The sequence below is a fragment of the Neofamilia massiliensis genome (genome assembly GCF_001299475.1).
GTDB lineage: Bacteria > Bacillota > Clostridia > Tissierellales > Peptoniphilaceae > Neofamilia > Neofamilia massiliensis.
On record NZ_CYUJ01000002.1, the window covers coordinates 806,307 to 863,977 of the forward strand.

The 57,671-nt window shown below is 29.3% G+C and carries 58 protein-coding genes (2 of these 58 cut by a window edge); all 58 read left to right on the forward strand.

The genetic code is table 11. The features are described 5' to 3' along the window. A protein-coding gene (uvrA, locus tag BN2667_RS03890; protein WP_054252008.1) for an excinuclease ABC subunit UvrA crosses the window boundary here: on the forward strand, nucleotides 1–2,596 show its 3' portion. It extends 227 nt beyond the left edge of the window; the window shows 2,596 of its 2,823 coding nt (coding positions 228–2,823); its start codon lies off the left edge, out of view; the stop codon is at nucleotides 2,594–2,596. A 102-nt stretch (nucleotides 2,597–2,698) separates the two neighbouring features. Further along, nucleotides 2,699–5,326, forward strand: coding sequence for a DNA polymerase I (gene polA / locus BN2667_RS03895; RefSeq protein WP_054252009.1), 2,628 nt, complete (start codon nucleotides 2,699–2,701; stop codon nucleotides 5,324–5,326). Next, the gene (gene coaE, locus BN2667_RS03900; RefSeq protein ID WP_054252010.1) at nucleotides 5,313–5,933 is read left to right on the forward strand and encodes a dephospho-CoA kinase; all 621 of its coding nucleotides are present in this window, start codon (nucleotides 5,313–5,315) and stop codon (nucleotides 5,931–5,933) included. Before polA ends, coaE begins: the two co-directional genes overlap by 14 nt. A 9-nt stretch (nucleotides 5,934–5,942) precedes the next feature. Then, nucleotides 5,943–7,634, forward strand: coding sequence for an ABC transporter substrate-binding protein (locus BN2667_RS03905; protein ID WP_054252011.1), 1,692 nt, complete (start codon nucleotides 5,943–5,945; stop codon nucleotides 7,632–7,634). Between the two features lie 75 nt (nucleotides 7,635–7,709). After that, on the forward strand, nucleotides 7,710–9,026 hold the full coding sequence (gene rsxC, locus BN2667_RS03910) for an electron transport complex subunit RsxC (RefSeq protein ID WP_054252012.1): 1,317 nt from the start codon (nucleotides 7,710–7,712) through the stop codon (nucleotides 9,024–9,026). Between the two features lie 13 nt (nucleotides 9,027–9,039). After that, complete coding sequence (locus BN2667_RS03915; protein ID WP_054252013.1) at nucleotides 9,040–10,008, forward strand: RnfABCDGE type electron transport complex subunit D; 969 nt, start codon at nucleotides 9,040–9,042, stop codon at nucleotides 10,006–10,008. Further along, the gene (locus BN2667_RS03920; RefSeq protein WP_054252014.1) at nucleotides 10,009–10,584 is read left to right on the forward strand and encodes an RnfABCDGE type electron transport complex subunit G; all 576 of its coding nucleotides are present in this window, start codon (nucleotides 10,009–10,011) and stop codon (nucleotides 10,582–10,584) included. 15 nt (nucleotides 10,585–10,599) lie between these two features. After that, nucleotides 10,600–11,196, forward strand: a complete 597-nt coding sequence (rsxE, locus tag BN2667_RS03925) for an electron transport complex subunit RsxE (protein ID WP_054252015.1) — start codon at nucleotides 10,600–10,602, stop codon at nucleotides 11,194–11,196. 9 nt (nucleotides 11,197–11,205) lie between these two features. Continuing rightward, nucleotides 11,206–11,781, forward strand: a complete 576-nt coding sequence (gene rsxA / locus BN2667_RS03930; RefSeq protein ID WP_054252016.1) for an electron transport complex subunit RsxA — start codon at nucleotides 11,206–11,208, stop codon at nucleotides 11,779–11,781. Between the two features lie 13 nt (nucleotides 11,782–11,794). Continuing rightward, complete coding sequence (locus tag BN2667_RS03935; RefSeq protein WP_054252017.1) at nucleotides 11,795–12,616, forward strand: RnfABCDGE type electron transport complex subunit B; 822 nt, start codon at nucleotides 11,795–11,797, stop codon at nucleotides 12,614–12,616. A 94-nt stretch (nucleotides 12,617–12,710) separates the two neighbouring features. Beyond that, nucleotides 12,711–13,115 (forward strand): NusG domain II-containing protein, encoded by a 405-nt coding sequence (locus BN2667_RS03940; RefSeq protein ID WP_054252162.1) that lies wholly within the window; start codon nucleotides 12,711–12,713, stop codon nucleotides 13,113–13,115. Nucleotide 13,116: 1 nt separating this feature from the next. After that, nucleotides 13,117–13,644: a Gx transporter family protein gene (locus BN2667_RS03945; protein ID WP_054252018.1), complete on the forward strand. Its 528-nt coding sequence runs from the start codon at nucleotides 13,117–13,119 to the stop codon at nucleotides 13,642–13,644. Beyond that, nucleotides 13,641–14,213 (forward strand): Maf family protein, encoded by a 573-nt coding sequence (locus tag BN2667_RS03950; RefSeq protein WP_054252019.1) that lies wholly within the window; start codon nucleotides 13,641–13,643, stop codon nucleotides 14,211–14,213. The genes BN2667_RS03945 and BN2667_RS03950 overlap by 4 nt, the downstream gene beginning before the upstream one ends. 1 nt (nucleotide 14,214) lies before the next feature. Then, on the forward strand, nucleotides 14,215–14,928 hold the full coding sequence (gene radC, locus BN2667_RS03955; RefSeq protein ID WP_054252020.1) for a RadC family protein: 714 nt from the start codon (nucleotides 14,215–14,217) through the stop codon (nucleotides 14,926–14,928). Further along, entirely contained in the window at nucleotides 14,928–15,779 is an 852-nt protein-coding gene (gene mreC, locus BN2667_RS03960; protein WP_054252021.1) for a rod shape-determining protein MreC, read from the forward strand. Before radC ends, mreC begins: the two co-directional genes overlap by 1 nt. After that, entirely contained in the window at nucleotides 15,769–16,338 is a 570-nt protein-coding gene (gene mreD / locus BN2667_RS03965; protein ID WP_054252022.1) for a rod shape-determining protein MreD, read from the forward strand. Before mreC ends, mreD begins: the two co-directional genes overlap by 11 nt. Next, nucleotides 16,319–19,636, forward strand: coding sequence for a penicillin-binding transpeptidase domain-containing protein (locus tag BN2667_RS03970; protein WP_054252023.1), 3,318 nt, complete (start codon nucleotides 16,319–16,321; stop codon nucleotides 19,634–19,636). The genes mreD and BN2667_RS03970 overlap by 20 nt, the downstream gene beginning before the upstream one ends. A gap of 9 nt (nucleotides 19,637–19,645) precedes the next feature. Further along, complete coding sequence (locus BN2667_RS03975) at nucleotides 19,646–21,493, forward strand: TIGR03960 family B12-binding radical SAM protein (protein ID WP_054252024.1); 1,848 nt, start codon at nucleotides 19,646–19,648, stop codon at nucleotides 21,491–21,493. Further along, a complete protein-coding gene (locus BN2667_RS03980) occupies nucleotides 21,483–22,136 on the forward strand; it encodes a TIGR03936 family radical SAM-associated protein (protein ID WP_054252025.1) in 654 nt (217 codons plus the stop codon). The genes BN2667_RS03975 and BN2667_RS03980 overlap by 11 nt, the downstream gene beginning before the upstream one ends. Next, entirely contained in the window at nucleotides 22,133–23,278 is a 1,146-nt protein-coding gene (locus BN2667_RS03985; RefSeq protein WP_054252026.1) for a ribonuclease E/G, read from the forward strand. The genes BN2667_RS03980 and BN2667_RS03985 overlap by 4 nt, the downstream gene beginning before the upstream one ends. Nucleotides 23,279–23,287: 9 nt before the next feature. Continuing rightward, nucleotides 23,288–24,739 (forward strand): GspE/PulE family protein, encoded by a 1,452-nt coding sequence (locus BN2667_RS03990; RefSeq protein WP_054252027.1) that lies wholly within the window; start codon nucleotides 23,288–23,290, stop codon nucleotides 24,737–24,739. 1 nt (nucleotide 24,740) lies between these two features. Next, a complete protein-coding gene (locus BN2667_RS03995) occupies nucleotides 24,741–25,943 on the forward strand; it encodes a type II secretion system F family protein (protein ID WP_054252028.1) in 1,203 nt (400 codons plus the stop codon). 11 nt (nucleotides 25,944–25,954) lie between these two features. After that, the gene (locus BN2667_RS04000) at nucleotides 25,955–26,341 is read left to right on the forward strand and encodes a type IV pilin protein (RefSeq protein ID WP_054252029.1); all 387 of its coding nucleotides are present in this window, start codon (nucleotides 25,955–25,957) and stop codon (nucleotides 26,339–26,341) included. A gap of 428 nt (nucleotides 26,342–26,769) precedes the next feature. Beyond that, nucleotides 26,770–27,528 carry a hypothetical protein gene (locus BN2667_RS04010; protein ID WP_054252031.1) on the forward strand — a complete coding sequence of 253 codons (759 nt, stop codon included), beginning with the start codon at nucleotides 26,770–26,772 and terminating at the stop codon, nucleotides 27,526–27,528. A 1-nt stretch (nucleotide 27,529) separates the two neighbouring features. After that, a complete protein-coding gene (locus BN2667_RS04015; protein WP_054252032.1) occupies nucleotides 27,530–28,036 on the forward strand; it encodes a hypothetical protein in 507 nt (168 codons plus the stop codon). Further along, nucleotides 28,033–29,274: a hypothetical protein gene (locus BN2667_RS04020; protein WP_054252033.1), complete on the forward strand. Its 1,242-nt coding sequence runs from the start codon at nucleotides 28,033–28,035 to the stop codon at nucleotides 29,272–29,274. The genes BN2667_RS04015 and BN2667_RS04020 overlap by 4 nt, the downstream gene beginning before the upstream one ends. Then, nucleotides 29,264–29,704 carry a type II secretion system protein gene (locus BN2667_RS04025; protein WP_054252034.1) on the forward strand — a complete coding sequence of 147 codons (441 nt, stop codon included), beginning with the start codon at nucleotides 29,264–29,266 and terminating at the stop codon, nucleotides 29,702–29,704. Before BN2667_RS04020 ends, BN2667_RS04025 begins: the two co-directional genes overlap by 11 nt. Next, nucleotides 29,701–30,030 carry a type II secretion system protein gene (locus tag BN2667_RS04030; protein WP_054252035.1) on the forward strand — a complete coding sequence of 110 codons (330 nt, stop codon included), beginning with the start codon at nucleotides 29,701–29,703 and terminating at the stop codon, nucleotides 30,028–30,030. The genes BN2667_RS04025 and BN2667_RS04030 overlap by 4 nt, the downstream gene beginning before the upstream one ends. Next, entirely contained in the window at nucleotides 29,990–30,544 is a 555-nt protein-coding gene (locus tag BN2667_RS04035; protein ID WP_054252036.1) for a PilW family protein, read from the forward strand. Before BN2667_RS04030 ends, BN2667_RS04035 begins: the two co-directional genes overlap by 41 nt. After that, nucleotides 30,537–31,496 (forward strand): hypothetical protein, encoded by a 960-nt coding sequence (locus tag BN2667_RS04040; RefSeq protein ID WP_054252037.1) that lies wholly within the window; start codon nucleotides 30,537–30,539, stop codon nucleotides 31,494–31,496. The genes BN2667_RS04035 and BN2667_RS04040 overlap by 8 nt, the downstream gene beginning before the upstream one ends. Before the next feature lie 80 nt (nucleotides 31,497–31,576). Continuing rightward, nucleotides 31,577–32,134 (forward strand): elongation factor P, encoded by a 558-nt coding sequence (gene efp, locus BN2667_RS04045; RefSeq protein ID WP_054252038.1) that lies wholly within the window; start codon nucleotides 31,577–31,579, stop codon nucleotides 32,132–32,134. A 9-nt stretch (nucleotides 32,135–32,143) separates the two neighbouring features. Then, on the forward strand, nucleotides 32,144–32,506 hold the full coding sequence (locus BN2667_RS04050; RefSeq protein WP_054252039.1) for a CD1247 N-terminal domain-containing protein: 363 nt from the start codon (nucleotides 32,144–32,146) through the stop codon (nucleotides 32,504–32,506). Between the two features lies 1 nt (nucleotide 32,507). Then, nucleotides 32,508–33,866, forward strand: a complete 1,359-nt coding sequence (gene radA / locus BN2667_RS04055) for a DNA repair protein RadA (protein ID WP_054252040.1) — start codon at nucleotides 32,508–32,510, stop codon at nucleotides 33,864–33,866. 27 nt (nucleotides 33,867–33,893) lie between these two features. Beyond that, nucleotides 33,894–34,991: a PIN/TRAM domain-containing protein gene (locus BN2667_RS04060; RefSeq protein ID WP_242848707.1), complete on the forward strand. Its 1,098-nt coding sequence runs from the start codon at nucleotides 33,894–33,896 to the stop codon at nucleotides 34,989–34,991. A 17-nt stretch (nucleotides 34,992–35,008) separates the two neighbouring features. Continuing rightward, nucleotides 35,009–35,656 carry a fructose-6-phosphate aldolase gene (gene fsa, locus BN2667_RS04065; RefSeq protein WP_054252041.1) on the forward strand — a complete coding sequence of 216 codons (648 nt, stop codon included), beginning with the start codon at nucleotides 35,009–35,011 and terminating at the stop codon, nucleotides 35,654–35,656. 119 nt (nucleotides 35,657–35,775) lie between these two features. Further along, nucleotides 35,776–36,144 carry an Asp23/Gls24 family envelope stress response protein gene (locus BN2667_RS04070; RefSeq protein ID WP_054252042.1) on the forward strand — a complete coding sequence of 123 codons (369 nt, stop codon included), beginning with the start codon at nucleotides 35,776–35,778 and terminating at the stop codon, nucleotides 36,142–36,144. After that, entirely contained in the window at nucleotides 36,144–36,545 is a 402-nt protein-coding gene (gene nusB, locus BN2667_RS04075) for a transcription antitermination factor NusB (protein WP_054252043.1), read from the forward strand. Before BN2667_RS04070 ends, nusB begins: the two co-directional genes overlap by 1 nt. 26 nt (nucleotides 36,546–36,571) lie before the next feature. Continuing rightward, nucleotides 36,572–37,909, forward strand: a complete 1,338-nt coding sequence (gene xseA, locus BN2667_RS04080) for an exodeoxyribonuclease VII large subunit (RefSeq protein ID WP_054252044.1) — start codon at nucleotides 36,572–36,574, stop codon at nucleotides 37,907–37,909. Beyond that, entirely contained in the window at nucleotides 37,906–38,127 is a 222-nt protein-coding gene (gene xseB / locus BN2667_RS04085; protein WP_054252045.1) for an exodeoxyribonuclease VII small subunit, read from the forward strand. Before xseA ends, xseB begins: the two co-directional genes overlap by 4 nt. Next, nucleotides 38,108–38,941, forward strand: a complete 834-nt coding sequence (locus tag BN2667_RS04090) for a polyprenyl synthetase family protein (protein WP_054252046.1) — start codon at nucleotides 38,108–38,110, stop codon at nucleotides 38,939–38,941. The genes xseB and BN2667_RS04090 overlap by 20 nt, the downstream gene beginning before the upstream one ends. Continuing rightward, a complete protein-coding gene (locus tag BN2667_RS04095; protein ID WP_054252047.1) occupies nucleotides 38,928–39,725 on the forward strand; it encodes a TlyA family RNA methyltransferase in 798 nt (265 codons plus the stop codon). The genes BN2667_RS04090 and BN2667_RS04095 overlap by 14 nt, the downstream gene beginning before the upstream one ends. Before the next feature lie 4 nt (nucleotides 39,726–39,729). Next, complete coding sequence (gene recN, locus BN2667_RS04100) at nucleotides 39,730–41,409, forward strand: DNA repair protein RecN (RefSeq protein WP_054252048.1); 1,680 nt, start codon at nucleotides 39,730–39,732, stop codon at nucleotides 41,407–41,409. After that, on the forward strand, nucleotides 41,406–41,948 hold the full coding sequence (locus BN2667_RS04105) for an NUDIX hydrolase (protein ID WP_054252049.1): 543 nt from the start codon (nucleotides 41,406–41,408) through the stop codon (nucleotides 41,946–41,948). The genes recN and BN2667_RS04105 overlap by 4 nt, the downstream gene beginning before the upstream one ends. Then, on the forward strand, nucleotides 41,941–42,537 hold the full coding sequence (locus BN2667_RS04110) for a site-2 protease family protein (protein WP_075967869.1): 597 nt from the start codon (nucleotides 41,941–41,943) through the stop codon (nucleotides 42,535–42,537). Before BN2667_RS04105 ends, BN2667_RS04110 begins: the two co-directional genes overlap by 8 nt. A 3-nt stretch (nucleotides 42,538–42,540) precedes the next feature. Then, nucleotides 42,541–43,266: a segregation and condensation protein A gene (locus BN2667_RS04115; protein ID WP_054252051.1), complete on the forward strand. Its 726-nt coding sequence runs from the start codon at nucleotides 42,541–42,543 to the stop codon at nucleotides 43,264–43,266. After that, complete coding sequence (gene scpB, locus BN2667_RS04120; protein ID WP_054252052.1) at nucleotides 43,259–43,774, forward strand: SMC-Scp complex subunit ScpB; 516 nt, start codon at nucleotides 43,259–43,261, stop codon at nucleotides 43,772–43,774. Before BN2667_RS04115 ends, scpB begins: the two co-directional genes overlap by 8 nt. Nucleotides 43,775–43,776: 2 nt before the next feature. Next, complete coding sequence (locus tag BN2667_RS04125) at nucleotides 43,777–44,496, forward strand: pseudouridine synthase (protein WP_054252053.1); 720 nt, start codon at nucleotides 43,777–43,779, stop codon at nucleotides 44,494–44,496. After that, nucleotides 44,486–45,055 carry a tRNA 5-(aminomethyl)-2-thiouridylate-methyltransferase MnmM gene (gene mnmM, locus BN2667_RS04130; protein WP_054252054.1) on the forward strand — a complete coding sequence of 190 codons (570 nt, stop codon included), beginning with the start codon at nucleotides 44,486–44,488 and terminating at the stop codon, nucleotides 45,053–45,055. Before BN2667_RS04125 ends, mnmM begins: the two co-directional genes overlap by 11 nt. A gap of 1 nt (nucleotide 45,056) precedes the next feature. Continuing rightward, on the forward strand, nucleotides 45,057–45,905 hold the full coding sequence (locus BN2667_RS04135) for a MurR/RpiR family transcriptional regulator (RefSeq protein ID WP_054252055.1): 849 nt from the start codon (nucleotides 45,057–45,059) through the stop codon (nucleotides 45,903–45,905). Continuing rightward, the gene (locus BN2667_RS04140) at nucleotides 45,892–47,121 is read left to right on the forward strand and encodes a BaiN/RdsA family NAD(P)/FAD-dependent oxidoreductase (protein WP_054252056.1); all 1,230 of its coding nucleotides are present in this window, start codon (nucleotides 45,892–45,894) and stop codon (nucleotides 47,119–47,121) included. Before BN2667_RS04135 ends, BN2667_RS04140 begins: the two co-directional genes overlap by 14 nt. An 18-nt stretch (nucleotides 47,122–47,139) precedes the next feature. Then, complete coding sequence (gene cmk / locus BN2667_RS04145; RefSeq protein ID WP_054252057.1) at nucleotides 47,140–47,796, forward strand: (d)CMP kinase; 657 nt, start codon at nucleotides 47,140–47,142, stop codon at nucleotides 47,794–47,796. After that, entirely contained in the window at nucleotides 47,789–48,364 is a 576-nt protein-coding gene (locus BN2667_RS04150; protein ID WP_054252058.1) for a lysophospholipid acyltransferase family protein, read from the forward strand. The genes cmk and BN2667_RS04150 overlap by 8 nt, the downstream gene beginning before the upstream one ends. Further along, complete coding sequence (locus tag BN2667_RS04155) at nucleotides 48,354–50,462, forward strand: bifunctional 4-hydroxy-3-methylbut-2-enyl diphosphate reductase/30S ribosomal protein S1 (protein WP_082380185.1); 2,109 nt, start codon at nucleotides 48,354–48,356, stop codon at nucleotides 50,460–50,462. The genes BN2667_RS04150 and BN2667_RS04155 overlap by 11 nt, the downstream gene beginning before the upstream one ends. Nucleotides 50,463–50,523: 61 nt before the next feature. Continuing rightward, nucleotides 50,524–51,888 (forward strand): tRNA (N6-isopentenyl adenosine(37)-C2)-methylthiotransferase MiaB, encoded by a 1,365-nt coding sequence (gene miaB / locus BN2667_RS04160; RefSeq protein WP_054252059.1) that lies wholly within the window; start codon nucleotides 50,524–50,526, stop codon nucleotides 51,886–51,888. After that, nucleotides 51,885–54,494: a DNA mismatch repair protein MutS gene (gene mutS, locus BN2667_RS04165; RefSeq protein ID WP_054252060.1), complete on the forward strand. Its 2,610-nt coding sequence runs from the start codon at nucleotides 51,885–51,887 to the stop codon at nucleotides 54,492–54,494. Before miaB ends, mutS begins: the two co-directional genes overlap by 4 nt. Next, nucleotides 54,487–56,367 (forward strand): DNA mismatch repair endonuclease MutL, encoded by a 1,881-nt coding sequence (mutL, locus tag BN2667_RS04170; RefSeq protein WP_054252061.1) that lies wholly within the window; start codon nucleotides 54,487–54,489, stop codon nucleotides 56,365–56,367. The genes mutS and mutL overlap by 8 nt, the downstream gene beginning before the upstream one ends. After that, nucleotides 56,357–57,298 carry a tRNA (adenosine(37)-N6)-dimethylallyltransferase MiaA gene (miaA, locus tag BN2667_RS04175; RefSeq protein ID WP_054252062.1) on the forward strand — a complete coding sequence of 314 codons (942 nt, stop codon included), beginning with the start codon at nucleotides 56,357–56,359 and terminating at the stop codon, nucleotides 57,296–57,298. Before mutL ends, miaA begins: the two co-directional genes overlap by 11 nt. Beyond that, nucleotides 57,295–57,671, forward strand: the 5' portion of a protein-coding gene (locus BN2667_RS04180; protein WP_054252063.1) for a methionine gamma-lyase family protein. It continues 913 nt past the right edge of the window; only the first 377 of its 1,290 coding nucleotides appear in the window; its start codon is at nucleotides 57,295–57,297; its stop codon lies off the right edge, out of view. The genes miaA and BN2667_RS04180 overlap by 4 nt, the downstream gene beginning before the upstream one ends.

A 57,671-nucleotide genomic window follows, 5' to 3' on the forward strand; every position in this document is an offset into this window, starting at 1 on the left:
AAGTATAGATGGTCTTAGTCCGTCAATTTCCATCGACCAAAAGACAACAAGTAAAAATCCAAGATCAACTGTAGGAACAACTACAGAGATTTACGACTACCTAAGATTACTTTATGCAAATATAGGAATACCTTATTGTCCAAAATGTGGCAAGCCAATTAAAAATATGACAGTAGACCAAATGGCAGACTATATTCACTCACTCGATGAGGGAAGTAGAATTATGATTCTAGCACCTGTTGTTAAAGACAAAAAAGGCCAACATAAAACAATCCTAGAAAGAATTAAGAAAAATGGCTTTTCAAGAGTGATTGTAGATGGAGAAGTTTATACCTTTGATGAAGACCTAAACTTAGATAAAAATAAAAAACACAACATTGACATTGTTGTTGACAGACTTATAGTTAGAGAAGACATGGGAGCAAGGCTAGTTGATTCTATTGAACTAGCTTTAAAAGAAGGTGACGGAATTTTAATTGTAGACAAGATGAATGGTGAAAGAGTAACCTTAAATACTTCAATGTCTTGTGTTGACTGTGGAATTTCTTATGACGAAATAACTCCAAGATTATTTTCCTTTAACGCACCTTTTGGAGCCTGCCCAACTTGTAACGGTATTGGATTTTCTAAAAGGCCTGATATTAGAAAGATTATTCCAGATAAAAATAAAAGTATTTCCCAAGGAGCCATAGCTTGTTATTCAAATCAAAAGGGCACTTACTATCTAACAATGATAGAAGAATTAGCAAAAGCTTATGGCTTTGATCCTAAAAAGCCAATAAAAGATGCTCCTGAAGATTTTATGGACGCGCTTTTAAATGGAACTAACAAGAGTATCTCTTTTAACTTTAACTCATTTTATTCTGGTGATAAAAAATATAAGGGGGACTTTGAAGGAGTTTTCAATAACCTTTTAAGAAGATACAATACAGGCTCAAGTGACTTTTCTCACGACAGAATAGATGAATTTATGACTGAAGTGAAGTGCCCCAACTGTCATGGCAAGAGATTAAAAGATGAGGTTCTTGCAATAAAAATTAATGGTAAGTCTATTATTGACTTTACTGATATGAATATCCAAGACGAACTAGACTTTATAAATTCTCTGGTACTAACAGAAAAGGAAGCAATAATTGCTGAACAAATTGTAAGAGAAATAAAGGCTAGACTTGAATTTTTATTAGATGTAGGTCTGGGATATTTAAACTTGTCTAGAATGACTGGGACTTTATCAGGAGGAGAGGCACAAAGAATTAGACTGGCCACTCAAATCGGCTCTAAATTAGTTGGCGTAACCTATGTTTTAGATGAGCCTAGTATTGGCCTTCACCAAAGAGATAACCATTTACTAATTGGAACTTTGAGAGAACTAACAGACTTAGGCAATACCTTAATTGTAGTTGAACACGATGAAGACACGATGAGAGCTAGTGATTTAATAGTTGACATTGGACCAGGAGCAGGAGTTCATGGTGGAGAAATAATTGAAGTTGGAACTATTAAAGATCTTGAGAAAAATCCAAGGTCTATTACTGGTAAGTATTTGTCAAAGAAAAAACAAATTCCAATACCTGAAAAGAGAAGAGAGGGCAATGGAAAGAGCATAATAATTAAAGGCGCCAGAGAAAATAATTTAAAAAATATTGATGTTGAAATTCCACTTGGGAAATTTGTTGTTGTAACAGGAGTTTCAGGATCTGGAAAGTCTTCTTTAATTAACGAAATACTTTCAAAAAAACTGTGGCAAGACTTTAATAATCCTTCAATTATTCCAGGAGAATTTGATTCAATTGCAGGGGAAGAAAATATAGATAAAATTGTCACTATAGATCAAAGCCCAATAGGGAAAACGCCAAGGTCTAATCCAGCAACTTATACAGGGGCCTTTGATATAGTTAGAGATATTTTTGCTTCCACAAACGAATCCAAGGCTAGAGGCTATAAAAAAGGTAGATTCTCTTTTAATGTAAAGGGAGGAAGATGTGAAGCCTGCAAGGGAGATGGAATTATTAAAGTTGAAATGCACTTCCTATCTGACGTTTATGTGCCATGTGAAGTTTGTTCTGGCAAAAGGTATAATAGAGAAACCCTACAAGTTAAATATAAGGGAAAAACTATTAGCGATGTTTTAGATATGACTGTGGACGAGGCTATAGAATTCTTTTCAGTCCACCAAAGATTGAAAAAGAAGTTACAAACTCTTCACGATGTTGGTTTAGGATATATAAAAATAGGCCAACCATCAACCCAACTTTCAGGAGGAGAGGCTCAAAGAATAAAGCTTGCAACTGAATTAAGTAAAATTTCTACAGGCAAGACCCTTTATGTTTTAGACGAACCTACTACAGGTCTTCATGCAGCAGACATCCACAAACTTGTCGATGTATTAAACAGACTAGTCGAACTTGGAAATACAGTTTTAGTAATTGAGCATAATCTAGATGTTATAAAAACTGCTGATTATATAATTGACCTAGGACCAGAAGGTGGAGATGGAGGTGGCAGAGTTATTGCTAAAGGAACGCCTGAAGAAGTTGCAAATACAAAGGGATCCTATACAGGAGAATTTTTAAAAGAAATACTAAATGAAAACTAGGACTTTGAGTTTTTTTAGATTTATTATATAATAGAATAGAGAAGTTGATAGAGCATTTGAGTTTTAACTTAAGTGCTCTCTTTAATATGAATAGGAGAAATTATGAAAAATTACTTGATTGTAGATGGAAGTTCAATTTTATTTAGATCTTTTTACGCTCTGCCACCAATGAACACTACTGATGGGAAGTCAACAAATGCCCTGGTAGGTTTTATGAATATTCTTTTAAAGGCAATTGAAATGATTGAGCCAGATAATATTGCAGTATGTTTTGATCTGAAGGGAAAAACATTTAGATCAGATATTTTTTCAGCCTATAAGGCCAATAGGTCACCAGCTCCTGAAGAGCTTTCAGAACAATTTATTTATATTAAAGAAATCCTAAATGCCTTTTCAATAAAGTACTTTGAACTTGAAGGTTATGAAGCTGATGACTTAGCTGGAACTCTTTCAAAAGACGCTGAAAGTAAGGGCTATAAAGTTTATCTGCTATCAGGAGACAAGGACTATCTTCAATTAGTAGATAAAAACACCAGCTTATTATATACAAAAACAGGAATTTCAGATATTGATGAATATACAGTTGAAAAAGTATATGAAGACATGAAAATAAGTCCAAGTCAAATTATAGATTTAAAGGCCCTAATGGGTGATAAATCTGATAACATTCCTGGAGTTGATGGAGTTGGAGAGAAGACAGCTTTAAAACTCTTATACGAATTTGAAAACATAGAAAATCTTTATGCCAATACTGACAAATTAAAAAAGAACAAGACCAACGAAAAAATAATTTCTAGCAAGGACATAGCATTTTTAAGTAAGGAATTAGCCACAATAAACACCAAATCTCCTATTGATTTAGATGACGCAAAAACTGCTTATGGAAACTATAACGAAGATGACCTTGCAGATGCTTTAAATAAATATCAGCTAAATGCACTGATAAATAGATTAAATCTTTCAACTGATAGGGCAAAAGTAACAAAAGAAGAGATAAAAACAGAAAAGAACAAAAACCTTAGCGATATAATTAGCGAGATAAAAAAAGATAAAATTTTCGCTTTTAAAATTTTTGCCAGTGATAAGGCTTATGTAGGTGGACAAGTATTTAAAATTGGCATAAAAACCAAGGACAATTATTACATTAATGACATCAAGAGCTTGGAAGATTTTAAAGGTATATTTGAAGACGAATCTATAGAAAAAATAGGCTATGAAATAAAAGAAGATATCCTTCAACTTATTCACAATGACATTGACATAAAAAATTATACAGCTGATATAAGCCTAGGCCAATATATATTAAATCCATCAGATAACGACTATTCAATAGAAAGACTGGCCTACCTTTATGGTGTAAATCTTTCAAATAATATGCCTGATAAAAAGGACTTTAAAAAACCTATTAGCACTTGGAATGAAGATCTTCAAGATTCTTATTTAGTAAACATCCTTAAGACAACTTGGAATGTTTATACTTTACAAAAAGAAAAAATTACTGAAGAAGAAATGGACCATCTTTACTATGATCTAGAGCTTCCACTTACAAAAGTTTTAGCAGATATGGAATATAGTGGAGTGTTTGTTGACCAAGAAGAATTAGAAAAAATTGGCAAAGACTTAGATAGTCAACTTGAATATCTTATCGATAATATTTATAGGCTGGCAGGAGAAGAATTTAATATAAATTCCCCTAAACAACTTTCTGAAATTTTATTTGAAAAACTTGACCTTCCACCTGTAAAGAAGACAAAAACAGGTTACTCTACAAATATTGAAGTTCTAGAACAACTTGAGGATAAACATGAAATAATTTCTTATATTATCAAGTATAGGACTATTGCTAAGCTTAAAAGCACCTATGTTGATGGACTGTTTCCATATATAGTTGGAGATGAAAAGAGAATTCATTCATCTTTTAACCAAACCATTACAGCCACAGGAAGAATTTCCTCAACAGAACCAAACTTACAAAATATTCCAGTAAGAAGTGAAGAGGGAAGGGAACTTAGAAAAATCTTCAAGGCAAAAGCTGGACATAAGTTAATTGATGCAGACTATTCTCAAATTGAACTAAGAATTTTAGCAGATATATCTAACGACAAAAACATGCTAGAAGCCTTTGAAAACAATGACGACATTCACACAACAACTGCAGCAAAAGTATTTGGAGTTGATAAAAAAGATGTTACGCCACTACTAAGGTCAAGGGCAAAGGCAGTAAACTTTGGCATAGTTTATGGAATAAGTGACTTTGGACTTTCAAGAGACTTAAAAATTCCAAGAGCTGAAGCTAAAGAATATATAGACAATTACTTTGCTAGATTTTCTGGAGTAAAAGACTATATGGACACTATAGTTAAAGAAGCCAAGGAAAAAAAATTTGTAACTACTAAACTAGGTAGAAGAAGATATCTCCCAGAGCTAGAGTCTAGAAACTTTAATATTAGAAGTGCAGGAGAGAGAATAGCCTTAAACACACCAATTCAAGGCACAGCTGCTGATATTATAAAAATAGCCATGGTAGATGTTTATAGAGAATTAAAAGATAGAAAACTTAAAACAAAACTTATCTTACAAATCCATGACGAACTTATTTTAGAAGCTCCTTTAGAGGAAGTAGATGAAGTCAAGGAAATTTTAAGAAGTAAAATGGAAGATGCTATTGAACTAAAAACTAAGTTACTAGTTGACTTAGAAGTTGGAGACTCTTGGTATGATGCAAAATAAGCCATATATTGTAGGGATAACTGGTGGAATAGCCAGTGGAAAATCTACAGTTACTAAACATTTAAAGGGTCTAGGCTATGAAGTTATTGATTTTGATAAAATTTCAAAAGAAGTACTTGAAAATAGGTTTGTTATTAGAGAAGTCTCTATGACTTTTGGTGATTATATTCTAGATGGTGATAAAGTAAATAGAAGTCGCCTTGCTAAAGTAATTTTTAATGATAGATATGCAAGGCAAAAGCTTAATGAAATTATGCATCCAAGAATTTATATGAAGGCAACCAGGGAAATAAAAAAACTACACAATGAAAAAATTATTTTTTTAGATATTCCTTTATTATTTGAAAGTAAAAACTCTTATCCAAAATTTTATTCGCAAATAAACGAAATTTGGGTAGTAAGCTCAAACAAAAATATTCAAATATCCAGACTTATGCTTAGAGATCAGATAAATTTAGACGAAGCTGAAGGTAAAATAGATTCTCAGCTAAAACTACAATTAAAAGAAAAATTAGCAGATACAATTATTTATAATAACGGGGACTTAGAAAACCTCTACAGCCAAGTAGATGACCAGTTAAAAAATTTATTAGAAGGGTTTAAGTAAGTTATAAAAATGAATAAAAATAAAACAATTAAAAAACTTTTCATCCTATTAGCTTTTATTATTGTCCTAACTGGATGCAAGAAAAATGAAGAAGATTATGATTATATTGAAATTAATAAAGACGAGCTATCAACTATATCACCAAGCTCAGGAGGGACTATTACTATTCCTATAATAAATTATCATAAGATTGATCCATTAAATCCTTCAAACTCATCAATATATTATCTGACTCAACTTATATATAGTCCCATGTTTGAATATAACGTAGATGGAAGTATAGAAACTAACTTAGTTGAACATTATGTCTTATCACCTGACAAGCTAACCCTAACCCTGACTTTAAAGGATAATCTTTATTGGCATAATGGTAAAAAGTTAACCTCTAAAGACATAATCTATACCTTTAATAAAATACTTTCTTCAGACCAAGACGGGCCCTACAAAAATATTTTCAAAAAAATCGTTGGATCAAATTTTGAAGAAATCAAAGATAAATTTATGATTATGGAAGCTTTTGATGAGAGAAATATTGATATTAACTTTGATAGACCCTATGCCCAATGCTTAGATATGTTAACATTTCCCATAATTCCAGCAGATCTAGCAGAAGGAGAAGAGAACAAGTTAATTGGTAGTGGAGCATACAAACTTAAAGAAATTAAGGAAGGAACCCACATTGAATTAGAAAAAAATGAAAATTATCATGGGAAAGCTCCATATATCAATAATGTCATAGCTAAAATATTTGATGACGAAAAATTAGCCCAGCTAGCCTTTGAAACAGGACAAGTAAACATAGTTAAGTCAAGTGATTATAATTGGGCAAAATACCAAGATAATCCAAGAATAAAAATTGAAGAGTTTAATTCTAATGAAATGGAAGTTCTTATTTTTAATAATCAAAGGGAAAAATTCTTAGGTGAAAATGGAAAAACAATAAAGCAAGCAATAGGTAGATCAATAAACAAAAAGAGAATAATAGATAGACTATATTTAACCAAGGCAATTGAAACTTCTATTCCTCTAAATATAAACAAAATGGAATACTATGGTTTAAAAAGTGATACCTATTATAACGAAGAATATGCAAAAAAACTTTTAGGAGAAATTGGTTACAATACACTCAACGACCAAGGACTTTTAATTAATGGAGATGGGCAAACAATTGATGTAACCTTGACAACAAATTTTTCTAATGACTTAAAGAAAACAGCCCTTGACTTTATAATTGAAGATCTTAGAGCTATTGGAATTAATGCCAAAACAAACTATCAAGCTACAGCAATGGAAAGCCTAAGCTCAGAAGAGATAAAGGAAGAAAGAGCAAGGTTTATAAATGAAATAAAAAGTGGAAACTTTGATTTAGCATTAACATCAATAAATCTGACAGAAATTTCTGATATGGCTATGTTATTAAGTACTGATGCCATAGGATCTGGTCTTAACTATGGAAATTATTCTAATCCAAGTCTAGATTTGATTTTTAACAGATTAAAAGTTGAAAGTAACTTTGAACAAAGAAAAAGTTACTATTTAGAGGCAATAAATATTTTTACTGAAGATATGCCTATTGTTCCACTTTATATAAAAATTAATGCCTTACTAGTAGATGACAAGATTCAAGGCAAAATTGACCCAACAGAAGTCAACCTTTACAAATCTTTTAGAAACATATTTATTTTAAAACAATTTCAATAAAATGGATTTTAACACTGTTATATTTTTATAATTAGTGTTAATATATTATTAGTGTAAAAAAGAGGTGAATATTTTATGATTAATAACATTAGTTTTTCTGGTGGAGTTCACATGAATGAATATAAAGAATTCAGTGAAAAACAACCAATAGAAAAACAAAATTTACCAGAATTTGTTCATATACCTGTCTTACAAGGTACTGGTGTAGCCTGTGAGCCACTTGTAAAAAAAGGAGATACAGTAAAAAAAGGACAATTGATTGGTAGTTGTGAAGCTAGTTATTCTAGTAGTGTACATGCTAGTATTTCAGGTACAGTTGTAGATATAAAAGAAATGTTTACAGCTGAAGGAAAAAAAGTTTCATGTATAAGCATAGAAAATGACGGCACTGAGGATGAAGTAGTTTATGAAACAAAAAATCGCGATGGTGAAGTTGATCCAAAAGAGCTAGTCCAAGTAGCCAAAGACGCAGGCATTATAGGAATGGGTGGCGGTGGCTTTCCTTTTAACGTAAAATTAAATGGAGCCATAGGAAAGGGAGTAGATTCTATTTTAGCTAATGGAGCTGAATGTGAACCTTTCTTAACTTCTGATCACAGAACAATGGTAGAACATCCAGAAGATGTTATAAAGGGTGTAGCCTTAGTAGTAGATGCCCTAAATGCTGACGCTGGGTACATAGCAGTTGAAGATAATAAGCCAGATGCTATTGACTTATTAGATAAGACTGCTTCAGATTTTGAAAAAATTACAGTTGCTAGTATGATAACCAAATATCCACAAGGTGACTCAGCTAGAGTTATTGACTCTGTTTTAAATAGAAAGGTACCTATTGGAGAAAGAAGTGGATCTGTTAATGCTTTTGTTTCAAATGTTGGAACTTTTAAAGCCTTAGCTGATGCATATTATAATGGCAAACCTTCAATTGAAAGAGTAATTTCAGTTACTGGCCCAGGAGTTGCTAATCCAAAAAATATTTTAGCAAAAGTAGGAACTCCAGTTATTGACCTTATCAATCAATGTGGTGGCTTTAAAGGTGATGTTGTGGCTGTTATTTCTGGCGGACCAATGTCTGGTCATCAAATTTTTGACTTAGACAGTCCTGTTACTAAATCCATTACAGGAATAGTAGTTTTAACAAGAGAATATATGGACTTTAGAGATCCAACACCTTGTATTAAATGCGATAGGTGTATACATGCATGCCCAGTAAAATTAAATCCACAAGTTTTAGAAAAAGCTATAAGAAAAGAAAATTTTGACATGGCCAAAAAACTTCACGTTGAAGAATGTATTCAATGTGGATCTTGTTCATTTGTGTGCCCTGCAAAAAGACATTTAGCTGAATCTATTAAGCGTGCGATTAATGAAATTTGGGCTAGAGGAAATTAATTGGAGGTTAGATATGGAAAATAAAGATTTAAATACAAATCAAAGTGTCCAACCAAAACTTGACATATATAGTTATCCTTATGTAAAGAGTAAAGAATCAACTAAAAGCCTAATGAAAAAAGTTATTATTGCTTTATTGCCAGCAATTTTAGCAAGTTTATATTTTTTTAGACTTGATGCCATTAAAGTAATATTAATATCAGTTGCATCTTGCGTTTTCTTTGAATATATTATGCAAAAAGCTTCAAAGAAACCTATTAGAATAGGAGACTTGTCAGCTGTTGTAACAGGCCTGTTACTTGCAATGAATTTACCAGCTTCAGTGCCTTTTTGGCTACCAATATTTGGCGGTTTTTTTGCAATTGTAATAGTTAAAGAAAGTTTTGGTGGCATTGGTAACAATTTTATAAACCCAGCTTTAGGAGCTAGAGCTTTACTTATGGCTTCTTGGGGAAATCTAATGACTAGCTATACATGGCCAGTCTCACTAACTGACTCACTAAGTGGACCAACTCCTCTTGGAGTTTTAAAAGAAGGTACTGGATCTTTACCATCACTTGTAGACATGGCTATAGGTAGAGTAGGTGGAGTTATTGGTGAAACATCAGCTATTTTATTACTTGTTGGTGGGCTTTATTTAATAATTACAAAAGTAATTGATTGGAAAATCCCTGTAATATTTATACTCTCAACAGGAATAATGTTGCCAATTTTAGGTGTATCAATTGAATTAATTCCTTGGCACTTACTAGGAGGCGGTTTATTTTTAGGAGCCTTCTTTATGGCAACTGACTATGTTACTATTCCAACAAGTGACTTAGGCAAAATAATATTTGCTGTGGGATGTGGTGTATTAACAGCCTTAATAAGAGTTTTAGGTAACATGCCTGAAGGTGTATCTTATGCTATTTTAATTATGAATGTGTTTACACCATTAATAGATAAATATATCCAACCTAAAGTATTTGGGGAGGTAAAATAGATGAAAGAATATTTAAGATTAGGATTAACACTTTTAATTATTGCAGCTATTGCTGCAGGAGCCTTGGCGCTATTAAATTCAGTTACAGCTCCTGTAATTGATGAAAATGCAAAACAAGCTTCTTATGCAAAATACTATGAAGTATTAGGCGAAGGTGTTGAAATCAATGAACTTGATCCAGAAGAGTTAGCAAGTATTCAAAATGACCATCCAAAAATTTTATCAGTCTTAGACTATAAAAAAGATGGAGAAGTTGCTGGATATATATTCACTACAACATCAAATGGTTATGGTGGAGCAATGGAAAATGCTATTATGATAAACGTCGATGGATCAATTGCTGGTTATAGAAACTTAAGCAATGGAGAAACACCAGGATTTGGCGCCGCTATTAGTGAAGAATCATACTATAATAGATTTGATGGAAAATCTGTTGCTGATGCTGACTCACTAGTTTTAGGTACTGGTAGTGATAATGCAATTGAAGCTATTTCAGGTGCAACTATTTCTTCAAATGCTGTACTTGATGGACTAAATGAAGCTGTTGCTGCATTTAAAGCTAATTATCAAAATTAATTAAGGAGGATTAAAATGAATTTATGGAAAGTCTTTAAAGACGGTATATTTAAAAATAATCCTATCCTTATTCAATTAATAGGATTATGTTCAGTACTTGCTGTAACAACGAGTGTTATTAACTCATTATCTATGGGTGTTGCTGTAACCTTTGTTGCTGCTATGTCTAATATGGTAGTTTCTGCAATAAGAAAAATAACTCCAAATAAAATTCGTATTCCAATTTTTATAGTTGTTATTGCAACCTTCGTTACAGTTGTACAAATGGTATTAAATGCCTATGCTATTGATATTTACAACTCCCTTGGTATTTTCCTTCCACTTATAGTTGTAAACTGTTTGATCTTAGGTAGGGCAGAAGGTTTTGCTTATAAAAATAAGGTTATCCCATCTCTTATTGACGGTTTAGGTGCTGGTGTAGGTTACACACTTGCGGTTTTAGTTATGGGTGTAATAAGAGAGCTATTTGGTTCTGGAACTCTTTTTGGTATGCCAATTCTTCCTGATGCTATTCCAAAAATTGGTGTACTAGTTGCACCAGCTGGAGCTTTTATAACCTTAGGTTACTTCATTGCTTTATTTAAACATCTTGTTAATAAGAAAATGGCATAGGAGGTAAAAATGAAAACTATTATCACAATTTTAGTATCAACTATACTAGTAGATAACTATATATTTGCTAAATTTTTAGGTATTTGTCCATTTTTAGGTGTATCATCTAAAACAGAAACTGCAACTGGTATGGGCCTTGCCGTAACTTTTGTAGTTGTATTAGCTTCAATTATTACTTGGCTATTACAGACATTTGTATTAAATAAATTTGGAATTGAATATTTACAAACAATAGTATTTATATTAGTTATTGCATCTTTAGTACAATTTGTTGAAATGGCTATTAAAAAACTAAGTCCATCACTTTATACTGCAATGGGAGTTTTCTTACCTCTTATTACAACTAACTGTATGGTACTTGGTGTAGCTGTACTTAACATTACTCAAGAATACAATCTATTTGAAACAATTATTAATGGTTTAGGAGCATCTCTTGGATTCTTTTTAGCTCTTATGCTAATGGCATGTTTAAGAGAGCAATTAGAATTAGCAGATGTGCCAAAATCACTACAAGGAGTTCCTATTGCGCTAATTTCTGCAGGACTAATGGCTTTAGCCTTTAGCGGCTTTGCAGGATTGGTATAGGAGGAGGTAAATAATGGAAACAATATTAATACCTGTTGTTGCTTTAGGATTAATTGGAGGAATTTTTGGAATAATTCTCCAATTTGCATCAACTGTGTTCTACGTTGAAGAAGACCCAAGAGTTACTGAAGTTACTGATGCTCTTCCAGGGGCAAACTGTGGAGCTTGTGGTTTCCCAGGTTGTGCTGGTCTTGCCAATGCAATTGTAGAAGGAAGTGCACCTGTTACTGCATGTCCAGTTGGTGGTCAACCTACTGCTGAACATGTAGCTCAAATAATGGGTGTTCAAGCTGGAGCAATGGAAAAGAATGTTGCAGTTGTAAAATGCAACGGTGACTGTGACAAGGCAAGTAATAAATTTGACTTTGTTGGAATTGAAGACTGTAGGACAATGAACCTTTATTATGAAGGTAACAAAGCATGTAGTTATGGCTGTATGGGTGGAGGAACTTGTCAAAAAGTTTGTGCCTTTGGAGCTATTGAAATGGTTAATGGCATTGCCGTAATTAATAAAGAAAAATGCACAGCATGTAATAAATGCGTTGAAGTTTGTCCTAAACATCTAATTGAATTAATTCCTTATTCAGCTCAAACTGTTATTAAATGTAATTCTCACGATGCTGGTAAGGATGTTAAGGATTATTGCCAAGTTGGATGTATTGGATGTAGAATTTGTGTAAAATCCTGTCCTGAACAAACAATTACATTTGATGACAAGTTAGCTAAAATTGATTATTCTGGATGTGTTAACTGTGGAGTTTGCGTAGAAAAATGTCCTAAGAAAACAATTCATGCAGAATATACAATTGCAAAAGAAGAAGTACAAGCAGAATAATTTCATATTTTATAGAAAAGAGAGTGATGAAAATTCACTCTTTTTTTTACTAAGATTTTTTAGTTTCTTCTGTACTTATGGTATAATAAGAAATATGAAAAATGTATTAAAAATTGGAGATTTCTTATTGATATTAGCTATTCTAATATGTAGTTTTGGAATCTTTTTTATTTCAAAAAATAAATTGAATCAAGAAGATTTTACAGGTAAAAAATATGCTTCGATTCAAGTAAATGGTAAAGAAATAAAGAGAGTTGAAATAAATAAAAATAATGCTGGTTATAAATATAGCGTTGATACTGAATATGGTCACAACCTACTAGAGTTTACAAAAGATGGTGTAAAGAGTATAGAAGCTTCATGTCCTGATAAGATCGATATTAAACAAGGTCTTATTACTAAACCAGGAGAAATAATTGTTTGCCTTCCTAATAGACTAGTAGTAGAAATTATTTCTGACTCTAATAATGATGTTAATGAAATTGATGTGGTAAATTAATATGAAAAATACAAAAAAACTCGTTTTAATATCCTTGCTTGGAAGTTTAGGAGCTATTATAGGTTTATTTGAACAAATGATGCCATTACCTTTTATGGTACCAGGATTTAGACTTGGTTTTTCAAATATCGTTGTTTTAGTTGGTTTAATATCCTTTGGCTATAAAAGTGGTTTTGTAATTAGTTTACTAAAAAGTATATTATTAATGCTGTTAAGTGGAAATGTTTCTAGTTTTATTTATAGCTTTTCAGGAGCTTTTTTATCAGCATGCGCTATGATAATGGGACTAAAATTTGGGAAAAAATTTTTTTCCTTAATAGGAATATCTATACTTGGATCATCTTTTCATAATATAGCCCAGGTCGCTGTATCGTCTATTATTCTAAACAATATAATGATGTTTTCTTATTTGTCAATTTTATTAATTATTGGAATTTTTACAGGATTTTTTGTAGGTTTAAGTTCTAATTATATTTGTAAAAACTTAGAAAGCATTATTGACCTAGAAAATAAGGAATGGATTTTATGAAAATAATTTTAGCCTCTAAATCACCAAGAAGAAAAGAAATTTTAAAACTATTTATCGATGATTTTGAAATAATAAAGACTCAAGTTGATGAAACTTTTAATTACGATTATGACATTATAACTAATTCTATGTCAATTAGCAGGAAAAAAGCTGCCTCTTTGGAACTTGATTCTAATAGCATAGTTATTTCTGCAGATACAATAGTTCTATGTAATAATAAGGTTTTAGGAAAGGCAAGGTCTTCGGAATTGGCTTTTAAAGAGTTAAAGGAACTAAGCGGAAGAACTCATCAAGTTCTTACTTCTTTTTCTATTAAATCTAAGACTAAAACTGTAGTAGACTATGAAATCACTAATGTTACTTTTAAAAATCTAACTGACGAAGATCTATGGTCATATATTAATACTGGAGAATGGGAAGACAAGGCAGGATCTTATGCTATACAAGGAAAGGGATCTGCACTTATAAAAAGTATTAAGGGAGATTATTTTAATGTAGTTGGCCTTCCTATTAGTAAGATTAAAGACTATTTGAAAAATTATTTTAATTTAGATTTATTAAGGAGCTAGTATGTACAAAAATAAAATTAAAGACATGCCTGAAGATATGAGACCTCAAGAAAAGCTTCTCCTTCATGGACCTAAATATTTATCTAATGCAGAGCTAATAGCTCTAATAATCAGAACAGGAAGCAAAGATAAAAGTTCCATTGAGATTTCCCAAGAATTGATAGATAAGGGTAAGAGCCTTGCAAACACTCATGACGAATATTTTGGCCTTAAGTTTTTAGTAAATGCCAGTGTAGAAGATCTTATGGAAGTTTCTGGAATTGGTCATTCAAAGGCCTGTATGGTTCAAGCTGCTATAGAATTAGGTAGAAGAACCTTTAGAGATAGTGCTTTTACAAAAGAGAAAATCAATGAAACACATATTCTTCCAAATTTAGTTATGAATGATATGAGATATCTTACTGAAGAAGAATTTCGAATAGCTATATTAAATACAAAAAAAGAGCTAGAATACTTAGAACTTATTTCAATAGGTTCAGTAGATAAAACTATAGTTGAACCTAGAGATGTATTTCAAAAAGCTATAAGAAGAAATGCGCACACAATTATACTCCTACATAATCATCCAAGTGGAGATCCAAGACCTAGTATCCAAGATATTAATATTACTGAGAGACTAAAATCAGCAGGAAAGCTTATTGGGATTGAAGTTATTGACCACGTAATTATTGGAGATGGAGTTTATTATTCATTTTTAGAAGAAGGAATTTTTTAATGGGAGAAAACTATAAAAGATACAAAGAAAGACTTATAATTTCTTTAATAATAATTTGCCTAATGATTTTTATAGGCTTTAGTGAAAAAGGAAAAAAATCTATCGATACTGTTGAGAGGTTTATTGGCGATATAATCAGCCCAGTAGTTGCTGTAACTTCAAAAAGTGTAAATGCAGTTTCTTCTACTGCAAAATCAATATTAAATATTCCATCACTAATGTCTGAAAACAAAACTTTAAAAGAAGAAAATATAAAATTGAAAGATGAAAATCTTACTTTAAGTGACATAATTTCAAGAACAGATTATTTGAGAAATGAACACGAGCTTCTAAGTAAGACCAATTTTAATATAGTCAAAGCTAGTATCATTGGTAAATCAAATGAACTCAATGATAAGATTTTAATTGACAAGGGCCTTTCTAGTGGGGTTTCAGTAAATGATACTGTCATAGTAGGAATTCAGTCTAGCGAGAATGTTGTCGTTGAAGGCCTTGTTGGTAAAGTTGAAGAAGTTGGAGATAACTTTTCAAAAATATCATTGATAATTGAAGAAAACAACTCACTTTCATTTACAAATGTAAGAACTCAGGATGGGGGAGTTATCAACCAAACTAATGGAGAGACATTAGAAGGCTATATGTTTGATAGTCAAAGTGATATTATAGCAGATGATAGGGTTTATACATCTGGTTTAGGAGAGTTATACGCACCTAGAATTTACATTGGCAGAGTTTCGAATGTTATAAATGATGAAGAAAATTTAAGAAAAAATATTACAATAGTTCCTGCTGTTGACTTTGATAAGTTAACTAATGTAATGGTAATTTTAGAGGAAGACTATGGAAATTAAAAAAAATTTGTATAGATTTCGTCATTATTTATATGTGTATTTAATTTTAATAATACAAATTTCTTTAGTAAATAATGGTTTATTTTTTTCTTTAAGTCCCAATCTTTTATTAATATACGTCGCCTATATTAGCCAAAAATATTCAAAAAAAACATCCTATGCGGTAGCTTTGCTAGCTGGAATATTTTATGATGCTTTGTTATCTTCAAACTTTGGGGTTCGTGCTTTAGTATTTTTTGTGATAGCAATTTTAATCAATAAAATATCCGAGTATGTTTTTTCAGAAAATTTTAGGACTAGTATTTTGTACACTTCAGCAAGTATACTTGTTTATAATGTAATGATATATGTAATTTATTATTTTTTATCTTACAAGGTGAATTTTTCTGATGTTATCTATAATTTCTTCTCTGCAAATACTTTGTTGTCTATACTAATATTTTATATATTTGGGAATTGTTTATTTAGAGATCCATTAGAGAAATATCCAAAGAGTAATAAGCTAAATAAAATTCTAAAATTTAGAAAAGGAAATTCAAGTGAAAGAGATTCAAATTAATTTAAACAAAAGAATAAAAATAATTTCATTAATTACTCTTATTTTGTTTTTAATACTTGGGATACGCCTGGCCATACTTACAATAGCTAAAGGTTCATACTATAGAGAAATCTCAGAAAATTCAAGGATTAAAGATATTTATATAACTGGACCAAGAGGAGAAATAAGGGATAGAAATGGAATATTGCTAGCTGGCAATAAGCCTATGTTTACTTTGCAAATTTTAAAAGATGAATTTAAAGGTCTAGAAGATGATGAAAAAAATAATTATATATTAAAGGCAATAACATTACTTGAAAAAGATGCTATTTCATATAACAACGATTTTCCAATTTCAATTTATGATTTTAAATATATGGACACTAGCGACTACTTTAAAACAGACTTAAGTCCTGAAGATAGAGTAATAAATATTATAATTGAAAATGATCTTTTAGCTCAAATAATAGAAAAATATTATTACAACAAAAGTTCTAATAATGAGTTTTATTATTTTCCAGTTCAAAATATAATAAATTCTTTAGAGTTTAACTCTAAAGTGGTTCCAATAGAGTATAGGATAGACAACCAGCAAATTGTTTTTAATTTTAAAAAGGGAATAGACCTTACATCGTGGTACAGAGAAAACCAAATTGAAATTGGAACAGATGCAAAAACTTCCCTTTTACAAATGGTTGCAAATAACAAAACAATCTTAAAAAAACTACTAGCTAGTCCTATTAATAGAGAGATTATAAACAACATATTAATTGATAGAGAATTAAATGAAAACATAGTTCTTGAAAATATATCAATAAGCTATATAAACTCATTTGAAAATTTAAAAAGAGTTTTAATGGAAAATTATGATCAAGTTACTATGGAGACAACAGCTGAACAGGATTTTATTATTTTATTTGAAGCTAACTCTTTAAAAAATTTTTTAAAATATCCAATTGTTGAAAATGAATTTAACATAGCAAAATCTGTAAAGGATGTTTTTGAAAGTGAAAAATCAGATGTTAAATTTTCTTATGAAATTAAAGACGGTCTTCCTGTTTACAAATTGGAATCTAATGAGAATATAGATGAAATAATTGTTATTGATAGAATATACCAGGAAATTATTGACAAAGGCATGTTGAAAAATTTATTAAAAAGCGAAAATGTCTTAAAATATGCTCAAAAACAACTGATTCAAGATGGAGTTAATTCAGGAATATCAATAGCCAATGGATTTGAATATGTAGTTTTAAATAACCTAAAGGAATTTTATAAGAAATTTGGAATAGACGAGAACAATACAAATGAAGAAATACTTGAAAAAATTAAAGCTCATTATTCTCTAAAAGATGATTTATCCCTAGCAGAAATTTATGGAATTCTCAACGTTTATTACGAGTTAGATAAACATGGCAACCTAGCATATTTACCAGTTAACTTTAGTTACGGTCTAAAAAATAATACAGTTGCTAAAATTGAAGAGAATTTAGCAGAATTTGATGGATTTAAGGTGTCTTTAGAGCCAGTAAGGTATTATCCAAATGGAGAAACTGCATCTCATATTTTAGGATACATGGGAAAAATCTCCCAAGCTGGCGAAATCGAAGAGTATATTAATAAACAAAAATATAATCCTGATACTTTAATTGGTAAAACAGGAATAGAAGAGAGCTTTCAAAAGAATCTATACGGAGAAAATGGTTATAAAAGAGTTGAGGTTGACACTTATGGTAATACAACTAATGTATTGGAAGAAATAAAACCAAAACCTGGAGATAATATTTATCTTTCGATAGACTATAAGTTGCAAAAAAGAGCTGAATATGCTTTAGATACGATATTAAAAAAAATAAGACAGGGTGGCACTGTTCACAGTAATTGGGGCGACTATGATGTAGTTTGGTCTACTGACAAGAAAAAGCCCTATACTAACGCAACTTCTGGAGCAGTAATGGCAGTAGATGTAAATACTGGAGAAGTATTAGCCATGGCCTCATATCCTCAATATGACCCAAATTTATTTGCTACAGGGATTTCTGCTGCTGACTGGGATGGGTTAATACCTGAAGATCAAAATAATCCATTAGCACCAAGACCACTTTATAATGTTGCAACCCAAACATCAATTCAACCAGGATCTACATTTAAGATGATAACAGGTTTGGCTGGTCTAGAAAAAGGATTAGATCCAAAACAAAAGATTGATGATAGAGGTTTTATTGAAATAGGAACAACTACTTTTGGTTGCTGGTTATGGAATCAAAGCAAGGGTATGCACGGACCATTAAACATAGTAGAGGCAATTAGAGATTCTTGTAATTATTTTTTCTACACCCTAGCTTTAGGTAAAAACCAACAAACTGGTGAAGATATAGGGATTAAATTAACTATAGAAGATATTTCTAAAATGGCTGAAAAATTTGGCCTAGGTAGTAAAACTGGATTAGAAATAAATATACCTCAAGAATCTGCTTTTGGTGTTCCAAAGCCAGCCTCAAAAGTTCAAGCAGGTAAGGATTCTTTGAGAAACTGGCTAGAAAATAATCTTGACAAATTTTATTATGGTGAAGAAGAGTTTAAAGGAAGCTTAAGACAAAAAACTATAGATACTATTATTTCTTGGGTTGATTTTGAAGAAGAATTAACCTTAAAAGAAGTTTATGATAATCTAGCAGCACTCAATTTAGATGGAACAATAAGAGTTTCAGATAGTGCTAGAGATACTTTAGCAGATATAATTAAGTTTACCTATTTAAAAGCATCTAGGTGGACAGTTGCCGACACTATTAATATAACTATTGGTCAAGGCCAAAACTCATATACACTAGCTCAAATGACTAACTATGTTGCTAGTATTGCAAATAATGGATATAAGAACAAGTTAACATTAATTAATAATATTAAAAATTCTGATAATAGTGTTGTCCAATTTACTAGTGAAAATACACGAGATAGAATAGAACTAAATGATTATGACAATTTAAATTATTTAAAAGATGGAATGAGATTAGCTGCTATATCTGGATTAAATAAGCCAGTATTTGAAGACTTTCCAATTAAAGTCGCTTTAAAAACTGGAACTGCTGAAAGAAGTGGAGTGAACCCAGTTACAAAAGAAAAGTATGATAGCTTTGCTTATGAAGTGGCTTTTGCACCTTATGATAACCCTAGAATTGCCGTTGGCGTAGTAATATTTCAAGGTGGAAGTGGAGCTAATTGCTCTCCTATTGTAAGGGAGGTTATTGCAGAATACATGGGTCTTTATAGGCAAGAAGAAGCTGATACTATTCCAATTGATATGAACGTAATACCTTAAGGAGGAAACTTGGATAATAAAGTTTTTGAAAAAATATTAAAAAAAGTTGAAAAACCAGCTAGATATATAGGATGCGAAAAAAATTCAATAGTAAAGGATTTTGATAAGACTAAAGTTAAATTTGCTTTTTGCTTTCCAGATGTGTATGAAGTAGGTATGTCTCACTTAGGCATGCAAATTCTATATTTTATGACTAATGAAAATCATGACTTTTTATGCGAAAGAGCCTTTGCTCCTTGGATTGATATGGAAAATGAGATGCGAAAAGAAAACATAAAACTTTTCAGCCTTGAGAATAAAAAACCTTTAGATGAATTCGATATTATAGGCTTCACCCTACAATATGAAATGTCTTATAGCAACATTCTTAATATGATAAACTTATCTGGCCTTAACTTATTAGCAAAAGATAGAAAAGAAGGGGATCCTCTTGTAATTGCAGGTGGTCCTTGTTCTTATAATCCTGAGCCATTGGCAGATTTTTTTGATCTTTTTATAATTGGTGAAGGAGAAGAAATAAATTTAAAACTTTTTGACTTATATAAAAACATGAAAGAAAAAAATGCTTCAAAAAAAGAATTTTTATTTGAGGCTGCAAAACTAGAAGGAATTTATGTTCCTTCATTCTATGATGTAATTTATGGTGAAGATGGTAAAATTTTAAATTATAAGAAGAAATATGATTTTCTTCCAGACAAAATTAAAAAGGTATATGTTAGTGACTTTGACAAGTGCTTTAAATTAGACAAGGTGATTGTTCCATATCTTGAAACAGTTCACCAAAGAAGTGTGGTAGAATTATTCAGAGGTTGCACTCAAGGGTGTAGATTTTGCTCTGCTGGCTATATTTATAGACCAATTAGAGAAAGAGATCCAGATACCATTATGTCTATGATTGATAGGCAAATTGAAAGCTCTGGATATAACGAAGTCTCTCTATCTTCATTAAGTTCTTGTGACTACAGAGACTTAAATCTTTTAGTAGATGAGCTTATAAACAAATATATTGATAATAAGGTTAGGGTATCTCTTCCATCTCTTAGGGTAGACTCACTTTCTATTGATGTTTTAAAGAAGATTGAAGAAGTTAGAAAAACAGGACTAACTTTAGCTCCAGAAGCCGGTAGCCAAAGAATGAGGGATATCATTAACAAAAATATCACTGAAGAAGATTATGTAAATGCACTTAAATCAATATACGATAACGGATGGTCAAAAGTAAAACTTTACTTTATGCTTGGGTTACCTTTTGAAAAAGAAGAAGACCTAGATGGTATAAAAAAACTGGGTGACATTGGTAAAGACCTTTTCTTTTCTAGGCCAAAAGAAGAAATTAAAGGAAATTTCCAAATAACTCTATCAACTTCATGCTTTGTTCCTAAACCATTTACTCCATTTCAATGGCTAAAACAAAATTCAGTTGAAGAATTTAAAGAAAAAATTTATTATTTAAAAGATCAAATTAAAGATAAAAAAGTAAAATTCCAATATCACAATCCTGAGCTTTCAGTTTTAGAGGGATATATAGCTAGAGGAGATAGGAGAATTTCTAAAACCCTAATTAAGGCCTTTGAAAAAGGAGCCAAGTTTGACGGTTGGTCTGATATCTTTAATAATGAAATTTGGGAAGAAGCAATAAGAGAAGCTGAACTTCCAATGGAAATGTATAATCTTAGGACATGGTCTGAAGACGAAATTTTACCTTGGGACATTATTGATCCAGGAGTAGAAAAAAAATATTTATTAAGGGAATTAAAAAAATCTAAAGAAGGACTAACAACAAAGGACTGTAGAAGTGGATGTAATAACTGTGGAATAAAAAATTGTGAGATGTGGGTGACTTTTAATGAAGCTTAGAATACTTTATACTAGAAATGATGAGTTAAAATTTATATCGCATTTAAATACAGTTGATCTTTTACAAAGAGCTGTCTTCAATACAGACTATCAGGTTTTGTTTTCTCAAGGTTTTAATCCACATCCAATAATGAGTTTTGGAAATCCGCTGCCTTTAGGAGTTTCTAGTGATTTTGAAATCTTTGATGTAGACTTAGTTGATGACCAAGTAGACTTAGATAAATTTAAGGACCAATTAAATTCTTATTTGCCTAAACAAGTTCAAGTTTTTAAAATTTTTTTAGCTGACAATACCAGCATAAGTAAAGTTTTTTCGTATTCAATTTATGAATTTATAATTGACTCTGAAAAGAACTTGGAAGAATTAAATCTTTTTGATAAGAAGCCTATTATTATAGAGCGAACCAAAAAAGCTAAGAAAAAAAGAGAAAGAGAAATTGTCCAAGAAGACATTACTAGTCATGTTGAAATAAAAAAGAATTTTATAAAACTTCAAACAGGAGAGTATTTCTTAGAGGCTAAATTAGAAAATTCAAATAATAAAATTATAAACCCAATGAATTTCATTCAAGGGCTTTTAAAAAAATATAATATCAATATAGATCCAGTTGATATTTCTATTCATAAGAGAGAAATGTTATGATCAATCTAACTACTTTTAACTTCTTAGAAGAAAGTGAAAAATATATATTTACTGGTCAAGTCACAGAAAATAAATTAACTAAATTTCAAGTCTTTGATAAAAATATTAAATCCAAAGTAGGAAATATATATAGGGCTAGAATTTTAAATAAAGTTAATGGCTTAGATGGTTTTTTTGTAGACATAGGTGAAGGTAAACACGGACTTCTTCAAGTTGACGAAAAAAGATTTTCTAGTCTAAAAGAAACTGATGAGATATTAGTTCAAGTGACATATGATGGCAACGAAAAAAAGGGACCAAAGTTAACAGAAAAATATGAACTTAAGGGTAAATATTTTATTTTAACTCCCTTTGAAACCGGTGTTAGTATTTCAAAAAAAATTAAAGACAGAGAAAAAGCACTTAAAATAAAAAATTACTTTACAAGAAATTATAAAAATACTACTTTCATAATTAGAACGGCAGCAGAGGAGAGATCTATAGAAGACCTTGAATTAGAGTTTAAAAAACTATTTGTAATAAAAGAAAAGTTAGAAAAAGAAAAAAATTTTTCTCCAACGCCAAAATTACTCTATAAAAATGACTATGTCTTAGACTCAATAGATTCAGATAAAAAATTTATATTTATAACTAATAGCTTGATTTATTCAAATAAATATCAAGATAAATTTTTTGATGTTGAAACAATCTATGATAGAGAATTTTCAATTCAAAAAAATATTGACGTCTTTATGCAGATAGAAAATCTCTTTAAGAAGAGACTTGTTTTAGATAATGGCATTGAATTAGTTTTTGAAAAGACAGAGGCATTTAATGTTATTGATATTAATTCAAAGGGTTTTTTTAATCCAGGAAAAAACCTGACCAAAGATGCAAATAAAAATTGTGCTATAGAAATTATTAATCAAATACATTTGCGAAATATTTGTGGTATAATATTAATAGATTTCATTTCTTATTCTAATAAAAAAAATGAAGATGAGTTGTTGAATTATTTTTATGTAGAAAGTAGAAAGTACAATAACCCTATAAATGTAATTGGATTTACAAGACTAGGTATCTTAGAACTAACTAGAAATAAGGCTGTCAATCATCTATCTATAGAAAATTTAGACCTAAGTATATTTCAAAATTATATTTGAGGTGTTTAAATGGATAAATTAACTAGTTATAATGATTATGTTGAAAAAATAAATAAATTTGATGAATCCAGCCTTGGAAATAAGCTGGATTATACTTGGTTATTAAAAAACAGAGTTATTCCTTTTTATGAGGACAATGATTCTGTTTTTATTTTTGCCTGCAAAAGAGAAACAAATTTAATACTGAATATTGAATATATGCTAAAAAAAGAATGCCAAGTGCATCTTATAGCAGATGAAGATTTAGATAGACTTTTAAAATATGTCGACAAAAGAGATATTTATAAATCTAATAATAAGATTAGTATTTTTAAAGTTGAAGATCAAGATGAAACAGATAACATAGAAATAATAAGATATTTAAATAATCTAATAGAAACAGCAATTTCTAATGAGGTTTCTGATATACATATTGAGCCTCAAAAGGATAAGGTGAGAATTAGATTTAGAATTAACGGTAGACTTGTTGATAAAGACTACTTGCCTTTAGAACATCTACAAATAATTCTTACAAGAATAAAAGTTTTAGGCCGATTAGACCTCGCGGAGCGAAGGCTCCCACAAGACGGGCGTATAACTTTTGAATACGAAAATAGAGATATAGACCTTAGAATATCTACAATTCCAACTCTTTATGGAGAGAAAGTTGTAATTAGGTTACTTGACTCGAGCTTTAAATACAATACTCTAGAAAGTTTAGGGCTTAGTTTAGATGAAATAAAGATTATTGAAAGAAATCTTCTAAAACAAAATGGTATGACTTTAGTAGTTGGACCTACAGGGTCAGGGAAGACCACTACCATTTACTCAATTTTAAATCGTATTAATAGTGAAGAAATAAATATTACTACCCTAGAAGATCCTTGTGAATATAAAATAGAAGGTATTAATCAAGTACAAATTAATCCTAGACAAGGTCTTAAATTTTCAAATACCTTGAAAAATATACTTCGTCAAGATCCTGATGTGATCTTTATTGGCGAACTTCGTGACCAGGAAACAGTTGAAACAGCCTTGAGGTCTGCAATAACAGGTCACTATTTACTTTCGACTCTCCATGTAAAAGATAGTGTCTCTTCAATTAACAGGCTTAAGGACATGGGAGGAGAGAACTTTCTGATTTCATCAGCCTTGAACTTAGTTGTTAGTCAACGATTAGTGAGAACTCTTTGTCCAGATTGTAAAGAAGAGGTCAGCGAAGATAAATTCAACTTAGGAATTAAAAATAGCTTTAGGGCTGTTGGTTGTCCAAATTGTATAAATGGCTATACAGGAAGAAAGGCAGTTTTTGAACTTTTAGAAATTGACGATCAGATTAAAGAAATGATTAATAAAAACAAGTCTTATTTTGAAATACTTGAATATTGTAAAAGTAAGGGTTTTAAAACAATGAGAGAAAAGCTTTTCCAAGAAGTAATAGACGGAATTACAAGTGTTGAGGAAATTATAAAAATAATTTAAAATGAAATATAAGATAACTTACTTAGATGAAGAGTTAAATAGAAAAACTGAATATTCCAACTTGGATAAGAATCAGATAATCTATGATTTCAATCAGGCTGGCTTTAGAATCATAAATATAGAAACTACAGTTAAGAAAAAAAAGACAACTTTAAAAACCAATGTTAAAAGGCTAAAAGTAAAAGATATATCTCAGTTTTTGAAACAGCTTAGTATTCTTCTCGATTCAGGTTTAGACTTTAAATTAGCAATAAGTATATTAAAAGACCAAGAGAAAAATAAATATTTAAAAGCAAGCCTTTATGAAATAGATAAAAATATAGATCAAGGATATTCAATAGCTGAGGCCTTTAAAAGAACAGAAAATTTTCCTGATCTAGTTGTAGGAATAATTGAGGCAGGGGAGGCTTCATCTAGTCTAGGAGAATCATTAAATATTTTAGCTGAATATTATGACAATGAAGAGAAAACAAAACAGATGTTAAAAAATGCCTTATATTATCCTACTATACTTTTAATAGTGACTATGATAGTAACTATATTAATGGTTTATATAGTCTTGCCTAGATATGTAGAATTATTTTCGTATTATGATGGAATGGAATTGCCTGGTCTAACAAAGAGGTTATTAAATACTTCTAATTTTTTACTTAATAAAGGATGGATATTGCTTTTAGCTATTATTGGACTTGCTGCTTTAATAAAAAAAGCGCTGCCGAAAAATACTAAACTTTGGTTTTCTAAAGCCAGACTATCATATCCTTTTATAGGGTCTTACATTTTATCTTATGAGATACAAAGGTTTTCAGGTATTTTTGCCTTATTAATAGACTCTGGAATTGAAACTTTAGAATCTATTAATAAGGCTGCAAAATCTATAAACAATATTTATCTTAGAGAAAAGTTGTGTTGTTTAAATAAAGATATTTTAGAGGGGCATACTTTGTATGAGACTTTTTCTAAAATTGAAATCTTACCTCCTATGTTTATAAATTTAATTAACGTAGGAGAATTATCTTCAAGTTTATCAAAAACTATGGAGATATCTTTTAATTACTATAAGAATATTGTTAGTGAAAAATCAAAAAAATTAACATCTTTATTTGAACCCTTAATTATTATTCTAGTTTCTCTTATAGTTGGAACTGTAGTAGTAGCCATTGCCTTACCAATGTTTTCTTTGGTAAATTTAGTAAATTTTTAAAGGAGTTTATTATGAAAAAAATGAAAAGAAAAGTTAAAGGTTTTACATTAGTTGAGTTAGTTATTTGCATAGCTATTATTGCTATATTAGTGTCAATAGCAATTCCTCAGTATAACAAAGCTAGACTTTCAGCAATAGTTGCAACTCATAACTCCAATGTTCAATCTATTAAAAGTGCTGCAATCTTAACGAGAATGGAAGATGAAAAAGTAGAGATTGATAAAGATTCTGTTTCAAAAAATATTGAAGGAGGAAAACTTCCTGACATAAACAAGGCTATAAAAGAAGCAACAGGAGTATCAAATTGGAATATTTCTGAAGATAAGGAAAGTGGAAATATTATTATTGAACCAGGTTTAGTTAAATTTGATGGAAGTAAAATAATAAAGGTAGATTAAAATAGAAAGATTAGTTATAGTTTTTGAACTTATTATATTAATAGCAATAATAATTGAGGATGAGAAGGGATATGAGATTTCTCTTTATAAACTGGTCTTATTATTTTTTATAAGCATAGTTAAAATCTTTGTTTATAAGTTAGAATTTTCTTTAGAAACTTTTTTGTTTGCTAATTGTTTATATGTTTTAATTTATCTACTAGCTAAGGGAAATTTTGGCTTTGGAGATGTAATTTTAAATGGAATTCTTGCCCTTAATTTCTCAAATCTTTGGTCTTATTTTAAATTTTTTACTTTAACTTTTTGTATAGGATCAGTTATTTCCTTATTAGCCTTTTATTTAAATAAAGTAAGTTTTAAAAGTAAGGTTCCTTTTGCTAAATATATTGTTATTGCATATTTATTAACCATGCTAATAGGAGGTTATTTTGTTTAATAAAAGAAAAAGCTATTTGTTAAATTATATAGATGGATCAGCATTGAAACTAGAAAATGAAACTGGTGAAGAAATATTTAAGTGCGAAATCTATAAAGATTCAAGCAGATTAGTTGATTCTGACCAGCTGGAATATTTATTAAAAAAGACTTTATCTACCATAGATAGTAAGTCAAACTTAGTAGTGAGAGTTTCCTCTGCCAGTAATATCTTTAGATTTGAAAAGGCAAGTGGGTTAAAGGAGACAGATTTAGATAGTTACTATACTTATAATATTGATAAAATTATGCCTTTTAATAGGGAAGGTTTTTTACTAAAATATAATTATTGGAGAGAATACTTTTTAGTTTATGGTATTGATAAGGATTTTATAAGTATTTTATCAAAGAAACTAACTAGCGTGTCTTTTAAAAATATTTATATCACAATATTTGCCAGCGAAGCTTTGGCATATATAGAAAATAATAAAATAGAAAATGCACTAATACTAAGGCTTGATGAAAGCTCTTTAGAATTAATAAAAGTTTTAGAAGCAGACATAGTATTTTATAAGTACAAAACCTTTGAGCCGAGCAACTATCAAAATGAGATAGAAAGTCTATCTAAAAGCATTCAAATTAATAATCAAATAGAAACTTTAATTTTTGGTGACAAAAACTTTATTAATGAACAAAAAGATTACATTGATAAAAGTTTTGGAAGAGAGTTTACCTTTAAACAATTTAACATAGAAAAATATTTTGGAGAATAAAATGAAACCAGTAAACTTTATAGAAACAAAAAAAGATAAAAAGGATATTAAAACATTGGTTCTTCTTTTATTGCCTTTGTGCTTATTAGTTGGATTTATTGCATTTGATATTTTTACAAATTTCTCCGATACAAAAAATAAATCTTCAGAACTAATTAGCCTTAAAGAAGCTAATATTTTAGAAACGAAGATTCAAAGTTTTAAAAAAGAAAACCAAGAAATAGATAGCAAAATAAACTTCTACAAGGAGTTAGAGATTGAAAAATCCAAGGATAATGATTTAATAAAGTCTTTAGAAATTTTTTCTGCTAATACAAGTAACAATATTTTTATAAATTCTTTTTCTTCTAGTAATCAAGATATAAATATTACGGGAATTTCTTTAAGTTCCAACTTATTAGATCAGTTTGATCAAGAAATAAAAAAAGAATTAGATTCCTATATTTTAAATGAAGTAAATTTTGAAGATGGATATTATAAATTTTCTTATAGGGGAGAGGTTAAATGAAATTTATTATGGATTTAAGTAAGAGAGAAAAAATACTAATATACATATTAACCCTTCTCTTTATTTTATTTATATATTTAAATTTTTTTAAAGGATCAATTTTAAACACAAAAAATACAGAGGCAGCAAGTTATATTAGTAATGATGATTATGAAATACTCTTAGCTGAGTATGATAAAGAAAAATCTAAGCTAGATAAGAACACTATTTATTTAGAAGAAGTAGAAAGTCAGTACAAAAATTTTGGAAAAAACTTAGATTTAGAAAAAATTAGCCAAGATGGTTCTATTGTTATTAATTCATTTAATATATCAAATGTAATGATGGAAAATAAAGATGATTTAAAAGTTTTTTATATTGATAAAAGTCTTATTATTTCTGATACTTTGGAAAAAATAGAAAATTTTTTAAACTTAATAGTATCAAATAATGAATTATTTCTAAAAGATATTAACTTAAGTAGGATCGATGAAGATATATTTGAAGCTAACATAAAAGTAAGAGAATATACTTTAAGAGAAGTTCCTTACTCTGGAATAAACTATAAACATAACAACAATTCCGAAAATTCACTTGAAAATAAAGAAGGTTCTCTTTTATCAGCTTTATATGGCAAAGAAGAAAAGGAAACTACTATAGATTCTATCAATAACTCAAAAACTACTAGATCTACAAATAATAATAGGGAAGAAGTTGTAAATAGTGAAACTCAAATAATTGAAGATGAAGAAGTTTTTGAAGAAAACATAGAAACTAAAGTTGAAGATAATTTAGCCTATAAGTTCATAGATGAAAATAATGAAAGTTATAATGAAAGATTAAAATTATTAGAAAAACGCTTTTATTTTAATAGTGACTTTATAAATTCAAATATAGAAAATTTATCCGATATTTCAAATATAGATAAACTTAATAAAGAAAATACTAATGAAATACTGGAGTTCGATTTTAGTAATAAACTTATTTTTTCTGATTTTGATATTAAAATTGATTATGATATATATAAAATATCCTTTGAAATAAATGGACCAAAAGATTTAAGTGGAAGCATATATTTTTTAGATGAAAGCATGACCCTATATACTGTTGACTTTTTAAAATTTGCTGATGGTTATGAAAATATTGAAATCTTTCTTGATAAAACTTACAAATATCCATTAAGCTTCCAATCTATAGTTACCGATAATTATAATTGGGAAGATTTGTCTTTTAGGAATTTAGTATTTTATGAAAGCTAGAAAGATTAAGGGACTTATTTTAGTAGAACTAATAATTACCATAGCAATAGTTTCAATACTAACATCATTAGTTTTATTAAATAGTAGAAGTTTTAATAATTATTTAGAAAAACAAGAATTAAAATCTATAGTAATTAGTATAAATCAAACAAAAAACTATGCATTGTCAACAAGGCAGAGACAAAATATAATTTTTACTAATAAAATATTTAAGTCATCAGTTAATAATGAAGAAATTGAATTAAAAAAACTAGAGTTAGTAGAAGCTGAATCTAATACTAAAGAATTTATTTTTACAGAAAATGCCAGGCCAGCCATGGATGATAGTTTAAATCCTACTGCAGGAACTTTAGTTTTTAAAGGTAAGGACAAGTCATATAAAATAATATTAAGACCTGTAACAGGTAAAATAAGGATTGAAGAAAAATGAAGATAAAATACAAGGGTTTTATTCTTATGGAAATTATAATCTCAACATTTATTGTTTCTTTAATTGCTTTAGGGATAATGGTTAGTTATGTAAATATTAGTAATATTTATAAAAAGACTAATAGCATAGATACAATGACCCGAATAGGCAATGCAGCTATGGAAGAAACCTTAGCAGGAAAAACTTATAATAGTGAAAACGAAAAGTATCAAGTAGATATTACTGAAAATATTTATTCAAACGACTTAAGGAGAATAGAAATTACAGTGCGAAATGAGGAACTCAATGAAGATATTACATTTATTTCCTATAGAAAAAAAGATTAAAGGTTTCACATTAATAGAACTTTTATTTGGGATAGGAATATTATCTATTATTTTTCTTCTAATTTCATCTTTTATATTTTCATCGACTAAGTTGTCTAATAAAATTATAAAATCTAGCAGTTTAGATAGTGAAATTTATTATACTGCAGACTTTATTTTCAATGAAATTGATAAGGCAGATTATATTATAGAAAAAAAATTTACAAATAAAGTTTCTGAAAATCAATTAGGTTTGCTTATAATAAACAAAAATCCTATAGAATATAGCCTTACAAGTTATACTTACGAAGATTCGAGAATTATTAGAAATAATATAAAAAAGAAGAGTATTGATAAAATAAGCTCTTTGGAATTCAATTCGGGGGAGTTTCATACAAATGTTTTAGTTTCAGATATAAAAAACTTCTCGGCTAATTACGACTCTACTAATAAACTTTTAAATTTAGAAATAATAGACAAAACTGATAAAATTTTTAAATATACACATTTTATAAGAGGAGCGATATATGAATAAAAAGTTATCTGCCTACAGCTCAGTCTTACTTCTTATAGTTGTTTTTCTTATGGCTTTTAGTCTTATTCTTATTAATCTTGTAACAAATCAAAATATAATTCTTAAAAAAACAATAATAGATAGTTACCAAAGTAAATACATTGCAGAGTCCTATTTGAATTTATTTTTAACTTCTTTAGAAGATGACACCGATCTTAGCCTAAGTCTTGATAGACTTTCGGTGAACTTATTTCCTGAACTAGACCACCAAAAATCTTTTCAAATATTTCCAGATGAATATTATTTTGATCAGCCAGCTAATAAGGTTTTAATTAAAAGTGACTATAAAAAAATTAAATCCTCTGCAGAAGCATACATTAGTAAGTACAATAAAATCTTTTTTTTGAAAACTAATGTAATCAGGGGTCCTTATTTGGAAGAGAAAAACAATGTTTACTTAGAAATGTTTAAAGAGAAAATAAATTCAGATATTATTTTTGGAGATAATATAAGTGTCTTTGAATTTTCAGAAAATGATATTTTAGTAAGAGATTTGTACAATAAATATTTAATTGGAAGATGGTCTGAAGATGGAGACTTAGTAATTACTGATTCTTTTTCCAATATGTCAGCTTATATAATTAAAAACCAAGTTGAATTAGTTTCTCAATCAGATGGGGGAAAATTCGTTATGGGAGGAATTATTTATTTAGAGGGGACATTAGAATTAAACTCTGATTTTGTTTTTTCTGGAATTATAATATCTGATGGAGGAAAAATTAATACAAATGGCAATAATTTTGATTTTAAAGGAAAATTAATTGAGATTGGTGAAGGAGGATCCTTTTCTAATATAAATGTCGACAATTTAAAAAAAGAAGAACTTTTAAAATTTTTAGAAAAACTTAATGCAGCTAAATTAAGAAGACCCATTAATATTAAGATAAACAATAACATTAAAAGTAATAGCTAATTAAGAAATTTCTGCTTTAAAACTAATGTATTAAAGACCTTAGTATGGTATAATTTATAATATAAACTAGGAGGTAATTTATGATATCAGCAGGAGAATTTAGAAAAGGTATAACATTTGAAATGGATGGTGACATCTACGAAGTTGTTGACTTTCAACACGTTAAACCAGGAAAGGGTGCAGCATTTGTTAGAGCTAAAATCAAATCAATATTAAATGGAACTAACAAAGAAACAACATTTAACCCAACAGAAAGATTTACTAGAGCTATTATTGAAACAAAAGAACTTCAATACTTATATACTGACGGACAATTATATTATTTTATGGATAATGAAACTTATGAACAAATGCCATTTGAACACAGTCAAGTAGAAGATGCTATTATGTGGATCAAAGAAAATGATATGGCTTTAGTTCAATCATATCAAGGTAAACCATTTTCAGTAGCTCCACCTAACTTTGTTGAGTTAGAAGTTACAGAAACAGAACCCGGATTTAAAGGAGATACTACATCAGGAGCTAATAAACCTGCAACTTTAGAAACAGGAGTTACAATTAACGTTCCACTTTTTGTAGAAATTGGTGATGTGCTAAGAATTGATACTAGGTCTGGAGAATACATGTCTAGAGTTTAGGAGGGGACTATGAAAAACTTACTACAAAAGGTTGCCTATTTAAAGGGACTGACAGATGGATTAAATATTAATAAAGATTCAGATGAAGGTAAGGTTTTAATTGAAATTATAAATACTTTAGATAATTTTGCAGATGCTATTGCAGATATTGACTATAGACAAAGTCTAATTGTAGAGGATCTTGATGAAATTGATGATGACCTAGCAGATTTAGAAGACTATGTCTATGATAATGATTTAGACTTTTATGATTATTCAAATTTTAATAATTTAGATTTTGAAGACTTAGACGAAGATACTTTAGAAGACTTTGATTTTTTTGATGAAGAATTAATTACAGATGATGAAGATAATGATAATATAGAAGATTAAAATGGCTAAAAATAAAGTATCATATGTTTGTTCTAACTGCCATTATGAAACAACAGGGTATTTCGGTAAATGCCCTTCATGTGGCAGTTGGGGAACACTTGAAGAAAAAACTTTAGATTCCGATAAAGTAAATACAACGAAAATTATCAATAATAGTACAATATCTAAAAAGTTATCTGAAGTCGATACAAATAATACTAGTAGAATACTTTCTGACATAGGAGAACTTAATAGAGTATTAGGCAATGGAATAGTTAGAGATTCAGTTACCATAGTAACTGCAAAACCTGGTGCAGGTAAGTCGACTTTACTTTTACAATTGTCTAATGATTTGGCTAAAAAAGGCTATAAAGTGCTTTACGCAAGTGGGGAAGAGTCAGAATCTCAGATAAAAAATAGATCAAACAGGATTAATGTAGATGCAGAAAATATTTGGATTATGTCTACAAACTCAATAAACGATATTGAAAATGAAGTGGAAAAAATTGATCCCGATATTTTAATATTTGATTCTATACAAACAATAGTTGCAGATGATTTGCCACAAAAAAGTGGCTCACCCACTCAGATCAATGAAGTATCCAGTAGAATTGTAAGATTGTCTAAGTATAGTAACAAGAAAAGAGCATCTTTTATTGTGGGACAGATGACTAAAGCTGATGAATTAGCTGGTGTTAGAACACTAGAACATTTAGTGGATGCAGTTTTAATATTAGAAGCAACGTCTCTCGATCAAATCAGAACCTTATATAGCAGCAAAAACAGATATGGAGATACTGGAGAATTAGGATTTTTTGAAATGACAGAAGCAGGTTTAATATCAATTGATAACCCTTCTGAATTTTTTGTGTCTAAAGACGACGATGGTTTTGGCAAGGCGCTGACTGTTATTAGACAGGGAAGTAGATTTATTGTTGGAGAGATCGAAGCTTTGGTATCTAAATCATTTTTTCCATATCCACAGAGAATATCTGATGCAACGAGAAAAGATAGTCTTAATATTTTAGCTTCTATTATTGATGAAACAACTAAGCTTTCTTTAGAAGATAAAAACATAATACTAAAAGCAACAGGTGGAATTAAATTAGATGATACTTCTGCCGATTTTGCAATGGCAATGTCAATTATTTCTTCATATCTAAAGAAACCACTCAACAACGACTTGGTTTTCTGCGGTGAATTAGGATTAACTGGAAAAATTAAAAAAGTTCAAAACATAAAGGGAAGAATTAATGAATTATCTAGATTAGGTTATAAAAAAGTAGCTGTATCTCAGGAACAAAAAATTGAAAACAAAAAATCAAATATTGAAATAATATATATTAAAAATATAAGTGAAGCTATAGAAATATTTTTTTAAGCATATAATTATTTAGGAGGTGATAAGATGAATATGAAAAAAATCGGCGAAATAGCATTTAAAGTTTTAATGTTTCTTATAGGTTTTTCCATTGGTTTTGTAATAATGAGTGCATTAATGGAAAATGATGTAATAATTATTACTAATAAATATATAAGAATTACTTTAAAAATTACTGCGTCATTAATTTTAGCAATTATTTCTTTTTTATTATCTGGACGCTTAGGTCAGCTACTTACAAAGTTAGCCAAAGAAATTGAGGTTGAAATTTCTAAAAAACCTTTATATGAAATTATTTTTTCCTCATTGGGACTTGTTATAGGACTTTTAATTGCTTTTTTGCTTACTCAAATGATTTCTATTTGGAATTTGGGAATATTTGGATCTATAATTTCTTTGGCCTTATATATTCTATTTGGATATTTAGGTGTTGCTTTAACTAGTAAAAACAAGGACAACTTATTAAATATGTTTTCTAAAGACCATGAAATTTCTTTGAAAACAAAGTCTATTGGCGATAAAAAAGCTAAAAACTTAGGAAAAAAAGTTTTAGATACTAGTGCAATCATTGATGGTAGGATTTTAGAAATTGCAAAGACAAATTTTTTAGAAGGGCCCTTGGTTTTGCCTATTTTTATATTGGAAGAATTACAACACATTGCTGATAGTTCTGATCCTTTAAAGAGAAATAGAGGTAGAAGAGGACTAGAAGTTATTAATAACTTACAAAATTTAGAAAATATTGAAGTTATTATATTAGATAAAAAGTATCCCGAAATATTAGAAGTAGACTCAAAACTTGTTAAGTTAGCCTTAGACGAAGGGTATAAGATAATTACAAATGACTTTAACCTAAACAAGGTAGCAAAGGTGCAGGGGATAAAAGTTTTAAATATAAATGAGTTAGCAAATGCTTTAAAACCAATTGCAATACCTGGAGAAACTATGTATGTTCAGATTATAAAAGAAGGTCAGGAACAAGGTCAAGGTATAGCCTATTTAGATGATGGGACAATGATAGTAATAGAAAATGGCAAGGACTTAATTGGTCAAGCCAAAGAAGTAATAGTAACAAGTGTATTACAAACAAATGCAGGAAAAATGATTTTTGCAAAAATTAAATAATAATAATGGAGGATTTTATGAAATTTTTTATTGATACTGCAAATATTGATGAAATTAGAGAAGTAAATTCTTGGGGGATAATTGATGGAGTAACAACTAACCCATCTTTAATCGCCAAAGAAGGCAGAAACTTTGAAGAAGTAGTAGAAGAAATTACAAATATTGTAGACGCACCTGTAAGTGCAGAAGTTATTTCTTTAGACGCTGAAGGGATGTTAAAAGAAGCTCGTGAGCTAGCTAAAATTAATAAAAACATAGTAATTAAAATACCTATGTGTAAAGAAGGTTTAAAGGCTACTAAAATGCTAACAGATGAGGGAATTAAAACAAATGTTACACTAATCTTCACTGCTAGCCAAGCTCTTATGGCTGCTAAAGCTGGAGCTACTTATGTAAGTCCATTTTTAGGTAGACTTGATGACATATCAACTGAAGGAATGAGACTAATAGAAGAAATTTCTACTATTTTTGAGAATTATTTAATTGACACTGAAATTATTGCAGCGAGTATTAGACATCCAATGCATGTTGTTGATTGTGCTTTAGTTGGAGCTGATATAGCAACTATTCCATATAAAGTTTTCAATCAAATGCTTAATCATCCTCTTACAGATTCAGGCATTGAAAGATTTTTAAAAGATTGGGAATCAGTAAAAGATAAGTAATAAATTTAAATTTTTACTAGCAAAATAAATTAAAAAAATGAAATGATGTTTTCTAAAGTGAAAATTTCGTTTCGTTTTATTTCAATTTATGCTATAATTTAAATAGATGGAGGATAAAGATGACTAAAGAGATTATAAATGAAATAAATTCTGGCACAATTCACATTACAGAAGATGTTATTGTATCTATTGCTAATGTAGAAGCTAATAACACTGATGGGGTTTGCCCACTTCCAATAAACATGATGGAAAGATTTTCTAACATGTATGCAAATAAAACTGTGGAAGTAAATCTTGATGATTCAAATGTTTACATCACTATGAGAGTTGCAGTTGAATTTGGGAAAAATCTAATAGCTGTAGCTTCCGACATTCAAGAAAAAGTTAAAGAAAAAATTGAAACGATGACAGGACTTAATGTCGTTGAGGTAAATATAATTATAGAACATGTTGCAATCCCTAAAAAGGATAAGGAACAAGTACAATAATGAGTAGAAAAAAAGCAAGAGAGGGATTAGTATTTTTAATGTACCAATCTCTCTTTGATGATCATATTAATGCTGATAAAATAGATTTATTTATTGAAAACTTTGACTATAATAAAGTACAAAGTACCTATATAAATAATGGTTATAATAACATTACTCAGCACATTGAAGAAATAGATAGTGTTATAAGTAAAAACTTAAAGAACTGGTCTATAGAAAGAATGTATAAACTAGATTTATCTATTTTAAGAGTTGCTGTTTATGAAATTCTTTTCGAAGAAGAAACACCTAATGAAGTTGCTGTAAATGAAGCTGTAGAAATTGCAAAAACTTATGGAACGACAGATTCTTCAAAGCTTATAAACGGTATTTTAGGAACAATTTTAAGGAGCAGAAAATAGGCCTGGTTTCCAGGCTTTTTATATTTATGTTGAATTTTAAAGTATCAGAATTAATAAACTACATAAAGGAATTAACTAATAAAGATTTTATTTTAAATCAGCTATATGTTGAGGGTGAAATTTCTAATTTAAATAAACATAGCAATGGAAATGCGTACTTTACTGTAAAAGACGACTATTGTAGGTTGTCATGTGTAATTTATGATTATAAATCACTTGATAATAATGGTTCATTAGAAGATGGAAATCAGGTTAGATTAAAAGGAAAAATAAGTTTAGCTGAAGCTGAATCAACTCTTAGATTACTAGCAACTGAAGTTGAAAGTATTGGTCTAGGAAATATCTATGAACGATTTGAAAAAACAAAAAAAGAACTAGAAGAAAAAGGATATTTTTCTTCTGATCATAAAAAATCTATTCCCAAGTTTTCTAAAAAAATCGGAGTTATTACTTCTTCAGATGGAGCTGCAATTAAAGATATTATTTCAGTTACCAAAAGAAGAAACCCCTATGTAAGTATAGTTTTATATCCAGCTGCCGTTCAAGGTCCTTACTCGGCGAGTTCTTTGATTGAGGGCTTAGATTATTTTTCTGACACCGATGTTGATTTAGTAATTATTGGAAGAGGCGGAGGATCTTATGAAGACTTAGATTCTTTCAACTCAAAAGAATTAGCATTGAAAATATTTAATTTTGATAAACCAATAATTTCAGCAGTGGGTCATGAAATTGATTTTGTAATTTCAGATTTTGTCTCTGACATGAGAGCGCCAACTCCTTCTGCTGCAGCTGAACTTGCTGTATTTAATCATTACGAAGCTATAAAAGAAATAGAAAATAATTTGTCTACTATTTTCAAGTCTTTAGAAAATAAATTTTATAAAGAAAGCACCTTGCTAAAAACTCTAGATACAAGGTTAAAGTTAATTTCCGTTGATAAAATCATAAATAATAAGGCTAGGGATAATCTTGTTTTAATTAATAACACAAAAAACATTGTAAATAATAACATAAAGTTTAAAGAGTCGAATTTAAACTTAATTTATAAAAAAATAAACAAGGATAAATTATTAAAGCTTATATCAGATAATGAAAATAAAATTTTAAGATTAAAAGAGAAATCTTTTAAAAGCATTGACTATAAATACTTAGACATGGAAAGGAAGCTTTTGCTTTTAAAAAGCCGTATGGATAAACTTGATGTAAAGGCCATGCAAAAACAAGGTTATTCTGTAGTTTTAAATTCAGAATTTGATTTAGTTAGAAATATTAATGATGTAGATATTGAGGAAATTATCAATATTCTATTAGAAAATGGAGAAATAAAAGTTAAAGTACTAGAAAAAAAGGAATACCAACTATGAACTATGAAGAAACATTAAAAGAGCTAGAAAATATAATAGAAAAAATGGAAGCCTCAGATATAAAGTTAGATGAAATGATGAAAAATTATAAAAAAGCGTTAGACCTTTATAAGCAGCTTCAAAACTACTTAAATGAATATAAAAGAGAAATTAAACTAGTAACAGAAAATGGACTAGTAGACTTTGACGAGGAAGACAATGCTGAACAAATACAATAATTATCTTGATATAATTAATGATAACATTAACGAAATTATTAACCAGACTAATGTAGATGGAGTAGAACTTTTATATAAGGGTGCGTCTCACCATTTTTCTAAAAGGGGAAAGATGTTAAGGCCTCTAATTATGATTCTTATTAATGAAGATTTAGCTGGAGACTTTGATACAGTCCAAAGATTTGCAACTAGTTTAGAGTTAATTCACAACTATTCTTTAATTCATGATGATCTTCCCGCTATGGACAATGATGATTTCAGAAGAGGTTTGCCAACGGTTCATAAAAAATTTTCAGAAGCTACAGCTGTACTAACTGGAGATTTTTTGCTCACAAAGGCCTTTGAATATGTGACAGATATTAATGAAGGAATTGATGTTAACTACATTAAGGCTATAAATGAATTAGCTAAAAACTCTAATGAACTTGGCATGTTAGGAGGTCAATTTAGAGATCTAAACATGGCTTACTTATCTTCTTTGGAAAATTTATATGCTATGTATGAAGGAAAAACTTCAGCTTTATTTAAATCATCTTTTAAAATTCCTGCTATACTATTGGGTAAGGACCAAGATTTTATTAATAGCCTAGATGAAATTGGCAGACTTTTCGGCCTATATTTTCAAATAAGAGATGATTTAGACGACAGAAAAGAAGACGAATTTATTGGTAAAATTACTATTTTTAAATTTTTGTCTCTAACAGAAGTTGAAAGTTTTCTTGATGAGCTTTATCAATCTTTAATCTTAAATTTAGATAAGCTATCACTATACAAGTCTAAGGAGCTAATTGTAAACTTATATGAAAAAAAATAGAGCAGATGTTTTAGTTTATAAACAAGGACTAGTGGATTCTAGAGAGAAAGCTAAAAGATTAATTATGTCTGGAAATATATATGTCAATGAAGTCAAGGTATTAAAAGCAGGAGAGATGTATGAAGAGGGCACGATTTTTACTTTAAAGGGTGAGAAACCAAGATATGTATCTAGAGGTGGCTTTAAATTAGAAAAAGCTACCAAATCCTTTGAGCTAAATTTAGACGATATGGTTTGTGCTGATTTTGGTGCGTCAACTGGAGGTTTCACTGACTGCATGCTTCAAAATGGTGCAAAAAAAGTTTATGCTATTGACGTTGGCTATGGGCAAATAGACTGGTCTATAAGGTCAAATCCAAAAGTTATTACGATTGAAAGAACCAATATTAGATATTTAGATGAGTCTTTAATTCAAGAAAAATTAAATTTTATTTCAATTGATGTTTCTTTTATTTCTTTAACTTTAATCTTGCCTAAAGCATTTTCGTTAATTGCTGATGATGGAATTATTATAGCTTTAATTAAACCACAATTCGAGGCTGGGAGAGAAGAAGTTGGAAAAAATGGAATAGTCAGAAGTCTTGAAACTAGAGAAAAAACTATAGAAAAAATATATGATTTTGTATTAGATAATTCCTTCACTCCTCTTGACTTAACCTTTTCTCCAATAACAGGAGCAGAAGGCAACCAAGAGTTTCTCATTAAGATATCGAAAGATGGCCAAGTATTTAATAGAGAATCTATAAAAGATATTGTAAAAGAAGGAAATTCTTCGTTAAGGTGATTAGATGCTAAGAGAGTTAAATATAAAAAACTTTGCCCTTGTAGAAGATATGAATATATCATTTGAACCTGGACTTAATGTTATCTTAGGAGAAACAGGCTCAGGTAAATCTAATATTATAGATTCATTATCTATTTTATTAGGAGATAGGGCACAAAAAGATAAAATAAGGCAGGGAACTAATAGAGCATATATTTCAGCTGCTTTTGATATTGATGATAACGAAGAAGTTATTAAAAAATTAAAGGAAAGAAGCATAGAAGTTTGTGATGAGCCATTAATAATTTCTAAGGAAATCTCTTTAAATTCATCTTCTGTGACAAGAATTAATAATATTATTTCTCCAGCTTCTTTTGTAAAAGAACTAGCAGAGCATTTAATTGATATATATGGCCAATTTGAAAATATCAATATTCTTTCAAAATCTATGCAAAGAAACTTTATAGACAGCTTTGCTAATTACAAACATCAAGAAGATTTATTAGAATTTAAAAATTCATATGAGAATTATTTAAAGCTTCAAAGAGATTTAGAAAATTTTAGTAAGTCTCCTGAAGAGATTGGAAGAGACTTAGATTTTCTAAAGTTTCAAATTGATGAGATAAATAATTCAAATGTACTGAGCATTAATGAAGAGGAGCTAGAAGCAAAACTAACTTTGATAGAAAACTCCCAAGAATTAAAAGAAAATGCTTCAAAGATATTAAATTTATTAGATTATGATGATGAAAGCATTTTAACTAATCTTGGAAGAACTATAAGTTTTTCTGAAAAGATTGAAAGCAGAGACGAAAACTTTTTAGAATTAAGAGAAAGATTAAACAGATCTTATATTGAAATAGAGGACATAAAATATGAGATCTCATCATATTTTGAAAGTTTAGATTTTGATGAAGCTGAATATAAGGACTTAGACAATAAAAGATCAATACTTTTTGAAATGAAGAGAAAGTATGGTAACAGTATTCATGATATTAAAAGTTATTTGGAAGATGCCTTACAAAAAGTAAATCAAATTGAAAATTATGAAAAAATTATAGAGGATAAGAAAAATAAACTAAATAATATTGAAATGGATCTTGTAAAGTCTGCCCAAATTATTAGCAAGACAAGAAAAGATATTGCAAATAAATTAAAAGAACAAATAGAAACACAACTTCAAGAATTAGAAATGAAAGACAGTAAGTTTGAAGTTGATTTTAAAGAAATACCTTTATCTAGGGACGGAATAGATGAAATAACTTTTTATATTAGCTTTAATATTAATGAACCACTAAAAGAACTTTCTACAGTAGCCTCAGGTGGTGAAATTTCTAGATTCATGCTAGCTGTAAAAAGTATTGAAGCAAATGTAGATGAAATTCCAACTTTGATATTTGATGAGATTGATAGTGGAATTAGTGGAAATGCTGGCAATATTGTTGGAAAAAAATTAAAAAACTTATCTAACTCCCACCAGCTTTTATGTATATCCCATTTGCCACAAATTATTTCAAAGGGAGATAATCTTTTCCTAGTTTATAAGGAAGTAGATAATGGAAAAATGACTTCTAAAATAAAAAAGCTAACTTATGAAGAGAAGATACAGTCTTTAGCTAAAATTATAGAAGGAGACAACTATAGCAACCATACTTATTTGACTGCTAAAAAAATGATTGATGATAATTTAAGAGGTGCAAAGTGATTAAAGAAGAAGTAACTATTAAATCTGAAAAAATTTATGAAGGTAAAATTTTAAATTTAAGAGTTGATACAATAGAACTACCTGACAAAAGATACAGTAAAAGAGAAGTTGTTGAACACTCTGGCGGCGTTGGAGTAATAGCTATTACTGAAGACGATAAAATAATTTTAGTAAATCAATTTAGAAAGGCAGTAAACAAGGCCTTGCTTGAAATACCTGCAGGAAAGCTAGAAATCAATGAACAGCCAAAAGAAACTGCTATCCGTGAACTAAAAGAAGAAACTGGATATTCCTGTGACGATGCTTCTTTTTTAGCTAATTTCTATCCAACACCAGGTTATTGCAGTGAAAAAATTCATGTTTTTTTTGCCAAAAACTTAAGAGCAGGCCAACAAGACTTAGATGAGCACGAAATTATTGATGTTGTAGAAATTCCATTTGACGAAGCTTATGAAAAAGTTTTAAATGGTGAAATTGTAGATGGTAAAACAATTATTGGAATTTTACTGGCAAAGTTAGAAAGAGATAGAAATGCTTAGTAGGGATATTGAAGATAAAATAATTTATACCCTAGCATTTATTATAGCTGTAGTTTGTCATGAGTTTGCCCATGCTTATTCGGCATATAAACTTGGAGATCCTTCTGCAAAAAATGCAGGAAGGCTAACTTTAAATCCATTTGCCCATATAGATCCTATGGGGCTTGTTTTTATGGTTGTATTTAAATTTGGTTGGGCTAAGGGAGTGCCAGTTAATCCTAATAATTTTAAGAATTATAGAAAAGATAATTTTATTGTCTCCTTTGCGGGCATCTTTACAAATCTATTTATTAGTCTTGTAGCTGCAATAATTTTTAGATTTACTCCAATGAATGCATATTATTTGAATAATTTTTTATTTGTTTTAGCTGCAGTAAATATAATGCTTGGAATCTTTAATTTAGTACCAATTCCTCCTTTAGATGGCTCAAAAATGTTAATGTCCTTTTTGCCATACAAAATAATTAACTACCTGTATAAATATGAATTTATATTCTATATAGTTCTTTTTATTTTGGTTATATCAGGAAAGCTACAAACAGTAATATGGTCGCCAATAATGTTTATAATGAAGTATTTATTCTACTAAAGTATGAAAGATAAAATTAAAATTAACATCGATAATGTTTATGAAGGTCCAATGGACTTACTTTTAAGCCTTATTAAAGACAATAAGATTGATATATATGATATTCCTATCTCATATATAACTGATGAGTTTATAAATAAAATAGGGCAGATGTCTTTTGAGAATTTAGATTCATTTTTAGATTTCTCACTTATGGCATCAATACTATTACAAATTAAGTCTAAAATGCTTCTTCCAAAATTTGAAGAAGATGACGACGAAGAAGATCCAAGAAAAGACCTTGTTGATAGATTAATTGAATACAGGTATTTTAAAAATATAGCAACTATTTTAAAAGATTTTAATGAGCAGGCTAATAAGAAAATTTTGAAACAATCTGAAGACTTGACAATACTTGCCTTAGAAGAAAAAATTGACTACAAGGAAGTTACAGCAAATAGATTAGCCTCAGTCTATTCAAGACTTTTGTTTAAAAAATCTATTAAAGAAAAAGAAATAGTTTTTGATATAGAAGAAGACAAATACACAATAGAGGCTTGTTTAGACATACTTTATACAAAAATAGAAAACTACAATAAATTTTATTTTAAAAATCTTTTTGATAGCGACAGCACTAAGTTAGAAATAGTAACTTATTTTTTAGCCTTGCTAGAATTAATGAAACTAAAAAAAATCAAAGTAAAACAAAAAGATGAAGAGATAAAAATCGAAAGGATTGCCAATGCCTGATATAAAAAAAGTAATTGAAGCAATATTATTTGTTGCAGGAGAGCCTGTTAATATAAATTCTCTTAGTAAATCATTAAAAACTTCAAAAGAAGAAATTAGCTTTGCAATTAATAGTCTTATAGAAGAAAAATACAATAGAGATAATTCTGGTATTATTATTAATAAAACTAATGATGAAATAACTTTTTCTACTAATGAACGTTATTTTGATATTATTGCAGAATATTTTAATTATGATAAGCAAAAAGAACTAACTAATGCTGCTTTAGAGGTTCTGTCAATAGTTGCATATAAGCAACCTATTACAAAGTCAGAGATTGACTTTATCAGAGGCGTAAAATCAGATCATATTATTTCTAAACTAGTTAACGATGGTTTTATTTATGTATCAGATAAGTTAGATGCTCCAGGAATTCCAAATCTCTATAGCACAACAAATAAATTCTTATTAAAGTTTAATCTAGAATCGTTAGATGATCTTGAAAAAGTAGATATAAAAGGAGAATAACTTTGAGACTACAAAAATATCTAGCCCACTGTGGAGTTGCTTCTAGAAGACAGGCAGAGCTAATTATAGCTAAGTCGAGAGTTAGCGTTAACGATGAGATAGTTACAGATCCAGCTCGCGATGTAAGTGACCAAGATCTGGTAAAAGTAGATGGTAAACTTATAAAGCTAAATAAAACTTATAAATATTATTTATTAAACAAGCCTCTTGGAGTAGTTTCAACTGCTAGTGATGAAAAAGGACGTTTAAATGTAATTGACTTAATTAATTCAGACAAACGCCTATATCCAATTGGTAGACTTGACATGGATACTACAGGTATAATTTTAATTACAAATGATGGAAAGCTTACACAAATACTAACTCACCCTAAATATGAATTATCTAAAACATATATAGCCAAGGTCAAGGGCAGACCAAATAAAACTAGCTTAAATAAATTGAGAAGTGGTTTATATATTGATGGTAGAAAAACAAAAGAGGCCCAAGTAAGGATTCTAAATACTTATCCCAATGAAACATTAGTTGAGATAAGTATTCAAGAAGGACGAAATAGACAAATTAGAAAAATGTTTGATGCCATAGACCATCCTGTTGTTTCTTTAAAGAGAATTAAAATAGGTGAAATTGAAATCGGTGGATTAATGGTTGGAGACTATAGAGAATTAAATAAAGAAGAAATGGATTATATTAATCAAATTAAAAATAATAATGAAATATAGACTAGGAAATGTTCATCAAATTGTGGACTTAATAATTAGAAATTATCTTAAAAAAGGATCAATTTGTGTTGATGCAACTTTAGGTAATGGCAAGGATAGTTTAAAAATATATAAAACTTTAGACGGAGATTGCAAGATTTATTCTTTTGATATCCAAGACCAAGCAATTATAAAGTCCAAAAAACTCTTTGCTGAAAATAAAATTAATGAATATAAAATAAAAATTATAAATGATAGTCATGAGAATATATACAATTATATTCATGAACCAGTTGATTTTTTTATTATGAATTTAGGTTATCTTCCAGGTGGAAATAAGGATATAACTACAAATTATAAGTCTGTAAAAATATTTTTAGATAAAATTACTTTAATTATGAAAGCAAAGTCTTTTGGTCTAATAATATTTTATCCTGGTCATGAAAAAGGCATGGAAGAGTATATAGAAATTTCAAAATATCTATCAGACTTAGATCAAAATAAATTTAATGTAAGTAAAATTGAACAAATGAATCAAAAGAATCAACCTCCTTTGGTTGTAATGGTAGAAAGGTTGTAAAATGGAAAATATATTATATTTAATAAATGAAAAATACGATAATCTAAGTAAGATGCATAAAAAGCTAGCAGATTACATTTTAAATAATAGTGAAAAAGCTATTTTAATGCCAATAAGTGAGTTGGCAGAAGAAAGTACTGTTAGTGAAGCAACAATAGTTAGGTTTACTTATAAATTAGGATACTCTGGCTATAAGGAGTTTCAAAAAGCCTTACTTGATTCAATCAAATACTCTTTGACAACTATACAAAGACTAGATGTTTCTAAAGATTTATCTGACAATAAGCTTATCCATTCACAAGTAAATAGTGATGTAAATGACATAAATACAACATTTTCTCAATTAGATCCAAAGGTAATAATTGATGCTGCAAAATTAATCGATGAATCAGATAGGATATTTATATTTGGCCTACGTACTTCTAACTTGCTTGCCCAATATCTTGCCCAATATTTAAGAATGATGGGTTTTGATATTGTGTTAGTTGAAGCAACTAGAATGGAACCCTTTGAATACTTAGTTAATATGACTGAAGACGATCTTTTGCTTTGTCTATCCTTCCCGAGATACTCTCAAAGGACTATCCAATGTATAAAGTCAATTTATGACAAGGGCTATAAGATTATAAGTATTACAGATTCAGAAACTTCTCCTGTTTATAAGTTTTCAAAAATATCTTTAATAGCCAGATCAAGTATGAATAGCTTTTTCGATTCTTTAGTATCTCCTTTGGTTCTTGTAAATACTTTATTACAAGCCCTAAGTGTTGTGACAAAAAGAAATGTAAAAGCATCATTTACTGCTTTAGAAGAATTTTGGGAAAAGAATTCTACTTATGAAAAAATATGATTTAATAATTGTAGGCGGAGGTGCAGCAGGAATGTTTGCTGCCTTTGCTGTCAAAGAAAAGAATCCTTCTGCAAAAATATTACTTATAGAACAAAATGAAAAATTAGGAAAAAAAATTTATATAACAGGAAAGGGAAGATGTAATGTAACCAACGCTTGTGATATAAGTGAGTATTTTGACAACATAAAGACCAATCCAGAATTTCTATATTCGTCCCTTTATACTTTTACAAATGAAGATACGATGAATTTTTTTCAAAAACAAAATGTGCCATTGAAAATTGAAAGAGGTAATAGAGTTTTTCCAAAAAGCGATAAGTCTAGTGACATAATAAAGGGCCTTGCTAGGTCTATCAACAATGCAGATATTCATTTAAATGAAAAAGTTGAAAAGATAGACAAGTTTAATGGTTATTTTAATGTTTCAACCAATAAAAATAAATATGAAAGCCCAAAATTAATTATTGCTACTGGCGGGCTCTCTTATCCTGCAACAGGTTCTACTGGAGATGGCTATAACTTTGCAAAAGCCTTTGGCCATAAAATAATGGAACTCAAACCTTCTCTATGTCCAATAATTTTAGATGACAATAACTTGTCAATGGTAACAGGTCTTACTGTTAAAAATGCTGAAATTACTGTATATATAAATAAGAAAAAAGAAATTTCTTATTTTGGAGATTTTCTATTTACTCATAGAGGAATTTCTGGACCTATAGTTTTAACCCTTACAGATTTTATTAACGACTATCCAGATAAGGCTATTGAACTTTATTGTAATTTTAAACCAGCAGTGGATATTAAAGAATTAGAAGAAAGATTACTGAAAGACATTGATAAAAATCCTAAAAAAGAATTGAAGTCTATTTTAAAAAATTATTTTCCTGAATCGCTTGCCGACTATTTACTAGCATCAGCTAAAATAAATCCAAAGTTGAAATTACACGAAATAACAAAAGACTTGAGAAAAAATATTTTGAACTTAATGACATCATACAAATTTTCTTATAAAAATATAGCGCCTATAAGCCAAGCTATTATTACAAAAGGTGGAGTTTCAACACTTGAAATCAATCCATCTACAATGGAATCTAAAATAGTTGATGGACTTTATTTTTGTGGTGAAATAATTGATGTAAATGGTTTAACAGGTGGCTATAACTTACAAATTGCATTTTCTACAGGATATTTAGCTGGAAAATCTGTTTTTGAATAAAAATAAGGAGTGTATGTTATGCAAATTGCTATTGATGGACCTTCAGCAGCAGGAAAAAGTACTTTAGCGAAAAAATTAGCAGAAAAATTAAATATAGAATATTTAGATACAGGAGCCATGTACAGGACTTTGGCCTTGTATTTTTATGAGGAAAATTTTACAAATTTTGATGATGAAGAAGAATTAAAAGTTTTCCTTTCTAAAATTAAAATTGATGTTAGAAATAATAAGTTTTATTTATTTGATAGAGATGTAAGCCAAGATATTAGGGAAGAAGAAATAGGTCTACTTGCATCAAAAATTTCATCTTACCAAATTATTAGAAGTTTTTTAGTAGAAAAACAACAAGAAATTGCAAAAGGAAAAGACATTGTAATGGATGGCAGAGATGTAGGAACTGTTATATTAAAAAATGCAGACTTTAAGTTTTATTTAACTGCAGATGTTAACAAGAGAGCTCAAAGACGTTATAAAGACTTGTTAGTTAAAGATCCTAACGCTGATTTTAACAAAACCTTAGAAGCCCTAAAAAAAAGAGATCACGATGATATGACCAGAGAGCATTCACCTCTTACAAAGGCTACAGATGCTATTGAAATAGATACTAGTCATTTAACAATAGATGAAACTATTGATGAATTTTTGAAAGTAATCAGAGGAACTTGTAATGTATAGATTTTTAAGACCTATAGCTAAGTTTTTTATTAAGATTTTTTATAGCCTAAATATAAATGGATCATTTGAAAACTTAGATGATAATTATATAATCTGTGCCAACCATGGAAGTGCTTTAGATCCAATATTTTTAGCTGTCACCTTTGACGAACCAATAAACTTTATGGGCAAAAAGGAACTTTTCAAAAGACCTTTATTAGACAAGTTTTTTAAATCGTTAAATGTCTTTCCTGTAGATAGACAGGAAAATGATATTAAGGCTTTAAAAGAAGGGGTTAGAAGATTAAAAGATGGGAAAATACTTGGAATATTTATAGAGGGCACACGGGTAGAAGGCTATGACCCAACCAACGCAAAAGCTGGACCAATTTTAATCGCAAACCTTGCCAATAAAAAAATTCTTCCAGTAAAAATTGATACTAGCTATAGAATTTTTTCTAAAGTTGATATAACAATTAGGGAACCATTTACTATTGACAAGGCTTTTTTAAAGGAAAATAAGGATACAGGCTATCAAGCTTTAGCCGAAGAAGTGCTATATAAAATTTATAAGGGTGATGAATATTAATATTTTACTTGCAGACACATACGGATTTTGTTTTGGTGTAAAAAGAGCAGTAGAACTAACTGAAGAAACTCTTGCAAAAGAAAAATCTGTCTATATAGATGGCATGCTCATACACAATGAAGATGAAGTTTCAAGACTTTCGAGCTTAGGACTTAAAGAACTGGATTCTTCAATCCAAGACGGAGACACTTTGATTTTAAGAACTCACGGAAGTCCAGTGGAAAAAAAAGAAGCTTATGAAAATAAATACAAAGTAATTGACACAGTTTGTCCCTATGTTCAAAGGGTTCACAAAATTGTAAAAGAAAATTGTGACAAAAAAGTTGTTATTTTTGGTAAAAAAAATCATGCTGAAGTAATAGGCATTAATTCCAATATAAATTATAAGGGGATAGTTATAGAAACAGAAAAAGACTTAAATAACAATTTAAATAACTTTAATAATTTAGCAGACGAAATTGTTATAGTATGTCAAACAACTTTTAAAGAATCTACTGCTGATAAATTTTTAAAAATTTTAGATGAAAATAAAATAAATTATAATTTTTTTAATACTATTTGTTCGGCTACAAGAAAACGCTCAAGTGCCGTTATTGACCTTGCAAAAAAATGCGATTGTCTAATTATTTTAGGAGATAAGAAAAGTTCTAATTGCACAAAGCTATATGAATATGCTAAAATATATTGTGACCAAGTATATTTTATAAATCGCATTTCAGAGATAGATATTTTTGAAATTATGTTATATAATAATATTGGTATAATCGCAGGTGCTTCAACACCTGATTGGATAATTAAGGAGGCTATTGAAAAGATGGAAGATATGAACAAGAATGAAATGATGGAAGCTATTGAAAGCTCCTTCACAAGAATCAAGAGAGGTGATATTCTCAAAGGAACAGTACTTTATGTAAATGATTCTGAAATAACTGTAAATATTAATTACAGGGCTGATGGAATCATTAACAGAGACGAAGTATCTGACGATCCTACTATAAGTCCATCTGACTTATTTAAGGCAGGAGATGAAATCGAAGTTTATGTTCTAAAGATGGATGATGGAGACGGTAACGTTTTATTATCACATAAAAGAGTGCAAAGACTTAAAAATTGGGATGTTGTCGAAGAAAAATTCAACAATGAAGAAATTGTTGATGCTATTGTGAACGAAGTTACAAAGGGTGGCTTAAAATGTGAAGTCGAAGGACTTAATGCTTTCATGCCAGCATCTCAAGTGTCAATAGGATATAAAAAAGATTTATCTGTGTTCTTAGATGAGGTTTTAGCTTCAAAGATAATTGATTTTAACAAAGATAAGAGAAGAATTATTCTTTCTAGAAAAGTTGTTGAACAAAAAGAACTTGATGCTTTAAAAGAAGAAATTTATTCTAAGATTCACGTAGGTGATGTAATAGAAGGAACAGTACAAAGACTAACAAACTTTGGTGCTTTTGTAGATATTGGAGGAATTGACGGACTAATCCACATTTCTCAACTTTCTTGGCAAAGAGTTAAACATCCTTCAGATGTTGTTCAACCAAACCAAAAAATAGAGGTTCAAGTTTTAGATATTGATCCAGAAAATGATAGAATTGCTTTAGGCTTAAAACAATTAACTAAAGAACCTTGGGAAGTTTTTGTTGAAAACAACAAGGTTGGAGATATAATCAAAGGTAAGATTGTAAATCTTTTAGATTTTGGTGCTTTTGTTAAACTTGATAGTGGAGTAGATGGTTTACTACACGTTTCTCAAATAGCTAGAGAACATGTTGAAAAACCAAGTGATAAGCTTGAAATCGGTCAAGATGTAGAAGTAATGATTACTGAAATTGACGAAGAAAATAAAAAAATTAGCCTTTCAATTAAAGAAATTGAAAGAAAAAAAGCTAGAGAAGCTAGAGCTAAAGAAAAAGCTGAAAAATCTGAACAAGTTGAAAATACTACAGAAGAAAAGGTATCATCAACTACAACTAATGAAGTAGTTAAAGAAGATATGCCTAAAAAAGAAAAAGTAGAAAATGTTGAAAAACAACAAGAAGATAATAGCTTTGGTATTAACCTTGCAGACCTACTAAACAAAGAAGATTTTGACGCTTAAATTAATTTAAATCAAAATGAGGACTAGATAAAATCTAGTCCTTTTTAGATAAAGAGGATATATGTTAGACAATAAATATAATGAACTAGTTAAAGAAATAATACCAAAAAACAGCAAATATGCCATTAGAACATATGGCTGTCAAATGAATGAACATGACTCTGAGCAGGTTGAGTTTTTTTTAAATAATTTGGGCATGGAGAAAGTAGAAGACTATAATGAAGCTAATTTTATAATTATAAATACATGCGCCATTAGGGGAACTGCTGAAAATAAAGCTCTTGGTTTTTTAGGAAGTTTAAAAAACTTAAAGAGACAAAATCCAAATTTAAAAATTATAGTATCTGGCTGTCTGCCAAAAGTTGATGGTACATTTGAAGATTTAATCAAAAAGAATAGACATATTGATATTTTAATCGGAACAAGCAATTATTTAAGCCTTCCAGAGCTTATTTATAGGTCATATTACGAAGATAAGACTATTGTAGATATAAGTGATCAATATGATTTAAACAGCGCAGAATTGAATTATAACAGGATGTACAAGCACAAGTCTTTTGTCAATATTATGTATGGCTGTAATAATTTCTGCTCTTATTGTATAGTGCCCTATACTAGGGGGAGAGAATATTCTAGAGAAATAACTGATATTGTTAAGGAAATTGAAGGCTTGGTTCAGGATGGGGTTAAAGAGGTTACGCTTTTAGGCCAAAATGTTAACTCTTATGGCAAGTCACTTACAAACAAAACAGACTTTCCATCTCTCCTTAAAGAAATTAATAAAATTGAAGGCCTTGAACGTATTAGGTTTATGACATCGCATCCAAAGGATTTTTCTGATGACCTTATTAAAGCCTATGCTGACTTAGATAAGCTTAGCAAACAGCTACATCTTCCTGTTCAATCTGGTTCAAATAAGGTTTTAAAGGAAATGAATAGAAAATATACCAGAGAAGCATATTTAGAAAAAATAAACAAGGTCAAAGCACTTGATATGGATATTTCTTTATCTACTGATATAATAGTAGGTTTTCCAGGAGAAACAGAAGAGGACTTTGAAGATACTTTAAACCTAATAAAAGCTGTAGAATATGACTCTATATTTACATTTTTATACTCACCAAGAGAGGGAACTCCAGCAGCTAAAAGGGAAGACCAAGTTCCTCATGAAATAAAAATGGAAAGATTTAATAGGCTAATGGACCTAACTAACGAAATTGCTTACAAGAAAAATTTAAAATACAAAGATACAGTTGTAAAAGTTCTTGTTGATGAAGTTTCAAAAAACAACCCCGAATACTTGTCAGGAAGAACAGATGGTTTTAAAACTGTAAACTTCGCAGGAGATCAAGATTTGATAGGAAAAATTGTTGATGTAAAAATAGAAAAAGTTGGTACTTTTTCACTTGATGGAAAACTTGTATGAAAAATATAGATTATGAAAAATTAACACCAATGATGAAGCAATATGTTAAAACAAAAGAAGATTACCCTGATTCTATACTGATGTATAGACTTGGGGATTTTTATGAGATGTTTTTTGACGATGCACTCTTAGCTTCAAAGGTTTTAAATATTGTTTTAACTGGAAGAGATGCAGGACAAGATGAAAAAATTCCAATGTGTGGAGTACCTTTTCATGCTGCAGATAACTATATAAATAGACTTATAAATAATGGTTATAAGGTAGCAATTTGTGAACAGCTAGAAGATCCTAAAGAAGCCAAGGGCATAGTAAAACGAGGAGTTACTAGGGTTATTACTCCTGGAACTAATTTACAATTTTCTGATACAGATAGGGAAGTAAACTATCTAGCTTCTGTCTATTCTACAGCTAATTCCTCATCACTTGCTTATATTGATTTTTCAACTGGAAATCTGTATTTTTCATTTTATGACCTAGCCTTTAATAAGGCTGACCTATTAAAAAATCAACTTGGAATTTTAGAAATAAAAGAGCTTTTAATAAACGATGAAAATTTAGATGTCTATGATTTAGTTAATAGCAAAAATATTTTATTAAATATAAGACAAGTTAAGACTCTAGATGGATCTTTATTTAATGAATTTATTTCTATGTTAGAACTAAGTAATAGCATTAAAGAAATAATTGATACTAATCCAGTTGTTAAGCTAGCCTTATTTCAGCTTTTTGATTATTTAAAGGAAACTCAATTTAATCAAATATCACATGTTCGTAGAATTCACTATGTTGACTTTAACTCTTTTATGACCTTAGACAAGCATACACTTTATAGTCTGGATATTTTTTCAGAAAATGAGAAAAAAACAGAAGGCACACTTTTCCATTTACTAGATAAAACTAAAACAGCTATGGGATCTAGAAAACTTAGATATTTTTTAGAACATCCATTAATATCAGCTAAGGAAATTCAAAAGAGATTAGATTTTGTAGAATCGTTAAATAATGATTTTGCTGTTTTAGCTGAAATTAGAAATATATTAACCGATATTTATGACATTGAAAGGGTTATGGTTAGAATAACAGGGAACTCTAATAGTCCCAAAGATATGGTTCAATTAAAAACTTCTTTTAAAGACTTAGATAAGCTTTATAAAAATCTTTTATCTTTTAATACTCAAATCTTAGGCGATATTGAATCTTTAAAATCATTAGAGGATATATATATATTATTAGATCAAGCTCTTACTGAAGACCCACCTTATTCACCAAAGGAAGGCGGAGTTATAAGAGAAGGATTCTCTCAAGACCTAGATTTATTAAAAAACACTTCTATAAATTCAAAAACCTGGATTGTCGATTATGAAAGAGAATTAAAAGAAAAAACTGGAATTAATAAATTAAAAATAAAGTATAATAAAATCCTAGGCTACTTTATTGAAATTTCCAATTCCTACCTAGACAAGGTTCCTGATTATTTTATTAGAAAGCAAACTCTTGTTAATTCAGAAAGGTTTTTTACTAAAAAGCTTAAAGATACTGAAATGCAAATTTTAAATTCTAAGGATAAAATTAACGCCTTAGAATTTGAAATATATGAAGATATTAGGCAGAAAATTTTAAGTCGCTATGACCTTATATTAAATATGGCTGACTTAATTGCAAATATTGACGTTTATTCTAACTTTGCCTATATTAGCAATAGATATGACTATATAAAGCCAACTATATCAACAGATAATAATCTTTCTATAGAAAATGGCAGACATCCAATAGTTGAACAAAATGTAGATATATTTATAGATAATGATACTTTAATAGAAAGAGATAAGAATTTTATTATATTAACTGGTCCTAATATGGCAGGGAAGTCAACCTATATGAGACAACTTGCATTAATTTCAATAATGATGCAAATTGGATCTTTTGTGCCTGCTTTTTATGCAAAATTGCCTGTTTTTGACCGAGTTTTTACTAGAATTGGAGCCCATGACAATCTCTATATGGGTGAGTCTACATTTATGGTAGAAATGAAAGAAATGGCTGATATAATTAATAACTCAACAGAAAACAGTTTAATTATATTAGACGAAGTAGGTAGGGGGACTTCTACCTATGATGGTCTATCTCTAGCCAAGGCTTTAATTGAATATATAATTACTGAAATAAAAGCTAAGACAATTTTTGCTACTCACTTCCATGAATTAGTTTATCTTGAAGAAAAGTATCAATCTATAAAAAATCAAACTATGGAAGTCAGTGAAAAAGATGGAGAAATAAAATTTCTTCGTAAGGTAATTGATGGCTCTTCTGACAAATCTTATGGTATTCACGTAGCTACCCTAGCAGGAATTAAAAGGCCAATTATTTTTAAAGCAGGAAAATATTTAGATGATTATGAAAAGAATTTTGGGCCAGTAAAACAACTTTCTATAGCCATAGATGAAGAAGATTCTTATAAAGACAATATTTACCTAGAGAAACTAGAAGACAATTATAGTTATTTAAAAGATGCTATTACATCTTTAGATATTAACTCAATGACACCTATAGATGCTATAAACAAACTTGTTGAAATAAAAAATATGGTTAAGGATTTAGATGACTAAAAAAATACAAGCATTATCAAATGATACAATTATAAAAATTGCAGCAGGTGAAATGATAGAAAATCCTGCTTCTATAATAAAGGAATTAGTAGAAAATTCCATTGATGCTAGTGCAGATAAAATTTCTATAGAAATTAAAGACAATGGAGCCAGCTATATTAGGGTAACTGACAATGGTAGTGGCCTAAGCAGAGAAGATCTTAGTCTTGCTTTTAAAAGACACACTACATCAAAAATTAGGTCTATTGAAGAGCTGGATGAAACACTAACATTAGGCTTTAGGGGAGAGGCTTTATCAAGTATAGCCTCTGCTTCTGATGTAACAATTATATCAAAGACACCAGATGATAAGTTAGGTTTTATGGCAAAAATTAACCACAATGGAGACATTGTAGAAATAAATGAAATTGTTGCTAATATTGGGACAACTATTATTTGCGAAAACTTATTTGAAAATATACCTGTTAGAAAGAAATACTTGGCTAGCAAAAATTATGAAATAAAAAAGACCAATGATATTATTACTAGACTATCTCTTTCTAACCAAGATATTTCTATTGACTATATTAAAGATGATAAGTTAATTTCTAAAACTAATAAAAATAATTCCTATTTAAACAACATATTTTCTATTCTTGGAAAAGATGTATCAGAAAATCTTATTCCTATAGATTATCAGGGCGAAAGTTTTTCTTTAAGAGGTTATGTTAGCAATAATAGACTTTATAGGTCTAATAGGTCTAATCAATTTATCTTTGTCAACAACAGGTCAATTAATGACTTAAATTTATCAAAGTTAATTGAAAAAGAATATACATCTTTAATACCTTTAAATAGATATCCAGTTTATATTTTATTTTTAGATATTAATCCAAGGCTTATTGATGTAAACATTCATCCAAAAAAAGATATAGTAAAATTTTTAAATCTAGAAGAAATAGAAGTCCAATTAGAAGATATTATAAAAAAGACTCTAAAGCCAAATTTAAAGATTTATGATTTTTCAGAAGATGTAAAAGAGAAGGAAAAATCAATATTTGAAACTTATTCAACTTTGAATTTAAAAGATATAAAAGATGAAGACCATAATAGTTCATCTATAGTATTTAAAGACTTTACTGGTGCAGTTGCTGATAGTGAAAATTCTTACAAAGCAGAAATTTCTACTAGCGACAACGTTGATAGGTCAATTGAAAATACTATTGAGTTAGAAAATAATAACCCAGAACAAGTTTATCTGCTTGACAAGTCAAATGATGATGCTTCTGGATTTCATTTATTTCCAAATGGATATAGGTATATTGGCCAACTTTTTTTCCAATATTTACTATTAGAAGATAACAAGGACAAGGTTTTATTTATAATAGACCAACACGCAGCCCATGAGAGAATAAATTATGAGAGATTGCTTAGGGCTTATGATGACCACATGATTCAAGTCCAGCAATTAATTAGTGGATATGTAGTAAACCTTACGGCAACTGACCATGAAATAATAATTGGACTTAAAGACACATTAATGGATATAGGCTTTGAAATAGAAGATTTTGGAGATAATAGTATAATTATAAGAACTATACCAGCATATTTAACTGATATTAATCCTGACAGGTTAATTAGAGAAATTCTAGACACTTCTTCATCTATTAAGACTAATTATTATGATATAGACCCTTATGTTCTTATGAAAAAAGCTTGTGTTGCTTCAATTAAATCAGGAGATAGAATGTCTGCCCATGATGTCAATGCACTAATTGAAAGATTAGAGCTTTGCAAAATGCCTTTAACTTGTCCTCATGGTAGACCTACCTTAATAAAATATAGTAAAAATAGACTAGATAGGGAGTTTTTTAGAATACAAAATGAAGGATAAAATTCTTATTATAACAGGACCTACTGGAGTAGGAAAAACTAAATGTTCACTTGATATTGCCAAAGAGTTTAACGGCGAAATAATATCTTGTGACTCCTTTCAAATTTATAAGTATTTAAATATAGGAACAGATAAAATAAGAACAGAAGATATGGATGGAGTTGTTCATCATAACCTGGACTTTGTTGATCCAGCAGAAGACTACAATAGCTCCTTATTTAAAGAGAGAACAAAGAATCTAATTAAAGATATCCAGTCTAGAAATAAACTTCCAATTTTAGTTGGTGGCACTGGCTTGTATCTACACTCTATTTTATATGGTTTGGATTTTTCTGGCGGAAAGCCTAATTATGAGCTAAGAAAAAAACTTAATGATGAAATTGAAGAAAAAGGTCTTGAATACTTATACAAGCAGCTTATAGAAATAGACGAAAATATTAAAAACATAGTTGATAAAAATAATAAGCACAGAATAATTAGAGCCCTTGAAATTTATGAAAATACTGGTGACCTTCCATCTAAGCACTTAGAAAATTTTAGAGACCAAAAGGCTGCCTATGATTTTTTATATATAATTATTAACCAAGATAGACAAAAACTATATGAAAACATTAATAGTAGGGTAGACCAAATGTTTGATGAAGGCTTGGTCCAAGAAGTTGAAGGACTATTAGATCAAGGATTTAATTTTGATTTAAAGTCTTTTAAGGCCATAGGTTATAAAGAATTTAAAGATTATTTTTATGGTGAGTCTAGTCTGGATGAAGTTAAAGAAAAAATAAAACAACATTCAAGAAATTATGCAAAGAGACAGTTAACTTGGTTTAGAAGGGTAGAGGAAGCCAAGTGGATGGACAAAAGCCTTTATAAATCTGAAGAAGAATTTTATAAGGCTCTAACAAAAGAAATAGGAGAATTTCTAAAAAAATGAATTTGCTTAAAAAATATTTAAAAGAAAATTATCATATTGACGAAAAAATTTATGATTTAGTTTCAGATACAGAACAAACTTTAGTAGACAAATATTTAGAATTAGACGAAATAAGGACTATAAATCAATATAAGATTATGCAAGCATTTAATAAAAATATGCTTAGTGCTGCTGATTTTTACTGGACAACAGGCTATGGCTATGGAGATATTGGAAGAGATAAGGTAGAAGATATTTATTCTGATATTTTTAATACTGAAGACTCTCTCGTGAGGCCTGCTATAGCTTCAGGGACTCATGCTATAAACTTAGTCTTATCAGGCTTATTAAAGCATGGAGATGAGCTAATAGAAATTTCTGGCACTCCTTATGA

Coding starts and splice junctions, on each gene's coding strand:
- polA (WP_054252009.1), top strand. CDS start 2,699: ATGAAAAATTACTTGATTGTAGATGGAAGTTCAATTTTATTTAGATCT.
- coaE (WP_054252010.1), top strand. CDS start 5,313: ATGATGCAAAATAAGCCATATATTGTAGGGATAACTGGTGGAATAGCC.
- BN2667_RS03905 (WP_054252011.1), top strand. CDS start 5,943: ATGAATAAAAATAAAACAATTAAAAAACTTTTCATCCTATTAGCTTTT.
- rsxC (WP_054252012.1), top strand. CDS start 7,710: ATGATTAATAACATTAGTTTTTCTGGTGGAGTTCACATGAATGAATAT.
- BN2667_RS03915 (WP_054252013.1), top strand. CDS start 9,040: ATGGAAAATAAAGATTTAAATACAAATCAAAGTGTCCAACCAAAACTT.
- BN2667_RS03920 (WP_054252014.1), top strand. CDS start 10,009: ATGAAAGAATATTTAAGATTAGGATTAACACTTTTAATTATTGCAGCT.
- rsxE (WP_054252015.1), top strand. CDS start 10,600: ATGAATTTATGGAAAGTCTTTAAAGACGGTATATTTAAAAATAATCCT.
- rsxA (WP_054252016.1), top strand. CDS start 11,206: ATGAAAACTATTATCACAATTTTAGTATCAACTATACTAGTAGATAAC.
- BN2667_RS03935 (WP_054252017.1), top strand. CDS start 11,795: ATGGAAACAATATTAATACCTGTTGTTGCTTTAGGATTAATTGGAGGA.
- BN2667_RS03940 (WP_054252162.1), top strand. CDS start 12,711: ATGAAAAATGTATTAAAAATTGGAGATTTCTTATTGATATTAGCTATT.
- BN2667_RS03945 (WP_054252018.1), top strand. CDS start 13,117: ATGAAAAATACAAAAAAACTCGTTTTAATATCCTTGCTTGGAAGTTTA.
- BN2667_RS03950 (WP_054252019.1), top strand. CDS start 13,641: ATGAAAATAATTTTAGCCTCTAAATCACCAAGAAGAAAAGAAATTTTA.
- radC (WP_054252020.1), top strand. CDS start 14,215: ATGTACAAAAATAAAATTAAAGACATGCCTGAAGATATGAGACCTCAA.
- mreC (WP_054252021.1), top strand. CDS start 14,928: ATGGGAGAAAACTATAAAAGATACAAAGAAAGACTTATAATTTCTTTA.
- mreD (WP_054252022.1), top strand. CDS start 15,769: ATGGAAATTAAAAAAAATTTGTATAGATTTCGTCATTATTTATATGTG.
- BN2667_RS03980 (WP_054252025.1), top strand. CDS start 21,483: ATGAAGCTTAGAATACTTTATACTAGAAATGATGAGTTAAAATTTATA.
- BN2667_RS03985 (WP_054252026.1), top strand. CDS start 22,133: ATGATCAATCTAACTACTTTTAACTTCTTAGAAGAAAGTGAAAAATAT.
- BN2667_RS03990 (WP_054252027.1), top strand. CDS start 23,288: ATGGATAAATTAACTAGTTATAATGATTATGTTGAAAAAATAAATAAA.
- BN2667_RS03995 (WP_054252028.1), top strand. CDS start 24,741: ATGAAATATAAGATAACTTACTTAGATGAAGAGTTAAATAGAAAAACT.
- BN2667_RS04000 (WP_054252029.1), top strand. CDS start 25,955: ATGAAAAAAATGAAAAGAAAAGTTAAAGGTTTTACATTAGTTGAGTTA.
- BN2667_RS04015 (WP_054252032.1), top strand. CDS start 27,530: ATGAAACCAGTAAACTTTATAGAAACAAAAAAAGATAAAAAGGATATT.
- BN2667_RS04020 (WP_054252033.1), top strand. CDS start 28,033: ATGAAATTTATTATGGATTTAAGTAAGAGAGAAAAAATACTAATATAC.
- BN2667_RS04025 (WP_054252034.1), top strand. CDS start 29,264: ATGAAAGCTAGAAAGATTAAGGGACTTATTTTAGTAGAACTAATAATT.
- BN2667_RS04030 (WP_054252035.1), top strand. CDS start 29,701: ATGAAGATAAAATACAAGGGTTTTATTCTTATGGAAATTATAATCTCA.
- BN2667_RS04035 (WP_054252036.1), top strand. CDS start 29,990: ATGAAGATATTACATTTATTTCCTATAGAAAAAAAGATTAAAGGTTTC.
- BN2667_RS04040 (WP_054252037.1), top strand. CDS start 30,537: ATGAATAAAAAGTTATCTGCCTACAGCTCAGTCTTACTTCTTATAGTT.
- efp (WP_054252038.1), top strand. CDS start 31,577: ATGATATCAGCAGGAGAATTTAGAAAAGGTATAACATTTGAAATGGAT.
- BN2667_RS04050 (WP_054252039.1), top strand. CDS start 32,144: ATGAAAAACTTACTACAAAAGGTTGCCTATTTAAAGGGACTGACAGAT.
- radA (WP_054252040.1), top strand. CDS start 32,508: ATGGCTAAAAATAAAGTATCATATGTTTGTTCTAACTGCCATTATGAA.
- BN2667_RS04060 (WP_242848707.1), top strand. CDS start 33,894: ATGAATATGAAAAAAATCGGCGAAATAGCATTTAAAGTTTTAATGTTT.
- fsa (WP_054252041.1), top strand. CDS start 35,009: ATGAAATTTTTTATTGATACTGCAAATATTGATGAAATTAGAGAAGTA.
- BN2667_RS04070 (WP_054252042.1), top strand. CDS start 35,776: ATGACTAAAGAGATTATAAATGAAATAAATTCTGGCACAATTCACATT.
- nusB (WP_054252043.1), top strand. CDS start 36,144: ATGAGTAGAAAAAAAGCAAGAGAGGGATTAGTATTTTTAATGTACCAA.
- xseA (WP_054252044.1), top strand. CDS start 36,572: ATGTTGAATTTTAAAGTATCAGAATTAATAAACTACATAAAGGAATTA.
- xseB (WP_054252045.1), top strand. CDS start 37,906: ATGAACTATGAAGAAACATTAAAAGAGCTAGAAAATATAATAGAAAAA.
- BN2667_RS04090 (WP_054252046.1), top strand. CDS start 38,108: ATGCTGAACAAATACAATAATTATCTTGATATAATTAATGATAACATT.
- BN2667_RS04095 (WP_054252047.1), top strand. CDS start 38,928: ATGAAAAAAAATAGAGCAGATGTTTTAGTTTATAAACAAGGACTAGTG.
- recN (WP_054252048.1), top strand. CDS start 39,730: ATGCTAAGAGAGTTAAATATAAAAAACTTTGCCCTTGTAGAAGATATG.
- BN2667_RS04110 (WP_075967869.1), top strand. CDS start 41,941: ATGCTTAGTAGGGATATTGAAGATAAAATAATTTATACCCTAGCATTT.
- BN2667_RS04115 (WP_054252051.1), top strand. CDS start 42,541: ATGAAAGATAAAATTAAAATTAACATCGATAATGTTTATGAAGGTCCA.
- scpB (WP_054252052.1), top strand. CDS start 43,259: ATGCCTGATATAAAAAAAGTAATTGAAGCAATATTATTTGTTGCAGGA.
- mnmM (WP_054252054.1), top strand. CDS start 44,486: ATGAAATATAGACTAGGAAATGTTCATCAAATTGTGGACTTAATAATT.
- BN2667_RS04135 (WP_054252055.1), top strand. CDS start 45,057: ATGGAAAATATATTATATTTAATAAATGAAAAATACGATAATCTAAGT.
- BN2667_RS04140 (WP_054252056.1), top strand. CDS start 45,892: ATGAAAAAATATGATTTAATAATTGTAGGCGGAGGTGCAGCAGGAATG.
- cmk (WP_054252057.1), top strand. CDS start 47,140: ATGCAAATTGCTATTGATGGACCTTCAGCAGCAGGAAAAAGTACTTTA.
- BN2667_RS04150 (WP_054252058.1), top strand. CDS start 47,789: ATGTATAGATTTTTAAGACCTATAGCTAAGTTTTTTATTAAGATTTTT.
- BN2667_RS04155 (WP_082380185.1), top strand. CDS start 48,354: ATGAATATTAATATTTTACTTGCAGACACATACGGATTTTGTTTTGGT.
- miaB (WP_054252059.1), top strand. CDS start 50,524: ATGTTAGACAATAAATATAATGAACTAGTTAAAGAAATAATACCAAAA.
- mutS (WP_054252060.1), top strand. CDS start 51,885: ATGAAAAATATAGATTATGAAAAATTAACACCAATGATGAAGCAATAT.
- mutL (WP_054252061.1), top strand. CDS start 54,487: ATGACTAAAAAAATACAAGCATTATCAAATGATACAATTATAAAAATT.
- miaA (WP_054252062.1), top strand. CDS start 56,357: ATGAAGGATAAAATTCTTATTATAACAGGACCTACTGGAGTAGGAAAA.